Below are 57,671 nucleotides of genomic sequence, written 5' to 3' on the forward strand. Positions count from 1 at the left end.
AGTGAGCCACAATCAGCGCTGGCGCTTGATCATGCATCACAACCTGAGCTTGTTTGTAAAGTGCGACACGTTTGTCATGGTCAGACTCAGCACGCGCTGGCTGGATCACGTCTTCAAACGGCTTATAACACCACTTGGAGTAGTTAGAACCTTGTTTGGCCGCATCACAGCTGAACAGGGTGGCGAAGAAGTTATCCGGGTCCCCATTGTCCCCAGTCCAACCCATCATCACAGTTTCATGTTCGCCGTCTTTGGCACGTTTGAGGTATTCGCCCCACTCGTAAGTCACAATTTTGGCTTTCACACCCACTTTCGCCCAGTCAGACTGGATCATTTCAGCCATACGACGTGCATTTGGGTTGTACGGACGCTGAACTGGCATTGCCCACAGGTCGATGGCGAAACCATCTGGCAGGCCGGCTTCTTTCAACAGCTCTTTCGCTTTAGCAGGATCGTAAGCGTAGTCTTTCACATCATCGTTGTAGCCCCACATAGTTGGTGGGATCAGGTTTTTGGCCGCCTGGCCAGCACCTTGATAAACCGCATCGATAATCGCTTGCTTGTTAACGGCCATGGTCAGCGCCTGGCGAACCTTGACGTTATCCAGTGGCTTTTTCTCAACGTTGAAAGAAAGATAACCGACGTTCAGGCCCGGTTGCTCCATCAAATTGATGGTTTTGTCTTCTTTCATGCGAGCAATGTCAGCCGGGTTAGGGTACGGCATAACCTGACATTCATTTTTCTGCAATTTCGCGTAACGGACAGATGCATCTGGGGTAATAGAGAAGACCAGACGATCAATTTTCGGTTTGGTGCCCCAGTAGCCATCAAATGCTTTGTACAGGATGCGGGAATCTTTTTGATACTGTTGCAACTGGAACGGGCCGGTGCCGATAGGGTTCAAATCGACTTTTTCCGGTGTGCCGGCTTTCAGCATGTTGTCAGCATATTCGGCAGACAGAATTGACGCAAAGTCCATTGCCAGATCGGCCAGGAATGGAGACTCTGGACGTGCCAGTTCGAAGCGCACCGTGTTGTCATCAACTTTAACGATATTGGTGATTAAATCACCCATACCCATACCCTGGAAGTATTCATAGCTGCCGCCAGATACTTTATGGTACGGGTGTTTATCATCTTTCTGACGCATGAATGAATAAATTACATCATCAGCATTGAAATCGCGGGTCGGTTTGAAGTCTTTATTATCTTGCCACTTCACCCCTTTACGCAGGTGGAAAGTGTAAGTCTTACCATCTTCACTCACTTCCCACTTCTCAGCCAGACCGGGTTCAATTTCGGTAGTCCCGAGTTTGAATTCAACCAGACGGTTATAGATAGGAACTGAACTCGCATCATAAGTCGTGCCAGAGGTGAAAAGCTGCGGGTTGAACCCTTCCGGAGAACCCTCAGAACAATATACCAATGTTTTCGCTTGTACACTGGCCGCTACGGTCAGTGCAATCAGCCCAATACCGAATTTCAGTATCCCTGTTTTTCCCAAGGAAATCGTCATCGCTTGTGCTCCATTATGGTGATGTGTGTTGTGTGTACGGCCAAGCCCTATAATTTTTTCGTCCGTGGACTGTACCGTTTTGGCCTATTAACCGCAGGGATGCGGAATTGAGATGTCGGATAATTGTTATCGCGACAGCAACTTTGAATGCATGAAATCACCCAAAATTACTCTCGATGACTACCCCTGAGGGTACCAATTTGGCAACAGTTGGTGGCAACGTCAATACGGTCTGAGTGGATTTATCAAGACAATGAGAAACAGTATGCAAACATAAAAAAAACTTCTCGTTAACATTATCAGCATTAAAATTTATGCTATTAGCTGTAAGCTAGTTGCATTAACTGGCTAATGAAAATAAAGCAGTTGTAACATCCAGTGACAAACAAAAAAACTTTGTTGCCAAATGCTGTATATCTGTTCAGATTTTTTTGTAATATCGATAGAAAATAGAGGGAAATGCTGTTGTGACAGCCGATAAGTGACGTGAACCTTGTCACATACAGCCGGAATCTCAAACATTTTGCGTGCTGTTAAAAAAGCGAAATGTTGGCCCAGTTATCCATGTTGACCAAGAGCAGATATGGCTCTCAGATAGGGCGCACCATAATGACGCCCCAAATCAGTGCATCATATCGTCAAAGTAAAAGAAGTGATGATAGATTCGAGCGACTGAGTTCATTTAGGGCTTAAGGGTTCGGATAACATCGAGGCCACCATGTATCACGCCTGTATCACCGGGGAATCTTTTATAACGTAACTCTATATCACTAAATGCACTGACGATCCTGCCTTTATTATTGCTTAACTCATTAGTATCAATCAGGATATTTTGAGAGGTAATGATATTCCCATAATCATTATCGACTGTTTTTGCTTTTAGCTGTATATCAGCAGACCCAGCACTTGCGTTCGACTTGATAACACCCCGCATGTTATTAATTGTGTAGTCAGCGGCAATGGACGTTAGCCCACTGTTAGCATAAATACTACCTGTTTTATTATTAACGTTATGCCCAGAAATTCTGATACCAAACTTCTCACCAGCCTTATAATTCAAGCCTTGTCTATCGCTTTTTATTCTTCCTCCGACATTAGCTATATCACCACTGCTTCTTAATTTTATTTTCGGGGCAGATACTCTTCCATTGCTATTATTAATAAATGATGTCGATATAAGATTGGCTACCGTTCCAGCATCAATTGTCCCTTTGTTTTTTATGCCTCCACTTTTTGCAAAAATCAATATTTTATTAGCATACATCCCGCCAAGTTGAGTAACATCAACGGCAATATTGGTTTTGCTATCATCGATATAGTCATATATCGGCTTGATATTTAATAATTTTCCAATTGGAGCATAATTAATATTAAGTTTCCCTGTCGTAACAGCGATATCGCCACTCCTTACTTCACCATTTATGATGAGCGAAGTTGAAAACAGATCCAGATAAGTGTCAAAATCATCGTTATGTCTCAAACCATTTTTATCAATACTAATATTGCCTTGGGCAACATGATACCCCATTAAATTGCCAGCCCGACTAAACACCGGTGTCCCGGTGGTGAGCGTGACATGGTTGGTATTATGAAATTGACACCCATTGCAGCGGATCCCCGATGGATTAGCAATAATCACATGAGCTGCTGGACCAACAACCGTTAAACTTCCATATAATTCGGTTTGTTTATCTGAGGTCACTTCATTTAAAATAACCTTAGCAGATTTATCAACCAGATTGGGGTTACCAACAAAACCTGGCCCATCAATTTTAAGATTGTTAAAAAAAATCTTATTATACCCACGACCGAATAATAAATTAAATTCTTCATATTTATTATGTGATATTCCTTGAGCAGTTGGCGTAGTGATATTAATAGTGGTGAAAACCGCTCCCTGACAATAAACATCTTGCGCCTTACAGTTTTTCTTCTCTTCAATATATTTATTTATACTTGGTTGTTGGTTTTTGGGTGCATGCGCATCAACAATCACTCTGGCAAATAAATAAGGACTTATGTAAATAAAAATACTGGTTAGAAAATAAATATATATTTTTTTCATATTTACCTTAAATATTTTACTCAATTAGCTAATATTGCCAATTGAGCATAAAACCCAAAACAACTGGATCAGTATTAAAATGAGCTGGTTTATCAAGTGGGGTGCTAATATTGAAGTCATAACCCAAGCGTCGATAATATCCCCGAACGCCTATAACAGCACCAACCAGACGATCGCCCAGTAAGAATTGCCCTCCTTTGTCACTCACTTCACCATAATCCAGCCCCAAATAAAGTTGATTCGCGAGTCGCTGATTTATCCAGGCGATGTCATTTTTTAAAAACCAGCCTTGTGGCCCCACAAGTGCATTACCGGTAGTAAACCCGCGCACTGAATTTCGTCCGCCAATAGAAAACTTATCCTGCATAGTGACAGCCGATCGTGTGTATTGCTGGCTAAATGTCGGCTGATATTGGAAATGCTGTTCATCCAACGTAAAAGGGATATTCAGTGAAGCGGTCAAATTAATCAGCCGGGCCGTTGAGAATGAATCTCTGCCCGGTGACGGGCGCGCACCAAACCATTGGGTTCCTTGCTGATAGTTAACTCCACCACTGATGGTCGCCCAGCGAGTATAGTGAAGATGTTGTAACCCGAGTTGCCAGTCAACAGTATCCGACCGCTGTATTTCCAATTCTATATCGGCAAAAAAGCGGTTGGACTTACGGATTAGTGCCCCGGTATAACCCACTGTTTTATAGTTATAGCCTCGCATCAGCAGCCATTGAATTTGCATATCCAGTGATCGCCAATACGTATGATATTTATACGCGGTATTGGCCACCAACAAAGATTGGTAATAGGCTCCCTGGCTGGCCGCCATACTCAATAACCAATACCCAAAAGGGATTGAATAATGCAGGGCAAAATTGTGGCTCCCTTTATCATGATGATTATCCAGCTCACGACTGGCGGAGAAATAAGCCAAATCACTTAGCGATAATGGACTATCAAGAAATAAAGTAGCACCAGCACGATAACGGCCAACACCATAATTCCCTGCATCATCGAGAAAAGCATTCATGCGCCAGAAACGCGACTGCTGGCGAGTCACCATAATCTGGCTACTCAAATCCTCAGGATTTAGCACCACATCCATAGTGGCATTTACCGAGGGTAAACGCTGTAAATTATCCAAGCCTTGTTCAAGGTTACGTAAATTAACCAAATCCCCCTGCCGGCCAGGAAACACAGTATTTAACTGAGCATAACCCTGACTATCTTCATGGTGTTCAATGCTCGCCAAGCGCCCAGGAATTAAAGTCAGAAATAAAGTGCCATCCACGTAGCTGTCTTCGGTGAAAGTCACATGCGAAGTAATATAACCATCAGTAACCAATTGCCATTGGAGTGTGTCGCGTAGAGATGATAGTCCTTTCTCATCTAAACAATTGCCTTGAGCCTGCTTTGCCCATTGTATTAAGCGCCCTGCATTCGGAAAGGCATCAATATTCATCAATTCGACACGCTTAATAACCAGACATGACGAGTCATCGGAAGCTCCGATGCCTGTTGGTGCGGTAAACGGGTTAATGTTCGCATAAGCAGTAAAGGGCATAATCGATATGAAAATAAAAAAAGATAGTAAAACGGCCATTGCCCCTGTTTTTTCATAAAATATCGAAACCTTTTGATTTATGGTTCTCAACCTCATGCAATAAACTCCATTTCAATTGGGCCATGAGTTAATTATGTCATCAGAACAATTAGCCACGATATGTGGCTAATGACTGAACCAATATAGATATGGTTATTTAAGGTTTTTAATGCGAAGTGATTGAGCTTATATTTCTGACTGTTTTATTTTTCCAACAAAAGAAAATGTACCATCATTATTTTTAGTATAACTGTCAGGCCTCTTTCCAATTTTTTCACTATATGAAAACACTTTCATTTTATTATTAATCGAGTAGAGTTGCACAGACTCACCTGTCATATGCCCACCAGATCTATTTTTAATATTTCCTCTTGATATCATCTGAATCAAGCCTCTAGACTTAATTTCATTTGAATTTTTGATATCACCTTCTGCGATAATACGTATTTTATTCGCATAAATCCCTCCGATATTACTGACATCAACACTTTTAAAAAAATCTGGTGAACTCAAATAGGAAATCAACGATGTTATACCCATTTTTTTCCCCGCAGATGCCAACTTTATTTTATTTTTTCCAGCAATGATAAAGACATCATCAGCAGTAACATTGCCATCAACATTTAAGGTATTAGAGAATAAATCGAGATAGGCAGACTTCTCACCTCTCCCCAGGTGGTTCAGCCCCGACTGATAAGCTATGCCATTATTGATATTAATATCACCATCTAATATCTTAAAACCTTGCAGCTTCTTATGACGATTGAAGTACGGCATACCCGTGGTCAAGGTCAGGTGAGACATATCAGTAAATGAACAACCATGACAATCAATACCCGATGGATTGGCGATAATAACATGGGCATCCTGACCAAAAAGCTGAATTTTCCCGGCTAAGCGGCTTGCTTGTGAAGATCTCACCTCATTTAAAATAATAGTCGCAGATGACGTAACCAGATTTGGATTACCATTTCTCCTCTTGGACAACTCATTATTCAGAATAACAACATCCTTATGATGAGGTACATCAAATTTTGTATATTTATTATGTGACAATCCATTTTTATCTGGTGATTGAATATTTATTGTAGTTTTTTCGCCACAGCCTATAACAGAGCGGCATGGAGCAAGAGATAATATATTAGGTTTTATTATGATATTTTCCTGCTGGTTTTTGGCTGCGGTTTTATCCGCAATGATATTCGTGGCATGAGACAACGAAATACCGCATAGCGATAATATTATAGAGAGAGGTAACAAAGATAAACGGCTGTTGGTATCACTATTAATATAGTTCATATTATTCCTCTTATAACATTGTTAATATGGTTATTATATTGTGCACGCTAGTGGTTAAAACCGATATCAATTAGCGGCTTTAAATAAGAGGAAGTCAATATTATAAAATATATCTTACATATTATAAAATATATATCGAAATAAATTAGTAATGTATAAAATATTTACTTTACAAAGATAGAGACGAAAAAAAACCCTGATATTGCTATCAGGGTTCTTAAATTTGGTCGGCGAGAGAGGATTCGAACCTCCGACCCACTGGTCCCAAACCAGTTGCGCTACCAAGCTGCGCTACTCGCCGAATTGGGGCGCATCTTACTGCTACGACTTTGGGCCGTCAATCACTTTTTAACAACCCGCTGGTGACTGTTGTTAAAAGCATCACCAGCGGTTAAAACTGAATCAGTTGAATAAAAATCAAGCTTCAACTTGTTTCAACTGTGGCGCTTGTGCCCGTAAGAATGGCAATAAGAAGAAAGCAGATAAACAGGCAGCAATGGAAATAACGACAAAGAAGCCATTCCAGTGCCAAATCTCCATAATGCGAGCAATAGGGTAACCTGATAAAGCCGCACCTAAGTAGGCGAATAACCCAACAAAGCCAGTGGCAGCACCGGCAGCATCTTTATGTGAGCATTCAGCGGCTGCCATACCAATCAGCATCTGAGGGCCAAAAATAAAGAAGCCGATAGCGAAGAAGCACCCTGCCTGCAAGACATAACTGACTCCCGGCATAATCCACAATGACGCGACAGAAAGGAAAATGCCAATAGCAAATATCAGATTCATCGGCCCACGGTTACCGCGAAACCACTTATCTGACCCCCAACCCGCAACCAGCGAACCAATAAATCCGCCCACTTCAAATAATGAAATTGCCGAGTTGGCCGTCATTAATGAATAACCTTTCTCTTGCGTCAAATAGAGGTTACCCCAGTCATTGATCGCGGTGCGGACGATATAAACCAGCACATAAGAAACCGCCAGTAACCAAATATATTTATTGGTTAATACATAGCGCTTCACAATCTCTTTATTTGATAACCCCTGGCCTTCAGATTCTTGTACCAGCTCCATGGCATCATTGCGCCACTTACCCACACTTGGCAGCCCCATCGTGCTTGGTTTATCACGTAACCGCCAGCACATCAGTAAACCGATCACGACACCGACAATGCCAGGAATAATCATGCCGTAACGCCAGCTAAAGTGCAGAGAAATAAAGCCCACCAACAAGGGAATTAACGCACCGCCAAAGTTATGCGACGTATTCCAAATTGCCCACCAACCACCACGCTCTGAACGGGAATACCAACTGGTTAAAATCTTAGAGCATGGCGGCCAGCCCCAGCCCTGGAAGAAAGCATTCAGAATCCATAAAGCACCGAAGACTAACAGTGACGAGCTCATACCAAACAGAATATTAATAATCCCGGTCATAACCAGGCCAATACCCATAAAGTAACGCGGATTTGACCGGTCGCTGATCATGCCCGATATAAATTTAGAACAACCATAGGTGATATAAAATAGCGTACCCAAAACGCCAACATCCGACATCGTCAGCCCTAAGTCGCTAAGCATGGCGGGCATAATAAAGTTGAAGCTTTTGCGGGTGAAATAGAAAGCTGCATAGCCGATATACATCGTCCACATCAACTGAATTCGCCAATATTTATAAGACGAATCGATTTGCGCTTGTTCCGTCACTGGCGGCACGTTATCGCGACTTTTGAGGAAAAACCACATGTGAACCTCAGAAAATTTTTTAAGTAGAGTCATCATGTTCCTCGCGCGCACCAAACTAATGAGAAAAACACCGGTAAAAAACGAGAATATTTCTTAGTTTTCATTAGATGGCAAAGAAATTGTGGGTAGGATCACATTTAAACAGGTGCCATGATCAACACTCAGTGTAAAACTGCCACCTAATGCACTGACCCGCGACTGCATACCTCTTAAGCCATAGCTCGGTGTTAGTGTCGCCAAATCAACGCCTTTCCCATTATCACGAATCGTCAACGTTATCTGCTGTTTATCTTGCTGCGCATTAATCTCGATACGGCTGGCAGCCCCGTGTCGATACGCATTGGTGATCCCCTCCTGGCAGATACGATACAGTGTGATTTTCAAGGTCTCATCCATAGGGCTATCATCGACTTGCCAGTGCAATACACCGACAACGGATTGATCCTGTGGAATAAGCTCACGCATTAATGCTGCAATAGCGGCCGATAGCGGCAAGTTATTTAATGCCGCAGGCCATAATTTGGCTAAAACATCATGGACGCCATCATAAACCCGCAATGCCAGTGTCTCTATCATCCCGGCACTGGTTAGTACTGTCTCCTGTGTAGACAGTCGCTTGATAATACTGGCCTGAGTACGGATAACCGTTACCGTCTGTCCGACCTCATCATGCAGCTCACGCGCCACATTACGACGGGCTTGTTCTTCTGCCACCACTAAGGCTTTGGCTAATTCGCGGTTTTCATTCAGCCGTATTTGTAATTGCAGATTTAGCTCGCGCTGGTGCTGAATTCCGGCCCCCAGCAATAAGCCGGTCAAACTTTGCGCCAAGAGTGATAACAGCAAATCACGGTGTGAATCTAACTCTGCCGGCGTGATAATCAATAGCACCATGCCATTGAGCAACGTGGCCACTACCGCCCCTTGCCAGCCATAGCGGTAGGACATAAATACAATGGGAATCGCCAGACAAAAAGGTGCGAATAAATACAAATCTGACTCGGTGATATGGTGTTGCAACCAGATACTTAACGCAAATAGCAACAGATACCACATGATGTGGTTCAAACGCAGATTAATCGGTTTATGAATCAGTCCCGGCTCCAGTGGAGCCCAGATCTGGCGAACCAGGTAATGCCACAATAACAGACAAATTGGCGCAATCGTTAAACCGCCAACTAACCCCAACAATAGCGCCATCGCACCTTGTTCACTGGCAATTTGCCATCCTAATGCCTGTATCAACGCAGCACTAATAATGACTGCGCCCTGCATCAAGGGCCATTTCCATTCACTGTCATTTTTCTGGTGGCGTAATAGCCAAGGGGATGCAACAACTGCCAATAAGGTCGTCGCCAACAGCAAAGGAATTGCAGTCCATAACAGGCTATAAGAGTAGCCAAACTGATCAGTGAGCAGCCACCAAAGTAATGCGTCACCCAACAGAATTCCCGGCCAATATTGTCGTGGGCTTTGCAATAAAATGCCCATGCGCAGACCAAAAGGGAATAGCAACATGGCCTGTAAAGGCCGGTCAACCAACTGGGTGCCAACAGACCATAAACAGAAAGCGGCGGTGATATAAATAAACAATAATGCCAGCAACATCATCAAGCGTTGCATCATAGATTCAACACCTGCTTGGCTAACTCAACATTATTACTAACACCCAGTTTGGCAAATAAGTTAGCGCGATGAACATGGACGGTTTTCGGTGACAGGCCAAGTGATTCCGCGATGTCACGCACTTCCATGCCTTGCGCCAGCAGCACAGCAACTTCACGCTCACGGCGGGTTAGAGGATCAATAGCAACGCGAGCCAATTTTTGGGCAATTTCAGCCATTAAATAGACCCCGCCACTGCCCACAGTGCGGACCGCATTAACCAAATCTTCAGGTTTACAACGTTTGGAGAGAAACCCTCGCGCACCGCGTTCCAATGCCATCTCGACTAACGCAGGGCTGTCGTGCATCGAAAGCATAATAACGCCCATACCTGAGGGAAGGTCTTTCAAGAGATCCAAGCCACTTTCATCGGGCATCGAGATATCACAAATACAGATATTGGCCTGCAAGGCGGGCAATCCAGCTCGGGCCTGTTTCGCTGAACTAAACTCTCCTACTACCTGAATATCGTCTTCCAGAGCAAGTAGCTGGGCAAAACCTGAGCGCACAATGTCATGATCATCAATAAAGGCAACACGGTAAGCCATAGAAGACTCCAGCCGGTAGAGATTCGGGACTGGAGTATACCGCACCCTCAAAGCGACAATGAGATTGATATCAAAAATCATGCCGTATCAGATTTTACTTGCGCTAATTAATTATATTGCAGGCTGAGAAGGCCGGGCTGGCGCCTGACACCAGTTATTCTCTGCATTAATTCCGCCATCCGGCGAGGTATAACCTAAACAGCCCAAGATAGAGTCAAACAGCTCAACCTGACGATGACTTTTTCCGATACGCTGCTCTGCCTGTAGTTGCTCAAAAGCCGTAAGGCTTCCCGGTTGGGCCAGAAACTTATCTGACGCCCAAACCATCAATGGCACACGGAATTGCTCTGGCGGTGCCATTTCACGTGGCGTGCCGTGGAAGTGGGAATTATCGTCGATAGATTCACCATGATCGGCGGCATAGAACACCAGCGCCTTCTTATCACGCATTTGATCAATGACATTGGCAATAAACGAATCGGTGTATAGCACGCTGTTATCAAAAGCATTTATCAGTTGCTGCTTACTGCAAAAATCATCCACACCCATACATTCGGGCTGATAGCGAGCATAGCTACGAGGGTAACGTTGCGAATAGAGATAATGTGACCCTTTGGTATGCAGTATGACTAAATGCTTACCAACCGGATAACGCCCGAGTGACTCTTTCAATTCATCGACCAGCAGCATGTCATCTACTGGCTTATCATCGTTACGTTTCTCAGAAGCAATTAATTCCCGAAACGAATAATTATCAACGCTCGCATTATTGTAGAACCACATCTCGCTCTGCATGGCGAACAATTCAGAAGTGAAACCCAGGGATTTCATCACCGCGAACACATTTTGCTCTTTCAGTGTGCGCTGTGGGTTATCTTCCGTACCCCCTTCACGCACGAACATGCAGCGCAATGAAAGTTTGGTGGAGGTATCGCAAGATGTGCCACGAAAAGCCACTAAGTTCTTTTCTTTACTGAGACGTGGAGTGGTATCACGCGAATATCCCAGCAGCCCCATATGGTCCCAACGAGTTGTTTCACCAATAATAAACACAACATAGGTATCATCAATACCGGCTGGTGCGACATAAGTATGGTGTTCCGCGGGGTCATATAGCGTTGCCGCATCATACTTCTCATCGTATTGTGTGTAAGCGTATAAACCCAATGCAGCCAACCAGTTAGAAGGCAAATATGAGTGAGCGACCACCCCGCCATAACTGGGTAAATCCACGGTTTTCAGTTGTTCATCCGCGTGCTGTACTTTATCCAGATAACGAATAGGTAACCAAACTAATGCGACCACCGCCGCCATCAGTAAGATTGGCTTAATACGCTGGCCCGGCGTCAAAAATTGCTCGAGTAGAGTGAGTCGTAAACTATTTTTCCAGATAAGCAGTAGAGGCAGTGCGCTGACGACCACCATCCAGATAATAAAATGGAGTCCAATAACCTCTTTAGACAAATCAGTATCCGTGGTCAAAACAGATATGACGATGCCGTAACCAATCACCACATTGAAAAATGTCATGTAATAACTGGCTGCAACAGAAATGAGTACCAGAAGAGTTGCGACTACGCGATAAAACCATCGGCCACCGAGGGAAATGATGCGCATAACAAAAAAGGTAAACAGAATAATCGCCATCACTTCGATGATAGCAGACACCACTTTTATGCCTTGAATACCTTGGCTAAAGGTGTCAAAACGACGATAAAAGACAGAGATATTCAGGAAAATACCAATATAAACAGCCAACAACAAAGAAATACTTTGCTGCGATAAAGATTTAACTCTGTCCATATAACGCAAGGTCTCCAGAGACACTATTTGCGGCTTGAATCAATCAGACAGTGAACCCCTCCTCAGGTTCAGTGTAAAGCCAATAAGCACGCTATTGATTTCAGTTACAAGAATTATCCTAACCAATCCTGGCTATTCAGTCTGGGAACTGGCGCATAGTCCGGTAAGGATATGCCAGCTTATTTATTAGGCAAATATTATTGCGGAGAGTATATGCCCACAAAATAATTTTTATGGGCTTTTGCGTGCGGAGATTGAATTATTTGATATTCAACGTGACATCAATATTGCCACGCGTGGCGTTGGAATATGGGCAGACAACATGGGCTTTTTTCACTAAATCTTCGGCCACACTGCGCTCGATACCTGGCAAGCTGATATCCAGTTGAACTTCGATGCCAAATCCCGTCGGTATAGCGCCAATACCCACCGTTCCTTCGATACTGGCGTCATCGGGAATTTTCACTTTTTCTTTTGATGCCACAAATTTCAGTGCCCCGAGGAAGCAGGCAGAGTAACCCGCTGCAAACAGCTGCTCTGGATTTGTCACGGCCCCGCCTGCGCCGCCCATCTCTTTAGGGACGCCCAATTTTACATCTAATACGCCATCCGAGGAGGTTGCCCGACCATCACGGCCACCCGTCGCTTTAGCTTTGGCACGATATACCACTTTTTCGATAGACATAGTGCTTTCCTTTCAGGGTCAATAAACATGAAGAGCATGTACGATTTGAAAGTATGGCACTCATTATGAAAAAGCCCCCAATCGGGGGCTTGAGTAGTTCTATCATTTAGAAAAACAAGATCATTTAGCCGGAGCGTCGATTTTGTCGTCAATGCGCTGCAACATATACGGGTAGAACGGATTTGATGAGATACGCATTAGTGAATCCAGCCCAACCACCAGAACAGCCCGCTCACCGCGTGCGGCAAATGTCCCCAGGCTAATACCATATTGGTCACGCGGTTCTGGGTAGCGACCATAAAGTGAATCACTCATTGGGAATGGTAATGCCACATGAGATAACGAGAAGATATCCGGCGGATAAATCAGCCCGGTCGGGGCTGAAGTCTCGTCGGTTTGGCCAGCTAATGTTGTCAACGCCACGGTTTCATTACTTTGTGGTGAGACGTTGCTGATAATCGTCACGCTGTAATTACGCGGTGGTGGCGGTAATAAACGAGCCAAAGCAGTATAAGAAGATGTTCTCAGTAATGGGCCGAAGCTTGCAGCACGGTTCAAGTCGAATAACACCACTTCACTGCCATTCTTAGGCAAATGATTATAAAGAGCCGTCACAACAGCACGGGTGCTAACTGTTGAATCCATTAATGACTGGAAGGTCAAAATTGGAGGTAACTCCGCCATCTTATTATTTCGGGCATCACGCGCAATTTGCTGCTGCAACACCGATGTCAGCAAATAAGACTGACGTGCAGCATTCACCGGGAATGAATTGTATTTGAATGGATTAAACTCGGGCACAATCCCTAACCAAGCCGCTTTGGCAAAGGCTGGGAAGATAGCTGGCCAACCGGCTATGCCAGCAAAACGTGCGAAACTTGTTACCCCAATCATTGGTGATATCAAAATAACGCGTTCAGGTTTTGCCAGTTTCGGGTCATCCAGGGAGTCGAGTGTGTATTTCATTGCCAATGCTCCGCCGTTGGAGAAACCAACAACATGCAATGGTAAATCAGGGCCACTCAGTGCTTTGGCTTCACGGACAGCAAGGCGAGTAGCCGCTAACCAGTCCTGCCATTCAACATCAGTCAACGCGCCGGGTACCGTGCCGTGAGCAGGTAAACGAATGCCAATAGCAACATATCCACGTTGACGATAATTCTCTGCAATATGACGCAAACTATAAGGAGTATCAGTCAGGCCATGCAGTAAGACGACGGCACCTTTAGGCTTACCTTCGGGTTGCAAAATATAAGAACGGTTCCAGTCATTTTTAAAATGAGGTGGATAAATTGAGCTACCAGAATAATAACGGTTTAATGGAACCTGAGTTCTGGGTTCCAGTTTTTCGGTAACATTGGTACGAACTTCATCGAAAATATTGTTTTCAGCTTTTATGTAATCCGCCCAACTGGCTTTATCAATCTCAGCGGCGCGCATGTCATGAGGGACAAACGTATGCCAAAGCTCCAGTTTCGGGCCGCGTTGTGTATCATAAATTCTTATCGCCAGTATGGTTACTGATATAACCACCAAGACCAGTACAATTCGTTTAATCCACCGCTTAATAGCTAGAGCTGGCATGGGCAGTTACTCCGTAGATATATAATTTTCATCATTAAGGTCACTTTATCACCATCTGGTTATGCCGCTACTTTAAACGCAAAGCATTATCTTGGTATATAGTGCGATATTAATAAAATTAGCATCCAGCTATTACTTTCAAAGAAACAACCTTAAACAGCTTAATTCCCCCGTTATCCACTCCATTTCACTTACCACTCCGCCCTGCCTCAAAATAAATCGGGCCGCAAATGTGATTAATTGCGGCCCGATTCAGAATGTCGATTGCTATGCTTCGCTGTTTTCCACCTGCTTCGCAATAACATGAACGGGTGTTTTACGTACCCAAACCCACCAGGCCAGTGTCATTAATATCACCCAAGCCAGGCCAACATACATAGCAATACGGGTATCAGGGAAATACCCTAAAACAGCAATAATAAAGGCCATAAAGATGATAGTGAGCATCGGAGCCACTGGCCAGAAAGGCACTGGGAAGGCGAGGCGGGCAACATTTTCTTTGCTCATTGAACGGCGCATCGCGACTTGTGAGATAAGGATCATTAACCACACCCAGACGGTGGCAAAGGTCGCAATCGAGGCAATAATCAGGAATACATTTTTCGGGATCAGGTAATTCAACACCACACCCAATAATAGTGCGATTGCCATCACTAAAATAGTCATCCAAGGCACGCCATTACGGGTCAAACGACTAAAGCATTTAGGTGCCAGCCCCTCTTGTGCCAGGCCATACATCATGCGACCAGCACCGTAAATATCGCTATTGATCGCCGAAATAGCCGCAGTAATCACCACCAGATTCAGAATATTTGCAGCAGAACTGATCCCTAAGCTACTAAAAATTTCCACAAAAGGACTGCCATTTTGCCCAATGCTATTCCACGGATAAATAGCCATCAAAACAAATAAGGTCAGAACATAGAACAGTAGAATACGTACAGGAACAGTATTGATGGCACGTGGTAATACTTTTTCCGGATCTTTTGCCTCACTGGCAGTCACCCCGATGATTTCAATACCACCAAAAGCAAACATCACCACAGCAAATGAAGCAATCACACCTGTAATACCGTTTGGCATAAACCCTTGATGAGACCATAAATTACTAACCCCAGTACTCTCATGACCGGCACCGAAGCCAAACATCATAATGCCTAGCCCTGCCGCAATCATGGCAATAATCGCGGTTACTTTTAACAGTGATAGCCAAAACTCCATTTCACCAAATACTTTGACTGAACACAGATTTAGCGCACCAATAAAGAAAATAATACTCAGCACCCACACCCACTGCGGCGCATCCGGGAACCATAGTCCCATATAAATGCCGAACGCCGTGACATCGGCCAGCGCCACAATGATCATCTCAAAGGTATAGGTCCAACCGGTGAGAAAGCCCGCCAGTGGGCCAAGGTAACGGCTGGCGTAGTGGCCGAATGAACCCGCAACTGGATCATGCACCGCCATTTCGCCAAGTGCGCGCATCACCATGAATACGGCAGCACCACCAACCAGATAAGCGAGTAATACCGCTGGCCCGGCCAGACGGATTGCCTCGGCAGAACCATAAAACAAGCCGGTACCAATGGCAGAACCTAACGCCATAAACCGGATATGCCGGGCGCTAAGGCCGCGTTTGAGCGTGGATGAATCATTCTTCATGGTACATTCTCGCAAGATTTGAGCCCTTACAGGCAGGGGTTCAGAGAGGGTGATCCCGGTTACCGGGATCACCTATAGGCCAATGTTTTTAAATGCTTATTATTCGTTATTAAAGACTTGGTAGTAGATGCGCAGGCATCAGTTCATTCATATGACGCAGAGCAATGAGCTGGCTGGCAGCTTCAATATCGGGGGCAAAGAAACGGTCTTTTTCGTAGTAGGACACATGCTTACGCAGTAACAAGCGAGCTGGTTCCAGAGCATCTGATGTTTTCAGGCCTTTGCGCAGATCCAGCCCCTGACATGCAGCCAACCACTCAACAGCCAGAATGCCGCGCACGTTTTCAGCCATCTCCCATAAGCGCTTACCTGCACGGGGCGCCATAGAAACATGGTCTTCCTGATTCGCTGAAGTTGGGATGCTGTCAACACTGGAGGGGAATGCCAGTCCTTTATTCTCACTGGTTAGTGCCGCCGCCGTAACCTGCGCAATCATAAAACCTGAGTTTACGCCGCCGTTCTCCACCAGAAATGGTGGTAGCTGCGACATATGTTTATCCATTAACAGCGAAATACGGCGTTCTGCTAACGAGCCGATTTCTGCCAGCGCCAGCGCCAGATTATCTGCCGCCATTGCAACTGGTTCGGCATGGAAGTTACCGCCAGACAATACATCGCCCTGCTCAGCAAATACCAATGGATTATCTGACACCGCATTAGATTCAATCGCCAGAACTTCAGCAGCTTGGCGCATTTGGGTCAGACAAGCCCCCATCACCTGTGGCTGACAACGCAGAGAGTATGGGTCTTGAACTTTGTCACAATTACGGTGAGATTCAGAGACTTCGCTACGTTCACCAAGCAAATGACGATAAGTGCTGGCGGCATCAATTTGCCCACGCTGGCCTCTAACCGCATGAATACGGGCATCAAACGGGCTACGAGAACCTAATGCCGCTTCAACCGTCAGGCTGCCAAAGACAGAGGCTGCGGCATAAAGGTCTTCCGCTTCAAACAAGCCGCGCAAAGCATAAGCAGTGGAAACCTGAGTACCATTAAGGAGTGCCAACCCTTCTTTTGCCGCCAATGTCAGCGGTTGCAAACCGGCTTTAGCCAGCGCTGCGCGAGCATCCAACCATTCCCCTTGATAGCGGGCTTTACCTTCACCGAGCAGCAGCAAACTCATGTGTGCCAACGGAGCCAGATCACCAGAAGCACCCACTGAGCCTTTTAGGGGTATATGTGGATAAACTTGTGCATTAACTAATGTTATCAACGCCTGAATAACCTCAAGCCTGATACCCGAAAAACCACGCGCCAGGCTATTGATTTTCAATACCATAATCAAGCGTACAATCGCGTCATCATTGGGTTCCCCAACACCTGCTGCATGGGAAAGGACAATCGAGCGCTGTAGGTTTTCCAAATCTTCTGTCGCAATACGCGTGGAGGCCAACAGACCAAATCCAGTGTTGATACCATACGCAGTACGTTTCTCTGCCAATATTTTCTGTACGCAATCCACACTTTGCTGAATAGGTGCATAAGCACTTTCATCCAAAGTTATTTTTACCGGGTGCTGATAAATATGTCGCAAATCAGCCAGCGTCATCTGGCCGGGACGCAGTGTCATTGTTGTTTTCATGCTTTTTTCCCCTGAGTTGCGGCAATCATTGGCAGGTTAAGCCCCTGCTCTTGTGCACAATTAATCGCGATGTCATAACCCGCATCTGCATGACGCATTACACCAGTAGCTGGATCATTATGTAATACTCGGGCGATACGTTCGGCTGCATCGTCGCTACCATCACATACCACTACCATGCCCGAATGTTGCGAGAAGCCCATACCAACGCCACCACCATGATGCAGTGATACCCAAGTCGCGCCACTGGCAGTATTCAGCAATGCATTGAGCAGCGGCCAGTCAGAGACGGCATCAGAACCATCCTGCATGGCTTCGGTTTCGCGATTAGGGCTGGCGACCGAGCCGGAATCAAGATGATCACGCCCAATCACAATCGGCGCTGACAGCTCACCTGTTCGTACCATCTCATTGAAGGCTAAACCTAATTTAGCGCGCTGCCCCAAGCCAACCCAGCAGATACGAGCCGGTAGCCCTTGGAAACTAATACGCTCACGGGCCATATCCAGCCAGTGATGTAAATGCTCATCATCTGGGATAAGTTCTTTAACCTTCGCATCCGTCTTATAAATATCTTCGGCGTCACCGGAAAGCGCGGCCCAGCGGAATGGGCCAACACCGCGACAGAATAATGGGCGAATATAAGCAGGAACAAAACCCGGGAAATCAAATGCATGGGTAACACCCATATCTTGCGCCATCTGACGGATATTGTTGCCGTAGTCAAAAGTCGGGATGCCCATATTGTGGAAAGCCAGCATTGCTTCAACATGTTCTGCCATTGAAGTTTTGGCTGCATTCACCACCAGCACCGGCTCACTTTGGGCACGGCGGCGATATTCTTCCCAGTTCCAGCCTTTTGGCAGATAGCCATTCAGCGGATCATGAGCACTGGTTTGGTCGGTCACCATATCCGGACGAACCCCACGGCGTACCAATTCAGGTAAGATTTCAGCTGCATTGCCACATAATGCGATAGAAACAGCTTTGCCAGCAGAAGTGTATTTTTTGATGCGCGCCAACGCATCATCAAGATCTGTTGCTTGTTCATCGACATAGCGGGTTTTGAGGCGGAAATCGATACGGCTTTGCTGGCATTCAATATTCAAAGAGCAAGCTCCGGCCAAGGTAGCTGCCAGTGGTTGCGCGCCTCCCATGCCACCCAGCCCAGCCGTTAATACCCAGCGCCCTTTCAAGCTACCGCCAAAGTGTTGCCGCCCCGCTTCGACAAAGGTTTCATAGGTGCCCTGTACAATGCCCTGGCTACCAATATAGATCCAACTGCCCGCCGTCATCTGGCCGTACATGGCCAACCCTTTGGCGTCCAACTCATTAAAATGTTCCCAATTAGCCCAATGCGGAACTAAATTAGAATTAGCAATCAGCACCCTCGGTGCATTACTGTGGGTTTTAAAGACGCCTACGGGCTTACCAGATTGAATCAATAAGGTCTCGTCATCATTCAGATGAGTGAGGCTTTCGACAATCTTGTCATAGCATTCCCAGTTACGGGCCGCACGACCAATACCACCGTAAACCACTAATTCTTTTGGATTCTCAGCCACTTCGGGGTCGAGATTATTCATTAACATACGCAGCGGGGCTTCGGTCATCCAACTTTTAGCAGTCAGTTTTGTGCCACGCGAAGCTCGAATCTCAGTATCACGGAATCTATTTTGGGCAGTCACGGCAATTTCCTTCAACCAGTTTTTCAGGTATCAACGACATTACTTAGTTTGAATATTTATTAACATATACTCGTATAGACAAGTACAATCAAGCACCAGAAAAACAGCGATAAGCCACCACTCATCTGAAAACGAATAATATTAATAATGTTTAAAATTAATTGGTTATAAGAATTCTCACTTCGTACTAAGACAAAGTAGGAGGATTTTCGACGTGATTTTGCCAAAGAAACCAGCATAAAATTGGTCTGTTTTTGCGCACGGAGTCACATATATTTCACACGAATTTTACATTACGACATTCAAAATGCGGGATTCCCGCAGGCAAACTGCGGACTGTGTATCAGAGGGAAGTAATACAATTGACTCAGAATGTCTTCTGCATGATGCCGATAAGTTGCAGTAAGTTTGCATCGTGCTTCTGCGCTTTATGCATATAGGCATAAACATGGCTACTTCTTTTAGTGAAAAAATCACATTGCACTGTTTTTAAAGCGAAATTTTGTAGTATTCTCTCAATTTTCCAATAGCATGACTAATACCAGAGGGGGCCATATCCAATTTTTCTGATGCACTGGACATACTCCGAGCATCAACCACGGCGACCAAAAACTTAATTAAATTATAATCAAATTGTTTATGCATAGTGCAGACTACCCCAGCGTTTACCACCTTAAGCATCGCCTAATGTTGATATTCTGAATTTCAGAAAATAGCAATTCCATCCTGTCGATTACTCAAAAAATCGCCTTGATTTTAAATAGCGTCATTCAGCAAGCGACCTGCCGCTTGCAATAAACCTAAAATATTACCGAGGCAATTCTTAACATGGTTAACCGAAAATTCCTAAGTAGAAACGAAGTTGAACGTCTGCTTGACGCAATTCCTGCTAATAAAAATACAGCCGTGATAAATGCATGCTGTTGATGTGTTTTATCCACGGCTTACGCACCACTGAGCTTCGTAGCTTACGGTTACAGGATGTGGATTTGGCTGGCAATCGCCTGAATGTTTCACGTTTAAAAAACGGTTTTTCAGTACAACATCCGATTCAACCTCATGAAAAAGCTGCCATACTCGCCTAACTGGCGCTGCGTGCTCAATATCTGGAGGCTGATAGCGATTTTCTTTTTCTATCACGACATGGTGGCCAGCTTTCGCGCCAGCAGCTGCATCGTTTGATGCGTGATTATGGCCAGTTAGCTGGGATACATATACTTACAACCCCATTAAATATTATCTATGAATAACATCTAACGTTGCTGTCGGGTTCGCAATATCTGCTGTAACAGCATTACCGGCTTGATAATATCTGGCGCGAAGAGAATGAGTTTATTGCCAGCCGACGATGTCTTTTGATAGATATAGTTATTAAATTCTGCTGAAGATAGCGATATCAACTAATATCAACATTCTCATATTAATTACTCTTTTTATCCACACTGTCCGTGCAGCATATGAACGCTATTTGTTTCTATTTTTCCAGAGAGGGAATAATCCACATGGCACTGCTGCGAAGTGTCATGGCCCCATTTCACAATTAATTGGCCGCTGTCTGCCAACCCGGTTAGATAAACCTGCCCAGTATCACCGACAATAAAACCCTGGCCCTTGGTAGCCATATCGCTCACGGTGGCGCCAAATGGCACTGGTGCTCCATCAGGGCGCAGTAGCGTCATCATCGCACGCCCACCAATCTGGGTAACAAAGCTGGCTCGTACTACCGCACCACGCGTCGGCACCACATTCTGGGTATTCTGGTTAAGCTCCACATCATCCGAAAGCGTCGCACTATTCAGTGCTATCTTATTTTTACGGTAAGGACTGATGTAAGGCACAATAGCATAGCCGCGATAATCGGTTTTCACCCCTGTCTGACTGCTCAGTTCCACAGACTTTGCTCCTGGAGCTTTAACCAGCGCGATGGTTTCACCTAATGGTTGACCAAAGGTAACACCATCGCTGTGTGCCACTATTCCGCCCTGTACCCCATAGTTCACCCGCTGCATGTCATTGTCATAGGCATAACCGGCGTTGATCGCACCATAGGTACCGCGATAATCCGCAGCCAGATTGCCGCTATTACCTTGCCTCTGGCTACCATAACCTTGCTGTGCATTCCAGCTCAGATTATTACCAGCCAGTGCGGTACCCTTTAGGCCAGCAATTTGAGTGGTACTCCCCTTCTTGCTGGTATTCATGGTGTAACTGGCATAAGTGTTACCCAGTAAAATGGCTAATGGCACACTAATATTGAAAGCAATAACCTGATCTTTTCCATATTTTTTACCGCTACCTGCACTACTGGCCATAAAATTAAGGTTATAGCTGTAATTCATACCATAGCTAACCTTGTGCCAACTGTTGTTGTAGCCCACTCCGTAGGATTGCAAACGTCGATTACTGTTCCAGTAATCCTCATTCACCAAACTAAGTGACACTGAACCGATTTCCTGCCACAAACTCTGAGTCATGGTCGCCTCAGCACGATTGCGGCGACGCTCTGCCAGGGCGGTATTCTGACCTTTACGATAACTATCCAGTGTCTCCTGCAAGTTGTAATAACCTGCGGTTGCGTAGCGGTAACCCGCAATGGCAATGTTGGTTCCTGTTTGTGCCATATTCTTGCTATATCGAGTCCGCAGAGATTGGCCACTTCTCTGTGGTTGGTTTTGCATGGTGGCTTGGGCATGTGTGACATCCACTGATACCGCACCCAACTTCCCCAGATTATCTCCCAGCCCGCAAGCTAAAGATTGATAGTGACTCGCGCCCTGAATACCACCATAAATTGTTATGCCATAAGGCAATCCATAGATGCCCGTACCTTGCACAAAGGGAGTTCTCTCAATACGGCTGTTGTAGGAACGATATTGTCCACCGGTGAGTGCATATTTCAGTCGCCCTTCCCGCAGCAATACCGGCAAGGAAGCAAAAGGCACCACAATCAGTTGTTCGCTGCCATCAGCTTCTTTTACCGTTACATAGAGATCACCACTGGTACCCGTTGGAAACATATCTGTGATTTCAAATGCACCTGGTGCGACAAAATGTTGATAAACGACATAACCATTCTGACGGATAGTCACTTCAGCATTGCTATGGGCTATACCACGTACCACTGGCGCATACCCTTTCAAGCTATCGGGCACCATGTCATCATCAGAAGCCAGTTGCGCGCCACGAAATGGCACACCATCAAACACATCGGCCAGCGAATTGCTATCACCCAAAATCAACTGACTCTTCAATGCAATAATATTGCGCTGTACATAGGTATACACGGTGTCCCACTGGTCCTGACGGCCACTACTGCGATTCCAGGTGATATAGCTACTCAGTCGCCACGGACCAATGTTAAAGCCGGGCCGCAGGTTGGCATATTGGCTATTGCTATCATTATTCTTGCCATTACGGGGACTATTTTGCGCACCACTGACACTGTAATTAAGTAACAACGCCGTAATACCATCATCCCATTGGCTGGGTTCTACATAGCCACGCGCTTTGTCGGTGATGGCTGCCTGCGGGATACTGATCAACAACTGCTGCGTACTCACACGAAACTCGGCGCTGGCCTGCGGAATAGCGCTAAGATCCGCACATTCGCTATCCCCCAGTTGTGGGAAAGCTTCAATTTTAACCCCAACCTCCGCCAATGCTTTGGCACTCAGGCAGGGCTGGAGGCTCTCTTTACCTACAGCATTTTTTTGCATGCTAAACACCACATCACGAGTATCCAACAACTCATTATTGATATAAATGTCGACACGATAGGTGCCGGATGCCTGATTGGGCTCCTGCTCAAACACCGATAGATCAGTGTGGCTTTGTTGCTGGTTATCAATTTCCAGCAATGCCGAGTTAAAGTGCTCTTCGGCCCGCACACTTGCAGAGGCCCCCCCCAACAAAGTGGCAAGCCAAAGAGCCAATATCATTAGCCGCCCAACTGGGCAGTAAATGGTTTTCATCCGATTTGTTCCGATATTTAAAAAGGGGCTTTCTCAGCGCCACCGTATCTGATTCAATCTTGGGTTGAATCAGATACGGTGTTTTGCTTGGATTATTGACGCTCAGTAAAGACTCCTTGCTACCTCCGCCGTAAACCAGCCGGGTTCCGCCAATAATGACGCCCGCCGGTGTTGCACTAGCCTGTAATAACAATACGACCGCCAGTGTGACTAACATAAATTTCATGGTGAATATTCCAGTCATGTTTCTGGGAACGAGTTGGCGCTAACTAGCCCGAATATCAAATCCTATCCACATTTAGACGATGTGGGATGGTATAGTTAACGGTGAAGCTGGCAGTTGAATTAGCCGGCCCTGCGGTTACGGGTGCAGTAATCGCAATGTAACGGGCCGCCGCAGCTATCAGATTATTTTTCATAAATACATTCCTTAAAAAGACACTATTTCTTGATGTAAAACGTTATTTCTGACATAGAGTCATATCGCCACATTTTTATTTAGTTCAGCGAGATCATTCCTCGCCAAATAAACAATTTATGAGAATTTAATTTAAAACAAGACGATTCGCTTTGAACTAAAGCGCACCCAGAGAAATAAATCACCACACTCTAATCACCATATTTATTTAAACCTCTCAGCGTTTCCTTATGTATATATTACCGTGTTATTAATATTACGTTAACCAAGATAACCCTGCATTAAACAAGTATCAATTCTCCGGTCTGCCAATGCGAAACCACAGCCATATCTTAATACATAAGGATGCGCGGCAATAGTAAGATCAGCTAACTCAATATAATGACGAATTAGCCAGTAAATACGTTATCTGGATAAACGACTTCCTTTTTCTGATAAGAATAACCACTCACTATCTGAGCCTTTATACTTATCACATATATTTAACCATGCATGTAATGCTTTACGTTTTTTTTAAATAATGGGTGTCGTGATGAGTTGCAGCTAATAGCTGGTCTACTTCAGCCGGTGTCAAATTTTTGCGATTTGACATATATCCTCTTTCGGTTAACAGGGTTATTAGTTAATCGAAGATAAACATTTTAAGACAAGATTAAAAAATATTAAAAAGAATAGTATGAGTGAATTTTCTAATGGAGATAAAAATAGCGCGAATTTATTTTAAAAAAAATAAATTAAATAAAAAACTGGCTTATATTTTCATTAATAAAAGCCAGAAATTACAATCTTATCAACAATACACTCTGCAAACCTTGCCAGAACAAGTGAGGGTAAATTGACCGACGAAGGCCGGAATAAATGCAGACTGCCCTGCGTTTAATATTAATGCTTCACCACTGGCATGATGGAGTGTGGCAACGCCACTGATGACCAAAATAATTTCGGCACTATCGGCGGTTATCGCTCGGCTCTCCACATTGGAGAAAATACAAAAGCGGAAATCATCTACCGGAACGCTGTAATTAAAGCACTCTTGGGTTTGGCTGGGTCTCAGGAGTAAATCATTGGGCTTTATAGAGGTAAACGTCGTACACAGCACCAACTCAGAAGGATTGATTTTTTTGCTGGTAAGCCCTGCACGCAACACGTTATCAGAGCTGGCCATGACTTCAATAGCCGTACCTTTTACGTAGGCATGAAGTGTGCCCGGCTGTAGAAACATCGCCTCCCCTGGTGCCAAAGTAATGCAATTTAATAATAAGGGAGCAAAAACACCGATATCATCTGGATAGGATTGATTGAGGTTATGAATCAATGTTGCCAGTTCTGGTGAGAAGCAAGCCGACGCCTGACTCACCAGCTGTCGTACCACCTGTTGGCACAATTCGGGTGTTAACTGCATCAGCGTGACGAAAAACAGCTTCAAACCGTCAGCATTCGGCTGAGTTATCAAGGCATCGAGCGCCGCAGTAATGGCGGGTATATCGAGTATTTTAAAGTGTGCAATTATCTGGTCAACTTCCCGAAAGCCATTCATGGCCTGAAAAGGTGTTATGGCATAAACCAGTTCAGGCTTATGGTTAGTATCATTATAATCAGGTGATGCGGCGCGATGTGGTTGCCGTTGCTGCTGCCAAAATCCGGTTTCAGCCTGCGCTTTTTGGGGATGAACCTGAATAGACAGAGCACTTTCAGCAGACAGTATTTTCAACAAAAAAGGCAGATCACCGAAACGCTCCGCCGTTGATGTCCCCAGAATTCGACATTTATCCCCAGCGATCACATCCGATAATGCTTTAATCTGGCTCTGCTCATTGATAGTAGAAACTCCCGCCGGGTGGACGCCCATCCACAGTTCGGCCTGCGGTTGCCCATCAGGATTAGGGATATTAAACAATTGGTTTAGCGCAGTACGGCTTCCCCAGGCATAATTTTTAACTCTATTATCAAGCTGATAAAAACAGCGCGATAGCTTGCTGCTCATAACCTTCACTCCTTTAATGGCTTAATCCTGTCGGCTAAACTGGTTAGTTTCAGCAAGAGATTTAAACCACAACCCATTGCGTTTTATTTGCCGTTCGCCAGTAGCCAAATCCAGCCGATAGAAACCATAACGCCGTTTAAAAGAGTTAATCCATGACCAGTTATCAATAAACGTCCACTGATGGACACCAAAACAATTCGCTCCCTCATTGATTGCCCGATGCAACTGAACCAAATGTTCTTCCATTAAGGCAATACGAAAACTGTCATCAATCACGCCATCTACCTGCACTGGCCCTTCTGATGCCAAATCCATGGCAATGCCAATTTCAGCCAGATACCATTTAATATTGCCGTAATTGTCACGAATATTGGCCGCAATATCATAAATAGCCTGCGGCAGAATTTCGTTATTATCACGGTAGGGGTTAAAACGACCATCAGGATCGACATAATTTTCGAAGTAATATTCTGGGGTAAAATAATCAAGGGTGTATTCGCTTTCGCGCGCCTTTACCCGACGAGGAACATAGTAATTTACCCCCAAAAAATCTATGCAAGAGTCGGTAATTAAGCAGACATCTTCTTTGCTGACGGTGGGTAGGCAATCATGGGTTGCCAGTATTTCACACAGCTCTTGAGGAAACTGATGTTTCACTAAAGGGTCGAGGAAGCTGCGGTTAAAGAGTAAATCGGCATACCAGGCTGCTTTTTGGTCTTCCGGCGAATCGCTACGGGTATAGGAAGGTGTGAGATTAAGCACCACACCAATTTCTCCGGTAAGGTGCAGTTCGCGATAACATTTTACCGCTTTAGCATGCGCCAGCATGATATTGAATGCTACCTGAGCGGCCAGTTTGCCATCTTTTTTACACGGGTAATGGAAGTCATACAGATATCCGCCTTCCACCGGGACGATCGGTTCGTTGAAAGTGGTCCAGTATTTAATTTTATGACCAAACAGTTCAAAAGCTGTTTTGGCAAAATGGGCGAACAACTCGGCTACGTAGCGAGATTCAAACCCACCATAACGATTTTGTAATTCTTCTGGCATGTCAAAATGATAAAGATTAATTATTGGTTCAATGCCATTGCGGATCATCTCGTCAAAATAGTCATGATAAAAGCGCACCGCATCATCGTTCGGTTTACCCGTTTCAAAATCCTCAATCAAACGCGACCACTGAATTGACGTGCGAAATGAGTTAAAGCCAATGTTTTTCATCAGCGCGACGTCTTCTTTATATTTGTGCAGTGTTTCGCACACTTTGGTCGGGCCGATTTGTTGAAAGAAACGCTCTGGATGACTGGCAAACCAGCTGTCCCAAATGGATCGGTGCGGTTTATTGTCAGTGCCTTCAGTCTGTGGACCAGACGCCGCTGCCCCCCAGAAAAAACCAGCGGGGAACTGATATGTTGTCATATAACCTCCTAAGGATTCCGGTGCCTGGCACCTGAAAAGGCTGCGCCAGTGAAGGCGCAGCGAAAAAAACTACTCTGCTGTCACCTGCATGGACTTAATGAACATATAGCCCCAGTCACCGGAAAACTTACCAAAACCAAGGGTGTTCTCCCCCTGTTTTAGTTGTACCGGCACCACCATTTCCTGACCTTTTTCATCGGTTTCCGGGAATTCAATTTGTAGTGGATTATCACTGTTTACCTGAATCGAGTTTTTCTTACCGCCCCATTTACCATTAAAGAAAATATGCAGTTTGTATGCACCGTCCCATGGCGCATTAATATGCCAGGAGACTTTATCGCCTTCGTTGACAAACGGCCCGAGGAACCCATCATCTCCGGTGGCAAGCTGGTTTTCATCACTCTTCACCACATTCACTTTGCCGTCGTTAATACCGAGTTGTGAGCTGGCAAAATTGCAGTAGTCCGCTGGCGCTTTAGCGGTTGCTTTACTCACCGCAACCTCAACCACTTTGCGGCTTTTTAGTAACCCATCATCCGCAGTAAAGGTCAGTGAGTAATTCCCTGCCGCTGGGAACCAAACACGAGTGGAGGCCTGATCATCGTGACAAAAATGTGCCTGGTGCTTGCCGCTACTCGTCCATTTCACACTCACACCATGGCCGGGCAAGTTATCGTCCTGCCAACGAGCATCAAGGCCGATTCCCTTATCCTGCGTGGTCGTCGCCTTATCATTCAGCTCGATAACCGGAGCCTGATTTTTCTGGTGATGGGTAATGCTGATAACGTTGGACGGAGCAGATTTGCCGGATTCGTTCTTGGCTACTACTCGGTAATAGTAGGTTTTACCTAATGTCAAAGTAGAATAATCATCGCGGAACAAGTCCATTTTGGCTGGGTCCCACGCCTGAATACCGTCAGAAATGTCATGACCTACTACTTTCCATGGGCCATTTTCACTGTCTGCGCGCTCTACGTCATAACTACGGCCAACAGCGGCCCCCATCCAATTAATTGCGAATGGTGATCGGCTAGCGTGTAACTGTGGTGCATCGGGTACTGGCAATGGTGGGGCCTTATCAAGCCCGGACATCTGTGCAGAAGCAGTACGCACCAGATTCACCACATCCATTTCCTGATTTACCTTTCCTTCAGGGAAGCCAGGTAAGTGATAACTGTAGTGACCGGTGTACTCTTTGTGCCAGTAAAATCCCCCATCCTGGCGATGCCCACGGAAGCCCCAGATAAAGCCCCCTGCGGCCTTGGCACCATTAACATCGGTGTGAACAATAGACTGCATAATGCTATTCAGTTCACTGCTGTCCAGAAGACCAAACTCGCCCACCAGATAAACTTTTTTGCCACCGATAGCCGTTAAGTCTTTCTTCACCTGATCCGGGTGGTTATTGCCAGCGTTGGTGTAATAGTGATTGCTGACGATATCGACATTCGGATCATTAACTGAGAAATCATTAATCTTCTTATAAGTGCCATCGACCACTAATTGATGCGGAGCCAACTTTTTAATCCACGCGGCCGTTTCGTGCAAAAAGGCCGCGTTGGTATCCTCCAGTTCGTTACCCGTTTCCCAAGCCATAATGGCTTTTTCATCATAATAGGGGCGGCCAGTAACCGTATTGGTTCGGGTAATAACCTGACGGATAACATCTTTATAAGCCTGATAGGTTTTGCTGGAGGTATCGTAAAATGCCTCAGGTTTTTCGTGATAAAACGCAGCTAATTGTTCTCGACCTCCCCACCACCACCAGTGGTCAATAAACGGCAAGATAAGCCGCAGCCCTTGCTTATCAGCTTCGGCTATCATGTTGTCATAAACCGTCATCGCTTTTTCGTTCAGCCGTGGCATACCATCCGGTGTGGAAGGTGCCAGAATATGAGTTTCACGTCCGCAGCCTTTATCATTCTCCTGCTGAACTGATAGTACGTAGACGCGCTGGGCTTTCGCACCAGTTGCTACCATCGCCTTGATCCAATTTTCCTGCTCTTGAGCAGTCGGCCATTTAAAATATTGCCCCCACCCTCGCGGATCCGCTTTACAGGTGCCACGAGCATCATCTTCAATGCGGTGTAATTCAGGCGCATGAATCCCGGCAAACCGAAAGGTCTTGTCTCCCTCCATTAACTCCGCGCCCTGACGAGTAATAAAGTGCTCAAAATGAGACTGTTCAGCCGCCATCACACCCGCGCTTGCCAATGCTGATAACAGGGATAGCAACAGCGTTTTTCTTCGGATAATTTTCATCATTCGCCCCTTAGAACCACACTTCAGCTTGAATACCAAAGTTCAGCGTGTCGGTTTTCCCACTACGGCTATAACCTCCGGCGCTGATACTATTGGTGTCCCAGTTGTAATTGCCATCAAGGGCATCAGATACGCCTTTATCCCATTTGGCATAAGTGGCAAAAACGCGCAGTTGTGGGCGGCTCCAGAATCCGGAATCGAAAGTCAATGTTGGGGCAATAGTGACTTTGGTTAAGCCGCCTTTTCCTTTGCCATCAACACCTTTGTAGTTGTCATCATCCAAATACTCATAACCCACTTCATATTGCATAGCGAAGTGTTTGGTAATTTGCTGATAAGGACGAACTCCGGCGACCCAGCTTGTCCGCCCCCAACCTTTCTCATCACTGCTCCACCAACGGTAGTTTTTATCTTTTTGGTAGTAGGCAAAGGTAGCAATATCCCATTCACCCAGTGAGGCCACCCCGTCAAGCACCACTCGCCAGGATTGAGTATCTTCCAGGTTGGCCCACCCCCAGCCGTTCTTACCCAAAGAATCCCCCGCGGCCAGCCCTCGACCATACTGCACAACGAATTTGGAATATCCGCCAGCGACGCCATAAAATCCGTCGAAATTATAAATACCCGTGAAGCCATAACCTTTTTCCGCCGCATCCACATGTTTTTCGCTGTTATTCATGTGATGACCGACCACTTCCAGGTCAATGGGAGACCCACCAATCTTCTTCAACCATAGGTTCAGGGAATAATCATCGGGGTAGCCCTGATCACTTTTATCCACCGGGAATGCTTTGCTTTCATCGGTTGGAGTAAAAGCGTAGATACCAGCATCAAAACGTGCGAAGCCTAAGTCCAGGTTATCGAACCCGCCCCCAGTCCCGTTGTATTGAATATATTCCCAGTCAAACTGATGGCTTGAGGTGTTGGAACTGCTGTAGCGTTTTCCGCCCCAAAAAGCCACTTCAGGAGCAAAGTCGAGGTTAGTCATTTCGACATAACCTTCACGAAATTGTACTGCCTTGCCATCTTCATCCAGACAGTTCCAGTCAGAGGTACATTTACTTTGATGGGTGATATTGGCCTGAATTTTGGCCACTGCACCAGAGTCTGATGTCAGCGTAACCCGCGGAACTAATTCAATTTTCGTATCATCTTCGTTACCAAGACGCCATTTCCCATCAGGCATCAAGCCAACAGAATCGACACGGTTACCATCGCTATTAGCCAAAATGCCAGAGCGAATATAACCATGTAACGCGAAATCATATTTTTCTGCACTGGCCTGATGACTCATGGCCGTCAGGATGAGCAAAGACAGAGGCATTAATTGGTTCAGACTTTTCATAATTTCCCTTGTGTTTTTTTTGATTGGAATAGCATCTGAATAACGCGTCGGGAAATTTACGGAATAGAAACGGAAATGTACATCCAATAACGGAAAGCGCTTTCCGTATTTGCCGGATCAAGTCACAAATTCGCCTGTAATCCCCTTAGAATTGTGATTGGAGTCGCATTTTTAGTTGTAGAGGGCGGGGAGTGCCAACCCTAACAACGGGTAAGCACATCAATGGCGAGAAAACAGTATCTATTATTTACTTTCTAAATCAGCAAGTTGCTTTTCATACACACAAAAGAAAGGGCGATATAACATCCAGGAGTTGAAGATGGCAAACAAGCACATACACATGTTTTTCCAACTACCGTTCGCAGCCCATGCAGCGCCTAAGGGTGAGGGCATAGACCAGGGCAACATAGCAACCGCTCTGTCCAATACCCCTAGATGAGTAAGATACCAGGCAATGCAGGCATTGATCATCGGAACACCAATAAATGGCAATAAAAACACAGGGTTAAGAATAATTGGAAAACCAAATAAAATGGGTTCATTGATATTAAACAGCGAGGGGATCAAACCAATTTTTCCAACACTTTTGAGCTGGCTGGAGCGGCTGCGCATCGCCATAAAAACCAGCGGCAATGTTGAGCCAATGCCGCCAATTAATAAGTAAAAATCCCAGAATCCTTGTAAATAAATATGGGGTAGCTGGATCACACCATTAGCCAGAGCCTCTTGATTTTCAACTAAATATGTCATCCAAAATGGGTTCATAATACCTGTGACAATCAGTGCGCCGTGAATACCAACAAACCACAATAACTGACAAATAAGTAAGGAAATCAAAATAGCTGTCAGAGTATCAGAGGCAATGATTAACGGGCGGAGTGCTTCACTGATCAGATTCGGTAACATCATTCCTGTCGAAAGCTGCAATAGCGTATTCATCACGCTAATGGACAACATAATGACCAATAGCGGGACCAATAACTGAAAGCTATTACGCGTCATCAGAGGGACTTCCTGAGGTAAGCGTATGCACCAACCTTTTTTATAGAAAAATCTTATTATTTCAATGGAATAAAAACTTGAGAACAAGGCAGTAAACATCCCCATCCCACTTAAAAATATATTGGGTGCGGTGCCCTCTTTGAACCCAATAAACATCAGAAAAGCCAGGCAGCCAGTGAGCCCAGCAAGCCGTTCAGGTAGTCGATATTGCTTAGCCAGGCTGGCACTGGCACCAAAGGCAATAATCAACGAGATCAGGCCTAATGTTAGTTCAAAGATAGGCATCAGTATTGGCCGAAAAAGCAAATACCACGTCCCGAAGCGGCCATCAATATTGATAGAAAATGGCGGAAAAATCAGTGGAACCATCAAGCTACCTACGATCACAAAGGGCATTGCCAGAGCAAAGCTGTCGCGCATAGCCGTGATGTGATGGTTGCGGGTAAGCATATTGGCAAAGGGAGTCAGGCGCTGCTCAATCAGAGCGACGGCAACATTCATGATCTGGATATTCATGGTGGAACCTTTCTGGAGCTGTTTTATGGAAGGATGATGGCGTACATCACAGCAAAGCGAAAGCCTCCATCTGGTGATCAGGCTCACATTTAAATGATCCATAAACGGAAAGCGCTTTCCGTTTATTTCCATCATGGCTATAGTCCGCTCGTTATCACTGTCGTTATTTATTTCGGAGCTACCCATGAAAAAAATCATGCTTTGTTGTTCTGCGGGAATGTCTACCAGCATGCTGGTGAAGAAAATGGTTGAGGAAGCGGAGAAAAGAAATCTTGAAGTTGATATTAAGGCTTTCGGTGTCGTGGAGTTTGAACAGAACGTTGGAGATTATCAGGTCGTTTTATTAGGGCCACAGGTGAAATATATGCAACATGATCTACAGAATAAAGCCAATGCATACGGCATTAAAGTCGAACCCATCAATATGATGGATTACGGCATGCAAAAAGGTGCCGCGGTTTTAGATTTTGCCCTTTCACTAATTGATAATAACAAATAAGGGATAAGCCATGGGTTCTCTGTACAGTAAATTAATCGACGTGATTGAACAGAAGATCACGCCAATGGCGGGCGCAATAGGTCAGCAGAAATATGTTACATCCATTCGTGATGGATTTATTGCCGCACTCCCTTTCATGATTGTTGGTTCATTCATGTTAGTTTTTATATTTCCACCTTTCTCGCCTGATACAACTTGGGGATTCGCTCGCGCCTGGTTGCAATTTTCATTAGAACATCGTGCCAGCTTAATGCTGCCTTTTAATTTCAGCATGGGGATCATGACCCTATTTATTGCAGTTGGGATCGCAGCGAGTTTAGCGCGCCACCATAATCTCGATCCTTTAACTTCGGGCATGTTATCGCTGATGGCATTCTTATTGGTTGCTGCCCCCTTAAGAGACGGACAAATATCCACAGCTTATTTTTCTGGCCAGGGAATTTTTACCGCTATTCTGGTCGCTATCTATTCCACTGAACTTTATGCCTTTCTCAAGCGTCATAATATTACTATCCGTCTGCCACCTGAAGTTCCAACCGGTGTTGCTCGCTCATTTGAGATTTTAATTCCTGTTCTAGCGGTCATCCTGACTCTGCATCCACTTAATTTATTTATTGAAGCGCAATTGGGAATGATTATTCCTGAAGCTATTATGTCGCTGGTAAAACCCTTGGTTGCAGCCTCTGATACCCTACCTGCTATTTTAATCTCGGTACTGGTTTGCCAAGTATTATGGTTTGCCGGTATTCACGGCGCACTGATTGTCACAGGTATTATGAACCCATTCTGGATGGCAAATCTGTCTGTAAACCAGGCGGCAATGGCGGCTAGTCAGGCTATTCCACACATCTATGTGCAGGGATTCTGGGATCACTATCTGCTTATTGGCGGCGTGGGTTCCACACTACCACTAGCATTGCTACTCATGCGCAGCAAAGCAGTTCATCTACGCACAATTGGCCGAATGGGTATTGTGCCAGGCATGTTCAATATCAATGAGCCTATTTTGTTCGGTGCCCCTATCATTATGAATCCATTGTTCTTTATTCCATTTGTACTCGTGCCTATGGTCAACGCCACACTCGCCTACTTCGCACTGGATTTTGATTTGGTCTCCCGAGTAGTTCAAATGACACCTTGGACAACCCCTGCACCAATCGGTGCTTCATGGGCTGCCAACTGGACGTTTAGCCCGGTCATTTTGTGCCTGATATGCATGGCAACCTCTGCTGTTATGTATTTCCCATTCCTCAAGGCTTATGAAAAGCAGTTATTGGAACAGGAAACAGACAAAACCACAGAACATAATACAACCGCACAAACAGGCGCGGCATAAATTACAATTACGATACCACCGAGGTCATTAATGGAATTAGAAGAACAGGTTATGGGCATTATTATTAATGCCGGTCAGTCACGAAGCCTATGCTATGAAGCGTTACGTAGCGCTAAAGAAAATAACTTCGCGGATGCCGATGACAAAATGAAAGAAGCTGAATATTACGCTAAACAGGCCCATTTGGTACAAACCAAACTCATTGAAGCTGATGAAGGTGAAGGAAAAACCAAAATGACACTGGTAATGGTTCATGCTCAGGATCATTTAATGACTTCAATCCTGGCAAAAGAATTAGTGACTGAACTGATCGACCTTTACCGCACCAGACAATAATAGTTCAAATTTCATGTTATAAGTCAGAGAGGCATACCCTCTCTGACCATTTTTTTAAGTTCTCTATGAGGTTAATATGTTTCATCTCGGACTGGATATTGGCGGCACTAAAATTGAAGCAGTATTATTAGATTCTCATGGAGAAATACAACTACGTGAACGCCGCCCAACTCGCAAAGAGAGCTATCAAAGTTTTATAGATAACCTGATCTTTTTTATTAATGAAATAAAGAATAAAACTAGTAGTGAATTTACACTCGGTATTGGGCTGCCAGGCACAATCGATCCAGTAAGTGGCTTAATTAAAAACTGTAATTGCCTGGTACTGAATGGCCAGGATTTAACTGGGGATTTAACTCAGCATTTAAAGCAACCCGTTTTTCTCGCAAATGATGCTGACTGTTTTACTCTTTCTGAGGCTGTAGATGGCGCCGGTTCCAGCTATAACACAGTATTTGGTGTAATAGTGGGTACCGGTTGTGGTGGTGGTATCGTGGTGAATAAAAAACTGCTTTCAGGGCCAAATGCCATTACCGGAGAATGGGGTCACAACCCGCTCCCCGGATTTATGACGGAGCAAGATGGTATAGCGCAGCAGTGTTATTGTGGTCAGAAAAACTGTGTTGAAAGTTTTATTTCAGGGACAGGTTTTGCACAACGTTTTAATCAACAGTGGCACATGCAACTCAGCGCCGAAGATATTATCGCCGCCGCCCGAGAAAAAGAGCCCCGCGCGCTGGCACATTACCATCATTTTATCGATGCCTTTGCCCGCAGTCTTGCTGCTGTTATTAATACGCTAGACCCTCATGCCATTGTCATCGGCGGAGGTTTATCTAACGTGGCGAGTCTTTACGACGATTTGCCCAGTGTCATCAGGGAATATATTTTCTCAAGTGATTGCCGCACAACTATTCTGAAAGCTAAATTCGGTGACTCCAGTGGAGTACGCGGGGCTGCATGGCTGCCTATATTGCAGATAAATAAACAGATATAGCAGAGCCAGGAGTGGCAACACTGTGAACAATTATCTCGGTTATTTATGCTACTATAATGGGAAAATCGTTACGCAGAAGACGCAATGCCAACAATCGATGATGTTTCCAAGTTAGCCAATGTTTCCAGAGCCACGGTATCGCGCGTTCTTACCGGAACACGTGGTGTGCGCGACGAAAGTCGGGAAGCAGTATTACGTGCTGTCGAGCAACTCAATTATCGTCCGAGTTTTGCCGCCCAAAGTCTGGCCAGCCAGACTTCCAGCTACGTTGGCATTGTACTACCGACTTGTGAAGCAGAGCTTTCTGCCATTCTATTGCCACAGCTATCTCGCGCAATGAAAAATCTCAATAAAACACTTATTGTTCAGTATGTTAATGACGACACTGAACAACAAATGTTTATCGAGGAACTCCAACATCAATGTGTGGCTGTCGTCGTCTTGGGGAAACTCAGCGCTAACGCGCCGCAGAACGTCATTGCATTCGATCAGTTTGCTGTTACCGGAGCAGACAGTCGCGGCTATGACTATGCGTTTGCGACAGAAAGTGCCTGCCGATACGTGATTGGTAAAGGCCATAGAAATATCGCGTTACTCATTGATAATGAAGATGATGATGCCAGCCGCCAGATGGTAGAGGGTTACCGTAACGTACTGCAAAACTTCTCACTGCCTTTTAACCGGCAGTTATTGTTAGCCGCAAAAAATAACGTAGAGCAAGCCTTACTGACTCTAATTAACAGCTTTACCCGTTATTCAGTCATTATTGTAAAACGCGATAGTTATGCCGCTGAAGCTATGCGCCTGATGCGTGAATTTAACATTGTCGTGCCACAGGAGGTTTCATTGCTAAGTCTGGAAGACTCTCCGCTGGCCTCGCTGCTTTACCCGCCGCTAACTTGTATTTCCTATCCTTCAGAACAGTTATTAGAAAATTGCCTGCAACGCATACGCGGCCTAATTGAACAGCATCCCATTTTTGTTCCTGAAGGGCATGCCGTGACTGGTAGGTTAATTGCCAGAGCCTCTGTTGCTGATATTTCTTGAGACAGCTTATTAAGTCAAAGCAGGCCCACAACACTATAAATAACAGACCATATCCATACATCTCAAGTTGGCCTGCGCCAATTGGGATGGATAAAAACTCTCGCCAATGAGTATAAATCCATTCTTTTCATAAAATACCGATGCATTAGGTGTTGCGGCCAGTGTTAACTTTGCAAAACCCCGCTGTTTTGCTTCTTGTTTGATGGCAGTCAGAATCAAAGACGCCATACCGCGGCCTTCAAATTCAGGTAATGTAAAAATAGCTTCGACGCTGCCGGATGAGAGATCTAAAAACCCAGTGGCAACAGCAAGCTGGCTAACTGGGTCATCGATGACAAAAAATGGATTACGCGCCACTGCCTTAGGATATCCCTCGGGCATCTGATCCGGTGTCCAAGCTATCAATATTTTTTCATCATACACATTTCGACACCCATGCCTTATGGCCTTATTCCTTACCAACCATAACTGACCTGCTTCATCAGGTGACGCCAACCTGACCTCCATACATCCTCCTGTTTTTATTCGGCATAACAGCGCAAGTCCCAAAATAATAAAAGCCCCGACTACACTAGTCAGGGCTTTTAAGGTACTACACATTTAAAATTAAACATTAATCAACTTAATAACGTGATACTTATCTTGGTACTGTTTATAAAGATGTACATGTTTTACAGGAATATTTTCGTTTAGAACTAACTCTGCCCTCCAATATATTAACTGAATGGTAACATTCCCAACTTATTAAATTTAGCCATGCTTTTGATAAGACTGACTAAATTAGTACATCACCCTCGCGATATATACTCTTTGTTACGTGGCTTTACTTTCGTCGCGATATTCTCGATCTCATACTGAAGTACACAAATCGCGAACATTACTATTAACAACAAAGCCTTAACTCATCGCGTGTCGTCCACAAAATGCGATTATGAAGATTTACTGCGTGACCTTAAAACATCATCGCATGAGTAAATTATAAGTAAACTCATAACGAATCTCACATAAAAAAATATTTCGTGACCTTTATCGCATTATTTTAAATCTGCTACATGGACACCGGCTAAATAAAAAGTTCGCTACTAATTGCACCGGTGTTAAATTCCAATCTACGTGTTCTACATCAGATGTCAATACTGTTTTTAAGCACATGTCTTTATTATCAGTACTATTGAAGATTTTATGGTGATTTATTGATTTAGATTAGTATAAATCGCTCATAATCAAGGACTCAGGCATCAAGACAATTCACATATAACCATACGAGAGAGTTAGTGAACTAATACTAGAAACCAATAAATGTAAATTCATGAGCTGAGTGATCGCCTAACGTCTTTCACATCGGGGATAGGAACATCTGTGACTCTGCCCGCTTTTAATTCATCATGACAGAAAAGCATCTCTAAAATGGCAGTACTTTTATGCCCCCAGCACAGGGTAGAAACCAGTAGACCACGGTAGATTCAGACAGACTACTCTCTCTATAACCAATCGATTATAAAAGGATTTATTGGCGAAGAGAGACAGCTGGAGATAGGCTTTGGCGGAAGATCACAGGAGTAAGGAATCAACATCAACTTATTGATTTTAATCATAAAAAAAATAAATATTTGAATTTTATATACATTATCTTATACACATTCAATTTTAGCTCATCCATTTAGCACAGTAGAGTTTTTTTTGTCCTAAAGAGTGGTAATGGCATGTGCCGCAATCATCACAAAAATTATTAAAATCATCGAGATAGTTTGGATTAGCAATTAAATCTCTACAGATACCGATAGAAGCATTATTTGGCAGGAAATCCAATATGTTTTTAAGAGACTTGCCGGAAATTATAAACTCATTATCGCTAAATTCTTTTATTATTTCTAAACTAGCTTTAAATCTAGAAATTAGCATAGATGCGGTTTCTGGATAAATCATATTTTTATTTATATTATAGAAACCAAAAGAAATATCATGATACGTGGAGTTTATTGACATAATTCTGCTTATAGTGTCACTTCTCATTTTGTCAATACATTGAACTCCTATTTTTAGAGAGAATCTGAGAGAGGTTTCTATATTTTTACTGTTGATATACTTAATTAGATCTTTAAGCTTGCTAATTGCATACAAGTGATTTTCGCAGAATTGATCATCAATAAGCAAACTCATTATGTAACCATGGGCAGCATGGATTTGTATATGCTTAAAACCTGCATTTATAGCTAAGTCAACAGCCAAATAAAAGTCACTAAAGATATAATCAATGTCTTTTTCATGAATATTTTTGACTATTTCATTATACTCAGAAAAAGCACCATAGGAACGAGCCACAAAATTAGTAATTCCTGAATATCCTTCCCAAGATGAGCTTATCTGGACACCAGGAATTGAACCATTGTCACTAATTGCTTGAGCTAAATCTTTCCAGAGTAAGTTTTCAGACATAAAAACACAATGCTCATTACTTCCAAACCCAGAAGGCGTGACTACATTACCAACTATACTGCAATATATTTTATTTGAACTTCTTTTTCTATAAAAATCAATTAGTTCAACGCTTGGATTTCCGTCATCATTATAACCAGTATTTACTGGAAGAAAAAAAACCCTCCTACTTTTTAAGTTTATCATAACGCACTCTATTTTTATTGATCTTGTCCAAAACCTCCATTTCAATATCAACATCTAGAATAGCTGATAACCTTAAGATATAAATAAAACAATCTATCAACTCCTCTTTAAGAAGGTCCTCGGCTAAATCAAAATCAAGATCGTAACTATCCTTTCTTTCATTCTTTATATTTATTTTTTTTACGATATTAGAAAACTCTCCAATCTCGCCGAACAAACCAACTAAATCTTTAGTCACCTGTTCATATTTTAATTCATTATTTTTGAAACTGACAGGAAATCCGATTTCATTATCGAGTTCCATCTGCACTTTCTTTAAATCATTAATATTCATTTTTAAATACCTTATCCGCTAAATTTGTAGAGATTAAAACTACAATACCGGCTAATATACTAATGCCAAAGGAAGTACTAACATCTATCCACTGTTTATTAACCGCGGCGATCAAACCCGTATTAGCTAAAACAAGAAGAATCATTAAGATTGAATTTATTTTCTGATATCGTATTGTTTTTTTTATTATTTGCGCAGTCGAAGCAGGAAGGATTCTATAAGCCTCAGTCATTTCACTTTTAACCCTGCTATCATCTTTTACGTCAGCATGAGCTTTTTGTAGCTGCTCTTTTATCGGCCATATTTGCGTATGATATCCATGCTGCCCTCTATACGGCTTTTCTGCTGGACTTGATAATTGCGAGAAATCTATTTTGGCAATTGACTCCCCTTGCGGTAGTTTTATGTATTGATTACTTATATTCTGCGTAACTATACCTATATTACCGACAAACCCTGGGTCTGCATTAGTGCAGGCCGGTGTAAGCCCAATGCTAAAAAGAGAACCTTTGCTAATTATCCGCCCTAAAATATAATCAGGGATATTAAGCTTCTCCTTTGAAATAAGAACAACTAAATGCCCTGGCTTTATTATAACATTTTCGCCTTCTTTGAGCTGAATCCTTTTATTGTCTTCGGTGAGATCATAATATACGTCCCCCATCCTTAACTCATAACAGGATGGTCCTATACCCTCAGCGACACTGTCCTCCACTAAATTATACGATGCAATTCCAAGTTTAATATCTTTATCTGATAGAACTGACACTTAGTAACCCTCCTTTGTATTAAGCAATGACTTCACTATGCACTTAACTATAAAAAATGACAAATTACAAATTACAGGGTTGAGGTCAAAAAACTTGCAATCATGATAACTCGCATACGAGATAAAAAGATTTATAGAAAAACTAGTCACACTGTTCACTTTCTATTTTTCTGCATAAAAATCATATAATTAAGTAGTTATGAGTTATCCTAGAACTGTGCACAACTGTTCACTCCAGTGTGAACAGTTGCGATCGGCAAGCACAAAAAAACCGGCCGAAGCCGGTTTTGACGTTTTAGTGAACGGTGAAGAAATAAGGCCCGCAAGCAGGCCAGAATGATGACCGATACGCTTTCCCCGGTGTTGAGTGTATGCGGTTTGTACTGCTCGACTATAAGCGGCCCCACACAACAGCGTCCAATGGGTTCGGCAGATCAATAAAAGCCTATTGATCGGCAGAAACGATCGTGATGCCATTCGCTCAGCGCATCTCACACTTGGGCAGCCAGTCGGCTTCACAGTCTTCGTTTAATATCAGGTTGGTCTGCATCCCCTGATTGGTCTTGCGTTTCAACAGCGCGATTTCGTACTCACGCAGGGTTTGCGGCACGGCACGCCCGAACGCGGTCAGATTCAATGGGTACTTGTGTCCCCGCGCTTCCATATACGAAAGGTACGCGTGATACAGATACTTGCGTGGATTCGCCGGGGTAATATTGGCATTACCGATATACAGGCCGTCGGGTGCACTGACCGCCAGCAGGTAGCCGCAAAAATCGACCAGCGGATCGGCACTGCGTTTAATCTCCAGCGCTTCATCGGAGTTCTGCTGCGCTTCCAGCAATGTGCGTGCGTCATTGGGCGCGGCAAAACGCTGCATCAGGTGGCGCACTATCACCGCCAGCTCACCGGTAATTTTTGCCAGCAACTGCGGGTCACGCTCGTTGGCCGGTATCACTTCCGGGAACGGTAGGATCACCCGGCGGCGGGACACGCCGCCGCTGCGGTCACTGAACTGCATCGGATTGTTATTTACCGCCAGAATTACCGCCGGAATGTGCGTGGAGTAGGCATCGCGGTATTTCGGATCGATAGCCACCGCATCGCCGCCGGTGATCGCTTTGATACCCGCACCGTCACCGCTCCATTTCTCTTGGTCAGGCAGGATAATCAGCGAGAACCCGACCACGGAGGCGCGTTCCCGTGACGATTCCAGCGTATCAATGGTGGCCGAGGTGGTGTTGTCTTTCCCGGCCAGCAGGCTGGCTATGGCGGCCATCACGCTTTTACCGCTGCCGCCGGGGCCGGTGACCTCTAGGAACAGTTGCCAGTCATAGCGGTTCGCCAGCACCATAAACAGCGCGGCAAGAATACGCGCCTGCTTGTCGGGTTGCTGCCCGGCGGCGCGGGTCAGCCAGCGCCAGAAGTGCGGGGCATGGTCGGCCAGATTTTCCCCGGCCTTGGGCGGCGTGTAGTCCACGCTGTTGACGGTGCGCAGCCAGTGCGTTTTCTGGTGTGCGCTAAAGTGCCCGGTGGTGGTATCAAATACCCCGTTACGAAAGCCAATCAGGTGCCGTGCCGGCGTGCCCATTTGTGGCACCATCAGCCTGAGCGTATCCAGAATACTGTTGATACCCGCCGCCGAGAACGGGGCGCGGATTTTCTGGAACAGCGCGGCAATCTCGCGGCTGAGTACCCGGTACGGCAACACTTGCCATGCGCCGTTTTCATAGCGGCACAGGTCTTCACCGACCGGTGGCACGGCCAACAGATGCTGGTAGTGCTCCGCCAGCAGTTCGGCCTTTTCACTGGCACTCATGGCTTTCAGGTCGGCATCGCTGAGCGTATCAAACGGGCTGGGTTGCTTGGGCTGGCTAAAGGCCGCCAACTGCGCAAGCGCGGCCAGCTTGCCCTGTTGCTGGTAAACATCATTCCAGTCGCCTGTTTCTGACGGTAACGCAGGTTTACCGCCGCTCAGTTGTGCGGCCTCGGCGACGCGGGCCTGCCCGGTGCCGTTTTCGTCATTGTCGGCCGCCAGCAGCAACAGCGCATCAGGGTAGCGAGCACGCAACTGCTGCGCCATGGCGGGCAGGTTATTGGCGCTGAGCGCAACACAGACACTTTCCCCGGTCAGTTGGTGCACGGTCAGGCCAGTGGCGTAACCCTCGGTCAGCCAGATAACGGCATTATCCTGCCCCGGCAGGAAATGACAGGCGTGTTTTATTTGCCCCCCGGCCAGCGTGCGCTTGTCGCCTGCGGTGTTGATCAACTGGACGTTAACCACGTCCCCGGCGCTGTCCGTCAGGGGTAACAGCAGGTCGCCGGGCTGGTAAGTGATACCGCCCACGCGCAGCGATGGCCCCTGTAATGTCAGGGTGCCGCTATCCGGCCAGCCCTTGGCGGCCAGATAGCTATTTCCGGCCTGCTGCCGGGCGCTGGCGAGTAGTTGTCTGGCCTGCTGCGCTGCGTGATGGCGTGCCTGCGCTTTGTCCTGCTGTTCCTGTTGGGGATTGTATTCGGGTAAGGTGTTGCCCGACGGTTCACCCAATACCCCGGCCACCTTCACGGCGGCCTCTTTAGTGGTCACGGCCAGCGCTTTTTCAACCAGATTCAGGCCATCGCCACCGCCGCACTGGTTGCAGAACCATGTGCCGCGTCCCTGCAGATTATCAAAGCGAAAGCGGTCTTTGCCGCCGCAGACCGGGCAAGGCTGCGCCCGGCCCCCGGCAGTGATATGAATGCCCAGCGCGGGGAGCAAGATCGGCCAGTGGCCGGTCGCTGCACGTGAGGTGTGAGAAACGCTTAATGCGGTCATTGTTTTGCCTCCTCAGTGCACGGTGGTGTTACAGGTGACGGCCATCCGGCCACAGCACAGCTCATCCATAATCTTTTGGCCGAGCGTGGTCAGGCGCGGCGGCGCCACCAGAATATCCGGCTGCACCATATCACTGAGCATGGTGCAGGCCATGTCCATGCCCGCCTCTGCGCCGTGCTGGCGAACAAAGTAGCCCTCAATATCCATTGCAATCGCCATTTGCAGTTCATCCAGCGTGTAGCCGGGGTTCACCCGGTAAAAAGCGCAGGTATCGAGATAGGCATGGGCCAATGCGCGGCGGTAAACGGCGGTACGGACTTCAATAGGTAAACAGGACTGTGGGGTGTTCATGCAGCGGAAGCCTCCATGCTGGCGATAATGTGGGAATCACAGGTTTTGACGACCTGCCCGAGCTGGTCAGTGAGTACCGCTATGACAGACGCGAAAGCGGCTTTTTGAGCGGCGTCCGGGCGCTGACCGGTCGATTCGAGAGTGTCCAGCATGTCGAGGAACAGCACGCCGGTAGAATGCGCGTGCTGAAGACGCAGGAAGTCAGCATGCGGAATAGGATAGAAGGTTTCGCTGTGGAAGCGGGCAGCCAGCGTATTCATGCCACCCCCTGTACAGGCAGACGGCCCGCACACGACAGAATGTAGTCACGCGCCAGCAGGCGGCGGGCGCTGTGCTCGGAATCCGCCACGGTGCGCAACATGCACGGGGTTGCCGTCAGGGCAGTACGGCGCACGGCCGCAAACAGAAAGCAGAATGTAGGGTGAGTCGGGGTGAGGGTCGTAGCCATGGTGGCAGCCTCCATTGAGTAATGGTTATTGCTACCACCGAAGTTTCCACGCTTATGGGTGGTAGCCCAGACGGGGGTGGAAATACCGGCCTCAATGGATACCGGCCTGACCGAAGTCAGCCCCGCCTGAGCCACCATTGTTTGACAGCCACAGTAGCATAAAAACCACTGTGCAAAAAATGATCGCACTAAGGCCACGACATAAAAAAACACGCTAGGCGCGTGTGGTGTCGCCATTGAGTTACACGGGTTTCCACGCCCGGCTGCCGATTGTGCGACAGCGGAGGGACTATAGCGCAGTGCCGGACGCGGGGGCAAGCCGTAAGACGCCCCCGGACGTTCAATCGATCGCATAGTGATCAACAGTCTGTAAGCTGGTCGTTGCGGGTCTCAGCGGCTGCGCAGGTCAGCGGTACTGGCCCGGCACTGAACAGACGCGGCTCAGCCTGGCGACTCGCCAGACGAATAACGCCGTGTTTTTCGCTGCGGTGCTCCGGTAAGACAATATCCGGCTGTTTGCGTTGCAACAGGATGGCTTCTGCCACAAACAGTGCGTCGTTGTCGCTCAGGGTAAAGTGCTGGCGACCAAAGGTTAACCGCATCATGCTGCGGCCCCCTGATGACGGTTGGCGATACGTTCAGCCATCCAGCTTTCGACTTCTGATTCGAGCCATGCAACGGTTTTACCGCCAAGGGATATTTGGGCCGGGAACTGTTTGCGGGTCATCATCTCGTAGACGGTAGAGCGCGACAGCCCGGTGGTGTACAGCACTTCCGGCAAGCGGATGAAACGCTCACGGGGCGTGTAATCGACCGAGACGGGCGGGAATGTGGAAGGGGTCTGTGTGGCAACTGCAAGCATGGAATGCTACCTCGTTTATACCCGGTGGGATCTCACCGGTGCTGTGTGGGTTCGTCTGGTAGCGCCCTATTATGAGAATATTTTGCGGGGTGGCAACAAGGGGATGTTGTGTGGTGCCAGAACTTTTTTGCTTGTATTTCAATCGAATGGGCGTATTGCCCTTTATTGCCTCATATTGACAATCAATGACAATTAATGACAACTCCGCTTACCAGTAATCCCGATTGGTATCCAGAGAATGAATAGATAAAAACATTAAATATCGGCTAGCCAGAAAAAAGCTGTTTTGAACCGAGTGAACAGTAGTGAACAGTAGGTGATGAGTTTTAGATAAACTGTTCACTGCTTTATTTACTGATTTAACTACCTTTTTTTATTAAAGTGAACAGTAGTGAATAGTTTTTATAAGAACTAAAATCTCAGTGATGGTTTTACAGTCAGTTCTTAGGGCTGTTGTCCTGCGGACAGTCCAACCGGGATGAATGGCGATGTTGTACGGCAGTCAGCAGAATAGCCTCACATTGACTGACGCCGGAGATAACCCCATGAGCACAACTGCATTACCCAAGTACATCAACGACAAGCTGCAAGCCCTGCGTAATGCCCGCGCCGCCCACGACAAAAACTATCAGGCACTGACGGACGCCATTAGAGGGATCGCCCGCTGCCATCAACAGAAGAAAGACACGGAAGTGGAGAGCCATGAAGCAGAAAGCCAGTGGCGCACCCTGTTTCGCAAACTGCGCGGGGAAATGACCCCGGAACTGCAAGCGCAGCATCACAGCCGGATTTCCACGCGGGAACTGGCAAAGGAATTCGACGGCCTGATTGAAGAAATGGAGCTGGATAAAATGTACCTCCATCTCAGTTGCGGCGGCACTGCCCCGAAGGTGGTGGCCGCACACAAAGACGCCCTCACAACCTTTGCTGCCCATGCGATGCATCAGGCAGTGGATGCGCTGAGCAAGGCGCTTATCAGCCCTGACGTCATCAAGGCTTGCGCACTGGCTTCACGGGCTTACGGCGTCTATGCGGACAATCCGATGAAAATGATTGAGCAACAGGTACTGGGAACGCTACAAGGCCGTATTCACGTTGCCATGGCAAAGCAAAATATTGACCACCCGGTGCTTAATGAGATTGGCCTGACGATACCGCAAGAAACCGGCGCATTGCCGGAACTGCAAAGCAGTCCTGCCAGACGCATGCAGGTTGTCGCAGAACTGAAGGAAAAACGTCAACGCATGCAGCAGAAGGGGGCCAAATCATGATGCGCTGCCCGCTGTGCACCCATTCGTCTTATACCCGTACCAGCCGTTATGTCACGGAACAGACGAAAGAAGCCTATTACCAATGCCAAAATATCGTGTGCTCCTGCACATTTAAAACGGTAGAGAGCGTCGATAAGATTTTATGTCAGCCGATACAAGCGGAAACGGTGACCGGTGATGATTTACCGCCGCCGGAAAAAAGGACATTAAATCGTTACCGCCGTTATAGCCGAAATCAAACACTTCATTGATTGAACTAGCCCCGTCGCATTGCTGATTTTACTGCGGGGCTTTTACCGTTCCCCAAGCCCGAAAACAGCCTTTTTTTCTGGCTAGCCTGCCTTAAATCGTGCGTGCATGCATAGGGTGCATGATTTTGCATGAATCCCCTGCTCCTCAAAACAGCCGAAACCCCGCGCCGCAAGGGCTTACAGGGCCTCTGTGTCATGCATGAAATGTGCATGATAAAGTCAGAGCGCGTAGGCGAGGGAGTATTGCGCGCGCAGAGGTTTTACATGAAAGTGACCTTTTATCTATTATGGGCTTTACATAGTTGCATAAAGAAATTATAAAATGATTTTAACATGAGGAGCTTGGGATGCTGGTGCCTAATGAATTAGTCGTTGATGCCTATCCATCTTATTCTTGGATGTTTATTCAATTCAAGGATTATCTAGGCCCAAATAGATATTTACAAGATGCTATTGATGACTTAAAGTCCGGACAAGAAAGAAGAAACTTTAATAATGCAATAAGAAATGCAAAATCAGCTCTTCACATGAAAGTTGATATCCTATGTCGTTCCTTTTGTGGGGACGCGTATTTTAAATTATCTTTAAAAAATTTCCCGCAGAAATTGGATTTTTTAGAAAGCATTGGAATTGTTAGACCAAGAATAATAGACAAAATAAATAAATTAAGGAATAAAATTGAACATGAATATAGAGATGCGACTCTTGAAGAAGCCGAGGATTTCATAGATATAGTTCTATTATTCATTGAGGCAACTAAATATCTTAACTCAAGATTTCCCTCTGACCTTGATTTCCAACCCCCGATTTTGTTTGATGAAGGATACTTAAGTAAAATAACATGTAAGTGGAGCATTGGTGAGTTAGTATTTAACCTTACCGATAATGAGAGCTATAATCACCTAAAAATACAAAAGCATATTATTAAAGTAGGTGATAAGCGATACAATCAATGGTTAAAATACATAATTGATAATAATGATTGATTCTTATCACACTTCATATTTATTTGGTGGTGATAATCAATTCACCACGCTGTTAAAATATAAAATAAAACATCTTAGAAATAAAGGTGGTATGTCATGAGAGTTGAATATCTAGTTACCATTGAGATTACTAATTCTTTTTGCAAAACTAAAAAATCATTTTTAAATTTCATTCAATCAGACGCTGAGATTAATATAGTAGGAAAAAAAATAAATTACAGAGGTGATATTTTTTCAATTGAAATAACTGAAGAGAACTCTCCATCAGAAAAAAACAAGATCTTTCATATCAAACTGTCAAACGAAAATGATGAGAGAGTAAATGAATTCGCCAATTTATTAAAAGTTTTGAGAAACCTACTCCACATGGCATCAAAAAATAATATACAGACCTTGTGGGATGATATAGGGTTTAACTATTCGTTAAAGTGCTACCCAATCATTCATGAAATAGAAAATATGATGAGAAAACTCATCACAAAGTTCATGCTAACAAATGTCGGCGTAGGTTGGGTGGAAACAGCTATTCCAGAGGAACTAAAAAAGTCCAAAAGAGCTAAATCATCGGGAAACGAAAATAACTATCTATATGATACTGACTTTATACAGCTCTCTAATTTTTTATTTGACACATACAGAACTCAGGATATTGAAAGTCTTATTTCCAAGATTAAAAGCCATAAAGAAAAATCAATTAACTCTGACGAATTAAAAGATTTCATTCCACAATCTAACTGGCAGCGATATTTTCAAAAACATGTGGAATGCGAAGGTAGCTATCTAAAATCAAAATGGGAAAAACTCTATTTATTACGATGTAAGGTTGCTCATAATAACAACTTCGAAAAAATCGATTATGATTCCACCATTGAAATAACAAATGAGATAAGACCTATATTAGAAGATGCCATTGCATCTCTTGATAAAATAACCGTCCCAGAAGATGAACGTGAAGAATTAGCAGAGAATGTAGTAATCAATAACAGTGAACACTACGGTGATTTCATTGTGTTGTGGAAAAAATTAGAGTCGAAAATTTCTGAAGCAGCATATAAAAATGGAATATCCATAATTAAGCCGTCACTTTTCACAAGACCAGAGAGGGAATTATGCAACGCGAATGTTATTAGTGAGGACATACTAAAGAGCATTTCTCAATTAAGACAGGTAAGGAATATTATTGTTCATAATTCCAACAAAGACTTTTCTATTGATGATCTTATTTTCTACAATCAACAAATGAAAAGCATTATAAACATGATTTAGTCAAAAAATTAATAAAGTGATAGTTTTTATCTCTATCACTTTATTAAAAAATCACTATACCACTGCAACATGCCCCTACGTTTTTCTAGATATTGAGCATGATTATAAGTTCCCCTAATTCCATTTTTATCCACATGAGCAAGTTGCATCTCAATCCATGCGGAATCAAAACCTTGCTCATGTAAGATAGTTGACATCGTATGCCTGAAACCGTGACCGGTGGCTCGCCCCTTATATCCCAGCAGCTCTATTACCTGATTCACACTTTCCTTACTTATAGGCTTTCTGCGGTTGTTTCGTCCAATGAAAATGTAAGGATAGTAACCTGTGATCGGTTGTAGCTGTTTAAACAGTTCAACCACCTGAGTAGAGAGCGGCACAATGTGCGGGCGGCGCATTTTCATACGTTCGGCGGGGATCTCCCAGATGGCACGCTCAAGATCGATCTCTTCCCATGTAGCAAAGCGCATTTCTTGCGTGCGCACGCCGGTCAACATAACGATCTTCGCTGCATTCTTGGTGATGATGCTACCGGTATACCCTTCCAAGTCCTTAACAAAATAAGGCAGCTCTTCAGCCGAAAGGAACGGATGGTGCTTTTGCTTGGGAACGGCTAATGCGCTGGCGAGATCTGGGGCTGGGTTATATTCCGCCCTACCGGTAATAATGGCGTAGCGGAAGACCTCTCCGCAGCGCTGGCGTACCTTACGGGTCTTCTCCAATGCCCCACGCTTCTCAATGCGCCGCAACACCTCCAGCAACTCTAACGGCTTAATCTCGGCAATGGGGCTTTGACCAACATACGGAAACACATCCTGCTCAAAGGTGCGCATGATTTCTTCCCTGTAGGCCAGAGTCCATCGGTCAGCCTTGTTCGTGTGCCACTCGCGGCTAATGGCTTCAAAAGAGCTCTCGACAGAAAGCTTCTGAGCAAGCTTTTGCGCCTTTTTCTCGGCTACTGGGTCAATGCCATTCGCAACCTGCTTGCGAGCCTCACCGCGCTTTTCTCGCGCCTCAGCCAGCGTTATCAATGGGTAGGTACCAAAGGACATCAGCTTGGCTTTTCCGGCATAGCGATAGCGAAAACGCCAACCTTTACTTCCATCAGTATTGATAAGAAGAGACAGGCCTTGGCCGTCGTTGAGGGTGTAGGGTTTTTCCTGTGGTTTGGAGCGTCGAATTTGTATGTCAGTTAGGAGCATGTGTATAAGTGGATTCTGCGTATAAAAAACCTATACGCATCACTATACACATTTTTCACGGATTCAGGCAGTAGCACACGGACTTATACAGACAAGAAACCCAATCAATCCTTTGATTTATTGTGTTTTTATGGATTTATCGGGAACTGTCAGGACAATCTTTGGCGGAAGATCACAGGAGTCGAACCTGCCAGGGACCGCTGGCGGCCCCATCTGGATTTGAAGTCCAGCCGCCCCACCGGGGACGATGATCTTCCAGAGAAGATATGAGTGTAAGGCGGTGATTATAGCGTGTTTATTATATGGTGCTATTCATTCAATAGGCATGATGAATAAATTCCCTCGCCAGGCGGAATCTAATGTCATCGTCTGCGGCTTAAAAACGACTAATAGCTGACCTCGCCATACTTATCACGATGCTCTTTTGGCGTGATCGAATAGCCTTTTTTGAAGACTGAATAGAAATATTGCAGCGATGGATAACCACACATTTGGGAGATTTCATTGATGGGTAATGAAGTTGCAGACAACAAATTGCGCGCCCGATCGAGCTTCTCTTCATGAATAACACCATGAATAGTCTGTCCAATATCATCTTTAAAGCGCTTTTCCAGATTTGAGCGCGACATCCCTACTGCATCCAGCACCTGTTCAACCTTAATCCCCTTGCAGGCATGATGGCGGATATAGTGCATCGCCTGAATCACGGCCGGATCGCGTAATGAGCGAAAATCTGTCGAACGCCGCGCCATCACTTTCACCGGTGGCACCAGAATACGCTGCAATGGCGCAGCTTCTTGTTGTTTCTGGCGCTGATTAAGGCGCTGATGCAGTAACTTAGCCGCGCGATAGCCCATCTGCCGCGTCCCCTGCACCACCGACGAAAGTGCCACTCGCGATAAATAGCGGGTTAGTTCTTCATTATCAATACCAATCACACTCAATTTCTCTGGCACCGCAATATCCAGATGCTCGCACACTTGCAATAAATGCCGCGCCCGTGCGTCAGTGACAGCAATAATACCCGTCTGATGTGGCAGAGTTTGCACCCAATCCGCCAGCCGATTTTGCGTGTATTGCCAGTTGGCGGGCGCAGTGGCCATCCCCTGATAGACCACACCTTGATATTGCTCTGCCGCGACTAATTGCCGGAAGGCATACTCTCGCTCCTGCGCCCAGCGTTTATCACTACTGGCCGGCAAACCATAAAAAGCAAAACGGTTTAAACCCTTCTCTTTCAGATGCATAAATGCCGCCTCAACCAGAGCTGAGTTATCCGTTGCAATATAATCTACTGCCGGATAATCCTCTGACTGATGATAAGACCCCCCCACGCCGATAATCGGAACATCAACATTCGCCAGCAGCTGCTCTATCTGCCGATCATCAAAATCGGCAATAACACCATCGCCTAACCAATCCCTGATATTCTCAATGCGGCAGCGAAAATCCTCTTCTATAAAAATATCCCAGTCGCACTGTGAGGCCTGCAAATACTCACCGACACCTTCCACCACTTGCCGGTCGTATACTTTGTTAGCATTAAATAACAAGGTTATCCGGTAGCGTTTCTCAAACATGGGAATAGCTCCTGAAATAGGTGGGGAGGGGTAACAGACAAAGAGATCAATGCAGTATGGCATTGATCTCTTTTTGAAGATGGGATCAGACCCGGCGTTTAGTGGCAGAATCCATCCACACTGCCAACAGCAAAATTGCACCTTTGACAATGTACTGCCAGAATGTCGGCACATCTAGCATGCTCATCCCATTGTCGAGAGAAGCCATGATAAATGCCCCCATAACGGCTCCCGCCACACTCCCGATCCCACCCGCCAGGCTGGTGCCACCAATGACACAAGCGGCAATCGCATCCAGTTCGGCAATATTACCGGCTGAAGGTGAACCCGCTCCCAGACGTGAACTGAGAATCAAACCTGCCATGGCAACCATCAACCCGTTGATAGCAAATACCGCCAGTTTGGTGCGTTCCACATTCACCCCAGACAAGCGTGCGGCATCGATATTGCCGCCAATAGCATAGATCCGGCGGCCAAATGCGGTGCGGGTGGCCATAAAAATACCCGCCAACATCAATGCCGTGAGAATCAATACCGGAGTAGGGACGCCCCGATAATCATTCAGTAAATATATGGCACCAAGAACGATAACTGCGGTAATAGTTTGGCGAGTAACATCACCTTGTGGCGCGGCAACAGGCAAGCCCAGCCGGATACGATGGCTACGTCGACGCCACTGCCAGGCAACAAATAACATCAGGCCAATTGCGCCAATGCCAAAACCAAGGCCGTTTGGCAGATAACTTTGCCCAATCTGCGACATGGCATTACTGGTAGGTGAAACGGTCGTGCCGTTGGTGATGCCGATTAAAATGCCACGGAAAGCCAACATCCCCGCCAATGTGACAATAAACGAAGGCACTTTGCGATAAGCCACCCACCAACCATTCCATGCGCCAAGCACCAGCCCCAATCCCAGAGTGACTACAATGGTCAGAGGGAGCGGCCAACCGAGCCACACATCAAAAATGGCTGCCGCACCGCCCAATAACCCCATCATCGAGCCAACAGACAAATCAATTTCGGCCGAAATAATGACAAACACCATCCCCACCGCCAAAATGCCGGTGATCGCCGTTTGTCGCAGTAGATTCGAGATATTCCTGGCGCTGAGATAGGCCCCTTCGGTGGTAAAAGTGAAAAACAGCATAATCACGGCAATAGCCGCCAACATGACAAAAACTTGCAAATTAACCGATTTTAGTCGGAATAATGGCTTTTTATCGCCATTTTCGGGTGTGTTTACTTCAGTTTGATTAGCTTGCGACATGGGTTTCACTCCTGAGTGCGGCTTCCATGACCTTCTCTTGTGTCAGATTATGGTTAATGAGATCGGCTTTGATGCGCCCTTGATGCATGACCAGCACCCGATCACTTAATCCCAAGACCTCCGGTAGTTCAGAGGAAATCACAATGACCGCAATCCCCTGCTGGACTAGTTGATTGATAAGTTTATAAATTTCATATTTTGCACCAATGTCGATACCGCGCGTCGGTTCATCAAGAATCAAAATTCGTGGGTTCAGTAGCAAGCATTTGGCAAGAATGGCTTTTTGCTGATTACCCCCACTGAGTCGGGCAATGGCCAACTCAGAAGAGGAGGTTTTCACCTTTAATCGGGCCAGGGACTGCTCAATAGTTGATTGTTCTTTCGCATCATCCAACATACTGAAAGAGCCGGTGAAGTCATCTAGCGCAGCCAGTGTGATATTAGCCCCCACCCCCATAACCGGTACGATGCCGTCTTTCTTACGATCTTCTGGCACCATGGCAATCCCAAGTTTCATGGCTTGTTGGCAATTACTGATGGTCACAGCCTTACCATCAATAAATATCTCGCCTTGCCAGCGACCAGGGTAAACACCGAATAAGCACTGCACTGTTTCTGTTCGGCCAGACCCCACTAGCCCAGCGACACCTAATATCTCCCCGCGTTTTAAAGAGAAAGAGACATCATCCACTCGCCGGATATGGCGGTTTACCGGGTGCCAGGCACAGATGTTTTCCACGCGCAGAATTTCCTCACCAATGTGGTGGGCTTCGTGTGGATAGAGTTCTTTCAGCTCACGGCCAACCATCATGGCGATGATGTCATCTTCACTCATGGTCGCCGCAGAGCGAGTGCCGATATGGCGGCCATCGCGGATCACACAGATATGATCTGATATCGCTTTCACTTCATTCAATTTATGCGAGATATAGATACAGGCAATGCCGTGATTGCGTAGATCACGGATAATATCCAGCAAAATAGCCGTTTCGCTTTCGGTCAAAGAAGCGGTCGGTTCATCCAGTACCAGCAACCGAACTTGTTTGTTCAGCGCTTTGGCAATTTCAACCAATTGCTGCTGCCCAAGCCCCAATTCCCCCACCGGGGTATGAGGGTCTACCACCAGTTTGACCTGGGCCAGCATTCGTTGGCAGCGCAGGTACATGGCGTCATAATCCATAATGCCAAAACGCCCCCATTCGGAGCCGAGAAACATATTTTCCAGCACAGACATTTGCTTCACCAATGCTAATTCTTGATGAATTATCGCGATGCCTTTTTGTTCGGTTTCACGAATATTTTTTGCCTGAAGTATCTCACCTGAGAAAATTATTTCCCCTTGATAGGAACCTGCGGGGTAAATACCACATAACACTTTCATTAGTGTGGACTTTCCAGAGCCATTTTCGCCACATAAAGATAATACTTGCCCGGCTTCCAATGTCAGGCCGATATTATCCACCGCCTTAACGACACCGAACTGCTTGGTAATTTCTTTCATTTCTAGCAGGTAGGGCATAATTCCCTCCATATATCTTTTATGCCAGGGGTTGCAGCATGATTAGCTACAACCCCAATGACTTCTGATATATTCAGCAACGAAAAAATAATTAGTAAATGTCCGATTTCTTGTGGAATCCATCTGCGATAATTGTGCTGTCGATATTATTTTTATCTACCTGAATCGGCGTTAATAAATAAGCAGGAACATCTTTTATACCGTTATTTAATTTACTATTTGCTTTTGGTTCTTCGCCTTTACCCAAACTTACCGCAATTTCCGCCGCATCGTTGGCTAATTTACTGATTGGCTTATATACCGTCATAGTTTGGGTACCAGCAACAATACGCTTTATTGCCGCTAAATCAGCATCCTGTCCAGAAATAGCCACTTTACCCGCCAAACCTTGTGCTGCTAACGCCTGAATAGCCCCACCGGCGGTGGCATCATTAGACGCCACGACAGCATCAATTTTGTTATTGTTAGCTGTTAGCGCATTTTCCATGATTTTTAAAGCATTTTCTGGTAACCAGGCATCAACCCACTGATCACCGACAATTTTTATTTTCCCTTCTTTTATCAATGGATTAAGTACTGTCATCTGCCCCTGACGGAACAGCTTGGCATTATTGTCTACCGGCGAACCGCCCATCAGGAAATAATTACCTTGTGGCACGCGTTCAACCAGACTTTTAGCTTGTAATTCACCTACTTTTTCATTATCGAAAGAGATATAAAAGTCAATGTCAGCATTATTTATCATACGGTCATAAGCTAATACTTTTATTCCTTCCCGTTTTGCTTCGGCGATGACATTACTTAATACTTGCCCGTTATAAGGAATAATAACCAAGACATCGACACCACGGTTAATCATATTCTCAATCTGCGACATTTGAGTTTCTTCATTGCCATTCGCTGATTGAACAAATACTTTAGCGCCGAGAGACTCAGCCTTGTTAACAAAAATATCGCGGTCTTTCTGCCAACGTTCAAGGCGAAGATCGTCTATTGCCATACCGATTTTAATTTCTTTACTGAATCCGGGCTGGCTAAACATGACCAGAGCGGCACATGCGGAGAGTAAAATGTTCTTAAATTTCATCTTTCGGTACCTTTCTTATTGTGCAAGCAGGGTAAGAGAAACGGTAAACATCAACTGCAATAGGGATTGTTGTCGCTTATTTGCACATCGGCAATTACAGATTTTCGTCCGCCAATTATGTTTTTTGGTTTAATGTTAATTTTATGATAACGATCATGTTTTCTTTCCTGCAAAATTCATAATTCCAGTAAGAGATGTTATCCAGACAATGAATACCAGTGATTCTTTATAATTAATTGGGTATTTATGAGATCTACTCCACAATTAATAATTCTCTGAATTTAAGTGTGAAATAACGTAATTGAGAGAATAACAAACAACTCCGAAGATAAAAGCTCACCAGCCCGATAATGCGGGTCAGCTTCCAAGGAGTATTGCATGTCATCTTATTTTGATAAATTAGAACAAGTGCGTTACGAAGGCAGCCAGAGCTCTAACCCACTGGCATTTCATCACTACAATCCGGATGAAATTATCCTTGGTAAGCGAATGGCCGATCACCTAAGGTTCGCTGCCTGCTACTGGCATACCTTCTGCTGGGGCGGGGCGGATATGTTTGGCAGCAATGCCTTTGAGCGCCCATGGCAACAATCGGGAGATGCATTGGCTTTGGCAAAACGTAAAGCTGATGTGGCTTTTGAATTCTTCCATAAACTGAATGTGCCTTATTACTGCTTCCACGATGTGGATGTTTCACCAGAAGGCGCATCATTAAAAGAATATTTAAATAATTTTGCCGTCATGACTGATGTATTAGCTGAGAAGCAAGAAAGTAGCGGCGTAAAATTATTATGGGGCACCGCCAACTGCTTCACCCACCCGCGCTACGGTGCCGGGGCGGCGACCAATCCAGATCCAGAAGTTTTTAGCTGGGCGGCAACCCAAGTCTTTACCGCCATGAATGCCACCCAAAAACTCGGTGGGGAAAACTATGTGTTGTGGGGCGGACGCGAAGGCTATGAAACACTGTTAAATACAGATTTACGGCAAGAACGTGAGCAAATTGGCCGCTTTATGCAAATGGTGGTCGAACATAAACACAAGACAGGCTTCCAGGGCACATTGTTGATCGAGCCAAAACCACAAGAGCCGACTAAGCATCAGTATGATTATGATGTTGCTACAGTTTATGGTTTCCTCAAGCAGTTTGGGCTAGAAAAAGAGATTAAAGTTAACATTGAAGCTAACCATGCCACTTTGGCTGGACACTCTTTCCATCATGAGATTGCCAGTGCGATTGCATTAGGTATTTTCGGTTCGGTGGATGCTAACCGTGGCGATCCACAATTAGGTTGGGATACCGACCAGTTCCCGAACAGTGTGGAAGAAAATGCGCTGGTGATGTTTGAAATCCTCAAAGCCGGTGGCTTTACTACCGGTGGGCTGAACTTTGATGCCAAAGTACGCCGCCAAAGCACAGATAAATATGACCTGTTCTATGGCCATATTGGGGCAATGGACACCATGGCTTTAGCACTGAAGATTGCAGCAAAAATGATTGAAGATGGTCAGTTGGATCAGCTGGTTGCTAAACGTTATGCCGGTTGGAGTAGCGATTTGGGGCAACAAATCCTAAAAGGCAAAATGTCGCTGGAAGATTTAGCGTCCTATGCCGAGCAACATAATCTGGACCCACATCACCAAAGCGGGCATCAAGAACTGCTGGAAAATAGGGTTAACCGCTATATCTTCGGCTGATAGCTTTATTTATTTGATGCCTGCGGCGAATAGGCAAAGATTTATCTCAAAATAGCGAATAGACGGGGAAATGTGCCGAATGAGTCCCTATTTATTTAAAATACAAGTGGCGTGAGCCGTCGGAGCGCCCATCGGTGCAGTCGCCCCGTCAGGCTCTGCCAATAAAATAGCCTATTAATATGAGGAACACATATGTACCTTGGCATCGATCTGGGCACCTCCGGCGTTAAAGCCATTCTACTGGCCGAAAACGGGCAAGTTATTGCCAGCCAAGGTGCTGCATTATCTGTCTCCCGCCCACACCCCTTATGGTCTGAGCAAAGTCCCGCCGACTGGTGGCAAGCCACTGATCAAGCTATGCAGGCTTTAGCCGCAGACCATGATTTAACACAGGTAAAAGCACTGGGATTGACGGGCCAAATGCACGGCGCGACTTTGCTGGATAAACAGAATAAGGTGCTGCGCCCGGCCATTTTATGGAATGATGGCCGCAGTTTTGCCCAGTGCCAGGCGCTGGAAAAGGCTGTACCCGAATCCCACCAAATTACCGGCAACCTGATGATGCCGGGTTTTACTGCACCGAAGCTGAAATGGCTGGCAGAACATGAGCCAGAGATTTTCAATCGCATCGATAAAGTATTGTTACCCAAAGATTATCTACGTTTTCTGATCAGTGGTGACTTTGCCAGTGATATG

General features: G+C 45.5%; 49 protein-coding genes and 2 tRNA genes (1 of these 51 running past the window's edge). 12 read left to right on the forward strand and 39 right to left on the reverse strand.

Going from position 1 to position 57,671, the window contains the following annotated elements:
* From dppA to ACNSO8_RS25510, 15 genes are all read right to left on the reverse strand, one after another.
* Positions 1-1,516, reverse strand: a 1,516-nt coding sequence (gene dppA / locus ACNSO8_RS25440; RefSeq protein ID WP_418395676.1) for a dipeptide ABC transporter periplasmic-binding protein DppA, incomplete at its 3' end; no start/stop codon positions are given.
* 682 nt (positions 1,517-2,198) lie between these two features.
* Positions 2,199-3,581, reverse strand: coding sequence for a filamentous hemagglutinin N-terminal domain-containing protein (locus ACNSO8_RS25445; RefSeq protein ID WP_050159380.1), 1,383 nt, complete (start codon positions 3,579-3,581; stop codon positions 2,199-2,201).
* Positions 3,582-3,609: 28 nt separating this feature from the next.
* Positions 3,610-5,178, reverse strand: a complete 1,569-nt coding sequence (locus tag ACNSO8_RS25450; protein ID WP_418396325.1) for a ShlB/FhaC/HecB family hemolysin secretion/activation protein — start codon at positions 5,176-5,178, stop codon at positions 3,610-3,612.
* Positions 5,179-5,364: 186 nt separating this feature from the next.
* Positions 5,365-6,477, reverse strand: a complete 1,113-nt coding sequence (locus tag ACNSO8_RS25455; RefSeq protein WP_418396326.1) for a filamentous hemagglutinin N-terminal domain-containing protein — start codon at positions 6,475-6,477, stop codon at positions 5,365-5,367.
* Between the two features lie 224 nt (positions 6,478-6,701).
* Positions 6,702-6,778 (reverse strand) — tRNA-Pro (locus ACNSO8_RS25460).
* A gap of 116 nt (positions 6,779-6,894) precedes the next feature.
* Positions 6,895-8,226 carry an MFS transporter gene (locus ACNSO8_RS25465; protein ID WP_418396343.1) on the reverse strand — a complete coding sequence of 444 codons (1,332 nt, stop codon included), beginning with the start codon at positions 8,224-8,226 and terminating at the stop codon, positions 6,895-6,897.
* A 93-nt stretch (positions 8,227-8,319) separates the two neighbouring features.
* Entirely contained in the window at positions 8,320-9,852 is a 1,533-nt protein-coding gene (uhpB, locus tag ACNSO8_RS25470) for a signal transduction histidine-protein kinase/phosphatase UhpB (protein WP_219649155.1), read from the reverse strand.
* Positions 9,849-10,439: a transcriptional regulator UhpA gene (uhpA, locus tag ACNSO8_RS25475; RefSeq protein WP_019081399.1), complete on the reverse strand. Its 591-nt coding sequence runs from the start codon at positions 10,437-10,439 to the stop codon at positions 9,849-9,851. The genes uhpB and uhpA overlap by 4 nt, the downstream gene beginning before the upstream one ends.
* Before the next feature lie 111 nt (positions 10,440-10,550).
* On the reverse strand, positions 10,551-12,242 hold the full coding sequence (gene eptB, locus ACNSO8_RS25480; protein ID WP_019084148.1) for a kdo(2)-lipid A phosphoethanolamine 7''-transferase: 1,692 nt from the start codon (positions 12,240-12,242) through the stop codon (positions 10,551-10,553).
* A gap of 259 nt (positions 12,243-12,501) precedes the next feature.
* Complete coding sequence (locus tag ACNSO8_RS25485) at positions 12,502-12,927, reverse strand: organic hydroperoxide resistance protein (protein ID WP_004875517.1); 426 nt, start codon at positions 12,925-12,927, stop codon at positions 12,502-12,504.
* A gap of 120 nt (positions 12,928-13,047) precedes the next feature.
* Complete coding sequence (locus ACNSO8_RS25490; protein WP_019084149.1) at positions 13,048-14,511, reverse strand: alpha/beta hydrolase; 1,464 nt, start codon at positions 14,509-14,511, stop codon at positions 13,048-13,050.
* A gap of 267 nt (positions 14,512-14,778) precedes the next feature.
* Positions 14,779-16,176 (reverse strand): amino acid permease, encoded by a 1,398-nt coding sequence (locus ACNSO8_RS25495; RefSeq protein ID WP_019081401.1) that lies wholly within the window; start codon positions 16,174-16,176, stop codon positions 14,779-14,781.
* A gap of 109 nt (positions 16,177-16,285) precedes the next feature.
* On the reverse strand, positions 16,286-17,821 hold the full coding sequence (gene hutH, locus ACNSO8_RS25500) for a histidine ammonia-lyase (protein ID WP_050159372.1): 1,536 nt from the start codon (positions 17,819-17,821) through the stop codon (positions 16,286-16,288).
* Positions 17,818-19,509, reverse strand: coding sequence for a urocanate hydratase (hutU, locus tag ACNSO8_RS25505; RefSeq protein WP_057629881.1), 1,692 nt, complete (start codon positions 19,507-19,509; stop codon positions 17,818-17,820). Before hutU ends, hutH begins: the two co-directional genes overlap by 4 nt.
* 489 nt (positions 19,510-19,998) lie before the next feature.
* A complete protein-coding gene (locus tag ACNSO8_RS25510; RefSeq protein WP_326492930.1) occupies positions 19,999-20,190 on the reverse strand; it encodes a LysR family transcriptional regulator in 192 nt (63 codons plus the stop codon).
* 236 nt (positions 20,191-20,426) lie between these two features.
* Between ACNSO8_RS25510 and ACNSO8_RS25515 the strand changes: the two genes are divergently transcribed.
* Positions 20,427-20,594, forward strand: coding sequence for a tyrosine-type recombinase/integrase (locus tag ACNSO8_RS25515; protein WP_019081405.1), 168 nt, complete (start codon positions 20,427-20,429; stop codon positions 20,592-20,594).
* Positions 20,595-20,942: 348 nt separating this feature from the next.
* Here the strand turns inward: ACNSO8_RS25515 and ACNSO8_RS25520 are convergent, their stop codons facing one another.
* The 8 genes from ACNSO8_RS25520 to ACNSO8_RS25555 all read right to left on the reverse strand — a co-directional run bounded on the left by ACNSO8_RS25520 (position 20,943) and on the right by ACNSO8_RS25555 (position 32,429).
* Positions 20,943-23,480, reverse strand: a complete 2,538-nt coding sequence (locus tag ACNSO8_RS25520; RefSeq protein WP_418396327.1) for a fimbria/pilus outer membrane usher protein — start codon at positions 23,478-23,480, stop codon at positions 20,943-20,945.
* Positions 23,374-23,706 carry a fimbria/pilus periplasmic chaperone gene (locus ACNSO8_RS25525; RefSeq protein WP_418396328.1) on the reverse strand — a complete coding sequence of 111 codons (333 nt, stop codon included), beginning with the start codon at positions 23,704-23,706 and terminating at the stop codon, positions 23,374-23,376. The genes ACNSO8_RS25520 and ACNSO8_RS25525 overlap by 107 nt, the downstream gene beginning before the upstream one ends.
* Before the next feature lie 55 nt (positions 23,707-23,761).
* Positions 23,762-23,899 (reverse strand): hypothetical protein, encoded by a 138-nt coding sequence (locus ACNSO8_RS25530; RefSeq protein WP_019081407.1) that lies wholly within the window; start codon positions 23,897-23,899, stop codon positions 23,762-23,764.
* Between the two features lie 789 nt (positions 23,900-24,688).
* On the reverse strand, positions 24,689-25,882 hold the full coding sequence (gene manA, locus ACNSO8_RS25535) for a mannose-6-phosphate isomerase, class I (protein WP_418396329.1): 1,194 nt from the start codon (positions 25,880-25,882) through the stop codon (positions 24,689-24,691).
* 21 nt (positions 25,883-25,903) lie between these two features.
* On the reverse strand, positions 25,904-27,304 hold the full coding sequence (locus tag ACNSO8_RS25540; RefSeq protein ID WP_019081410.1) for a glycoside hydrolase family 1 protein: 1,401 nt from the start codon (positions 27,302-27,304) through the stop codon (positions 25,904-25,906).
* A gap of 69 nt (positions 27,305-27,373) precedes the next feature.
* The gene (locus ACNSO8_RS25545) at positions 27,374-29,566 is read right to left on the reverse strand and encodes a CBM35 domain-containing protein (RefSeq protein ID WP_050880301.1); all 2,193 of its coding nucleotides are present in this window, start codon (positions 29,564-29,566) and stop codon (positions 27,374-27,376) included.
* Positions 29,567-29,576: 10 nt separating this feature from the next.
* The gene (locus tag ACNSO8_RS25550; RefSeq protein ID WP_019081411.1) at positions 29,577-30,911 is read right to left on the reverse strand and encodes a maltoporin; all 1,335 of its coding nucleotides are present in this window, start codon (positions 30,909-30,911) and stop codon (positions 29,577-29,579) included.
* Between the two features lie 243 nt (positions 30,912-31,154).
* Entirely contained in the window at positions 31,155-32,429 is a 1,275-nt protein-coding gene (locus tag ACNSO8_RS25555; RefSeq protein WP_019081412.1) for a PTS cellobiose transporter subunit IIC, read from the reverse strand.
* 184 nt (positions 32,430-32,613) lie between these two features.
* On the opposite strand from ACNSO8_RS25555, the gene ACNSO8_RS25560 reads away from it, so the two are divergent.
* From ACNSO8_RS25560 to ACNSO8_RS25580, 5 genes are all read left to right on the forward strand, one after another.
* The gene (locus tag ACNSO8_RS25560; protein ID WP_019081413.1) at positions 32,614-32,928 is read left to right on the forward strand and encodes a PTS sugar transporter subunit IIB; all 315 of its coding nucleotides are present in this window, start codon (positions 32,614-32,616) and stop codon (positions 32,926-32,928) included.
* Between the two features lie 10 nt (positions 32,929-32,938).
* A complete protein-coding gene (locus tag ACNSO8_RS25565; protein WP_019081414.1) occupies positions 32,939-34,264 on the forward strand; it encodes a PTS cellobiose transporter subunit IIC in 1,326 nt (441 codons plus the stop codon).
* A 30-nt stretch (positions 34,265-34,294) separates the two neighbouring features.
* Entirely contained in the window at positions 34,295-34,600 is a 306-nt protein-coding gene (locus ACNSO8_RS25570; RefSeq protein ID WP_019081415.1) for a PTS lactose/cellobiose transporter subunit IIA, read from the forward strand.
* Positions 34,601-34,676: 76 nt separating this feature from the next.
* On the forward strand, positions 34,677-35,597 hold the full coding sequence (locus ACNSO8_RS25575) for an ROK family protein (RefSeq protein WP_019081416.1): 921 nt from the start codon (positions 34,677-34,679) through the stop codon (positions 35,595-35,597).
* An 84-nt stretch (positions 35,598-35,681) separates the two neighbouring features.
* On the forward strand, positions 35,682-36,644 hold the full coding sequence (locus ACNSO8_RS25580; RefSeq protein ID WP_019084155.1) for a LacI family DNA-binding transcriptional regulator: 963 nt from the start codon (positions 35,682-35,684) through the stop codon (positions 36,642-36,644).
* A gap of 33 nt (positions 36,645-36,677) precedes the next feature.
* Here ACNSO8_RS25580 and ACNSO8_RS25585 read toward each other — a convergent pair whose 3' ends face one another.
* From ACNSO8_RS25585 to ACNSO8_RS25630, 10 genes are all read right to left on the reverse strand, one after another.
* Positions 36,678-37,151 (reverse strand): GNAT family N-acetyltransferase, encoded by a 474-nt coding sequence (locus ACNSO8_RS25585; RefSeq protein WP_026018329.1) that lies wholly within the window; start codon positions 37,149-37,151, stop codon positions 36,678-36,680.
* Between the two features lie 1,140 nt (positions 37,152-38,291).
* Positions 38,292-39,266 carry a hypothetical protein gene (locus ACNSO8_RS25590; RefSeq protein ID WP_418396330.1) on the reverse strand — a complete coding sequence of 325 codons (975 nt, stop codon included), beginning with the start codon at positions 39,264-39,266 and terminating at the stop codon, positions 38,292-38,294.
* Positions 39,247-39,600, reverse strand: a complete 354-nt coding sequence (locus ACNSO8_RS25595) for a hypothetical protein (protein ID WP_418396331.1) — start codon at positions 39,598-39,600, stop codon at positions 39,247-39,249. The genes ACNSO8_RS25590 and ACNSO8_RS25595 overlap by 20 nt, the downstream gene beginning before the upstream one ends.
* On the reverse strand, positions 39,590-40,369 hold the full coding sequence (locus tag ACNSO8_RS25600; RefSeq protein ID WP_418396332.1) for a dCTP deaminase domain-containing protein: 780 nt from the start codon (positions 40,367-40,369) through the stop codon (positions 39,590-39,592). The genes ACNSO8_RS25595 and ACNSO8_RS25600 overlap by 11 nt, the downstream gene beginning before the upstream one ends.
* A 481-nt stretch (positions 40,370-40,850) precedes the next feature.
* Entirely contained in the window at positions 40,851-43,184 is a 2,334-nt protein-coding gene (locus tag ACNSO8_RS25605; RefSeq protein ID WP_418396333.1) for a primase-helicase zinc-binding domain-containing protein, read from the reverse strand.
* 12 nt (positions 43,185-43,196) lie between these two features.
* Complete coding sequence (locus tag ACNSO8_RS25610) at positions 43,197-43,535, reverse strand: DUF5375 family protein (protein WP_418396334.1); 339 nt, start codon at positions 43,533-43,535, stop codon at positions 43,197-43,199.
* Positions 43,532-43,795 carry a hypothetical protein gene (locus tag ACNSO8_RS25615; protein WP_037432034.1) on the reverse strand — a complete coding sequence of 88 codons (264 nt, stop codon included), beginning with the start codon at positions 43,793-43,795 and terminating at the stop codon, positions 43,532-43,534. Before ACNSO8_RS25615 ends, ACNSO8_RS25610 begins: the two co-directional genes overlap by 4 nt.
* On the reverse strand, positions 43,792-44,337 hold the full coding sequence (locus ACNSO8_RS25620; RefSeq protein ID WP_418396335.1) for a host cell division inhibitor Icd-like protein: 546 nt from the start codon (positions 44,335-44,337) through the stop codon (positions 43,792-43,794). Before ACNSO8_RS25620 ends, ACNSO8_RS25615 begins: the two co-directional genes overlap by 4 nt.
* Before the next feature lie 5 nt (positions 44,338-44,342).
* A complete protein-coding gene (locus ACNSO8_RS25625) occupies positions 44,343-44,588 on the reverse strand; it encodes a hypothetical protein (RefSeq protein WP_060428553.1) in 246 nt (81 codons plus the stop codon).
* Complete coding sequence (locus tag ACNSO8_RS25630; RefSeq protein WP_418396336.1) at positions 44,585-44,845, reverse strand: helix-turn-helix transcriptional regulator; 261 nt, start codon at positions 44,843-44,845, stop codon at positions 44,585-44,587. Before ACNSO8_RS25630 ends, ACNSO8_RS25625 begins: the two co-directional genes overlap by 4 nt.
* 545 nt (positions 44,846-45,390) lie before the next feature.
* Between ACNSO8_RS25630 and ACNSO8_RS25635 the strand changes: the two genes are divergently transcribed.
* From ACNSO8_RS25635 to ACNSO8_RS25650, 4 genes are all read left to right on the forward strand, one after another.
* Complete coding sequence (locus ACNSO8_RS25635; RefSeq protein ID WP_418396337.1) at positions 45,391-46,116, forward strand: NAD-dependent aldehyde dehydrogenase; 726 nt, start codon at positions 45,391-45,393, stop codon at positions 46,114-46,116.
* Positions 46,113-46,367, forward strand: coding sequence for an ogr/Delta-like zinc finger family protein (locus ACNSO8_RS25640; RefSeq protein ID WP_046374795.1), 255 nt, complete (start codon positions 46,113-46,115; stop codon positions 46,365-46,367). Before ACNSO8_RS25635 ends, ACNSO8_RS25640 begins: the two co-directional genes overlap by 4 nt.
* Before the next feature lie 347 nt (positions 46,368-46,714).
* Positions 46,715-47,353, forward strand: a complete 639-nt coding sequence (locus ACNSO8_RS25645; RefSeq protein WP_418396338.1) for a hypothetical protein — start codon at positions 46,715-46,717, stop codon at positions 47,351-47,353.
* A gap of 96 nt (positions 47,354-47,449) precedes the next feature.
* The gene (locus ACNSO8_RS25650; RefSeq protein WP_418396339.1) at positions 47,450-48,619 is read left to right on the forward strand and encodes a hypothetical protein; all 1,170 of its coding nucleotides are present in this window, start codon (positions 47,450-47,452) and stop codon (positions 48,617-48,619) included.
* Positions 48,620-48,654: 35 nt separating this feature from the next.
* Here ACNSO8_RS25650 and ACNSO8_RS25655 read toward each other — a convergent pair whose 3' ends face one another.
* From ACNSO8_RS25655 to xylF, 6 genes are all read right to left on the reverse strand, one after another.
* Positions 48,655-49,821, reverse strand: coding sequence for a tyrosine-type recombinase/integrase (locus ACNSO8_RS25655; protein ID WP_418396340.1), 1,167 nt, complete (start codon positions 49,819-49,821; stop codon positions 48,655-48,657).
* Between the two features lie 162 nt (positions 49,822-49,983).
* Positions 49,984-50,078: transfer RNA gene (locus ACNSO8_RS25660), tRNA-Sec, on the reverse strand.
* A gap of 129 nt (positions 50,079-50,207) precedes the next feature.
* Positions 50,208-51,401, reverse strand: coding sequence for a D-xylose utilization transcriptional activator XylR (xylR, locus tag ACNSO8_RS25665; protein ID WP_019084157.1), 1,194 nt, complete (start codon positions 51,399-51,401; stop codon positions 50,208-50,210).
* 85 nt (positions 51,402-51,486) lie between these two features.
* Positions 51,487-52,671 carry a xylose ABC transporter permease XylH gene (gene xylH, locus ACNSO8_RS25670; RefSeq protein WP_019081420.1) on the reverse strand — a complete coding sequence of 395 codons (1,185 nt, stop codon included), beginning with the start codon at positions 52,669-52,671 and terminating at the stop codon, positions 51,487-51,489.
* Positions 52,658-54,190 (reverse strand): xylose ABC transporter ATP-binding protein, encoded by a 1,533-nt coding sequence (locus ACNSO8_RS25675; protein ID WP_418396341.1) that lies wholly within the window; start codon positions 54,188-54,190, stop codon positions 52,658-52,660. The genes xylH and ACNSO8_RS25675 overlap by 14 nt, the downstream gene beginning before the upstream one ends.
* A gap of 91 nt (positions 54,191-54,281) precedes the next feature.
* Complete coding sequence (gene xylF, locus ACNSO8_RS25680; RefSeq protein WP_005175009.1) at positions 54,282-55,277, reverse strand: D-xylose ABC transporter substrate-binding protein; 996 nt, start codon at positions 55,275-55,277, stop codon at positions 54,282-54,284.
* Between the two features lie 378 nt (positions 55,278-55,655).
* Here xylF and xylA point away from each other — a divergent pair, with 378 nt between their 5' ends.
* Together xylA and xylB are read left to right on the forward strand one after the other, a co-directional pair.
* Positions 55,656-56,975, forward strand: a complete 1,320-nt coding sequence (gene xylA / locus ACNSO8_RS25685; protein WP_019084159.1) for a xylose isomerase — start codon at positions 55,656-55,658, stop codon at positions 56,973-56,975.
* A gap of 192 nt (positions 56,976-57,167) precedes the next feature.
* Positions 57,168-57,671: the start of a xylulokinase gene (xylB, locus tag ACNSO8_RS25690; protein ID WP_411919885.1), read on the forward strand. 957 nt of this gene lie beyond the right edge of the window; only the first 504 of its 1,461 coding nucleotides appear in the window; its start codon is at positions 57,168-57,170; its stop codon lies beyond the right edge, outside the window.

It is taken from the genome of Yersinia sp. LJYL362 (assembly GCF_048323875.1).

Coding starts and splice junctions, on each gene's coding strand:
- eptB (WP_019084148.1), bottom strand. CDS start 12,242: ATGGACAGAGTTAAATCTTTATCGCAGCAAAGTATTTCTTTGTTGTTG.
- uhpA (WP_019081399.1), bottom strand. CDS start 10,439: ATGGCTTACCGTGTTGCCTTTATTGATGATCATGACATTGTGCGCTCA.
- ACNSO8_RS25610 (WP_418396334.1), bottom strand. CDS start 43,535: ATGAACACCCCACAGTCCTGTTTACCTATTGAAGTCCGTACCGCCGTT.
- ACNSO8_RS25520 (WP_418396327.1), bottom strand. CDS start 23,480: ATGAAAACCATTTACTGCCCAGTTGGGCGGCTAATGATATTGGCTCTT.
- ACNSO8_RS25650 (WP_418396339.1), top strand. CDS start 47,450: ATGAGAGTTGAATATCTAGTTACCATTGAGATTACTAATTCTTTTTGC.
- xylA (WP_019084159.1), top strand. CDS start 55,656: ATGTCATCTTATTTTGATAAATTAGAACAAGTGCGTTACGAAGGCAGC.
- ACNSO8_RS25580 (WP_019084155.1), top strand. CDS start 35,682: ATGCCAACAATCGATGATGTTTCCAAGTTAGCCAATGTTTCCAGAGCC.
- xylF (WP_005175009.1), bottom strand. CDS start 55,277: ATGAAATTTAAGAACATTTTACTCTCCGCATGTGCCGCTCTGGTCATG.
- ACNSO8_RS25560 (WP_019081413.1), top strand. CDS start 32,614: ATGAAAAAAATCATGCTTTGTTGTTCTGCGGGAATGTCTACCAGCATG.
- ACNSO8_RS25545 (WP_050880301.1), bottom strand. CDS start 29,566: ATGAAAATTATCCGAAGAAAAACGCTGTTGCTATCCCTGTTATCAGCA.
- ACNSO8_RS25455 (WP_418396326.1), bottom strand. CDS start 6,477: ATGAACTATATTAATAGTGATACCAACAGCCGTTTATCTTTGTTACCT.
- ACNSO8_RS25565 (WP_019081414.1), top strand. CDS start 32,939: ATGGGTTCTCTGTACAGTAAATTAATCGACGTGATTGAACAGAAGATC.
- ACNSO8_RS25620 (WP_418396335.1), bottom strand. CDS start 44,337: ATGCGATCGATTGAACGTCCGGGGGCGTCTTACGGCTTGCCCCCGCGT.
- ACNSO8_RS25640 (WP_046374795.1), top strand. CDS start 46,113: ATGATGCGCTGCCCGCTGTGCACCCATTCGTCTTATACCCGTACCAGC.
- ACNSO8_RS25635 (WP_418396337.1), top strand. CDS start 45,391: ATGAGCACAACTGCATTACCCAAGTACATCAACGACAAGCTGCAAGCC.
- ACNSO8_RS25570 (WP_019081415.1), top strand. CDS start 34,295: ATGGAATTAGAAGAACAGGTTATGGGCATTATTATTAATGCCGGTCAG.
- uhpB (WP_219649155.1), bottom strand. CDS start 9,852: ATGATGCAACGCTTGATGATGTTGCTGGCATTATTGTTTATTTATATC.
- ACNSO8_RS25595 (WP_418396331.1), bottom strand. CDS start 39,600: ATGAATATTAATGATTTAAAGAAAGTGCAGATGGAACTCGATAATGAA.
- ACNSO8_RS25540 (WP_019081410.1), bottom strand. CDS start 27,304: ATGACAACATATCAGTTCCCCGCTGGTTTTTTCTGGGGGGCAGCGGCG.
- ACNSO8_RS25645 (WP_418396338.1), top strand. CDS start 46,715: ATGCTGGTGCCTAATGAATTAGTCGTTGATGCCTATCCATCTTATTCT.
- ACNSO8_RS25465 (WP_418396343.1), bottom strand. CDS start 8,226: ATGTGGTTTTTCCTCAAAAGTCGCGATAACGTGCCGCCAGTGACGGAA.
- ACNSO8_RS25450 (WP_418396325.1), bottom strand. CDS start 5,178: ATGGCCGTTTTACTATCTTTTTTTATTTTCATATCGATTATGCCCTTT.
- ACNSO8_RS25585 (WP_026018329.1), bottom strand. CDS start 37,151: ATGGAGGTCAGGTTGGCGTCACCTGATGAAGCAGGTCAGTTATGGTTG.
- ACNSO8_RS25625 (WP_060428553.1), bottom strand. CDS start 44,588: ATGATGCGGTTAACCTTTGGTCGCCAGCACTTTACCCTGAGCGACAAC.
- ACNSO8_RS25485 (WP_004875517.1), bottom strand. CDS start 12,927: ATGTCTATCGAAAAAGTGGTATATCGTGCCAAAGCTAAAGCGACGGGT.
- xylR (WP_019084157.1), bottom strand. CDS start 51,401: ATGTTTGAGAAACGCTACCGGATAACCTTGTTATTTAATGCTAACAAA.
- ACNSO8_RS25495 (WP_019081401.1), bottom strand. CDS start 16,176: ATGAAGAATGATTCATCCACGCTCAAACGCGGCCTTAGCGCCCGGCAT.
- ACNSO8_RS25510 (WP_326492930.1), bottom strand. CDS start 20,190: ATGCTTAAGGTGGTAAACGCTGGGGTAGTCTGCACTATGCATAAACAA.
- ACNSO8_RS25530 (WP_019081407.1), bottom strand. CDS start 23,899: ATGAAAAATAATCTGATAGCTGCGGCGGCCCGTTACATTGCGATTACT.
- ACNSO8_RS25575 (WP_019081416.1), top strand. CDS start 34,677: ATGTTTCATCTCGGACTGGATATTGGCGGCACTAAAATTGAAGCAGTA.
- ACNSO8_RS25445 (WP_050159380.1), bottom strand. CDS start 3,581: ATGAAAAAAATATATATTTATTTTCTAACCAGTATTTTTATTTACATA.
- xylH (WP_019081420.1), bottom strand. CDS start 52,671: ATGTCGCAAGCTAATCAAACTGAAGTAAACACACCCGAAAATGGCGAT.
- ACNSO8_RS25525 (WP_418396328.1), bottom strand. CDS start 23,706: ATGAAATTTATGTTAGTCACACTGGCGGTCGTATTGTTATTACAGGCT.
- ACNSO8_RS25490 (WP_019084149.1), bottom strand. CDS start 14,511: ATGCCAGCTCTAGCTATTAAGCGGTGGATTAAACGAATTGTACTGGTC.
- ACNSO8_RS25655 (WP_418396340.1), bottom strand. CDS start 49,821: ATGCTCCTAACTGACATACAAATTCGACGCTCCAAACCACAGGAAAAA.
- ACNSO8_RS25515 (WP_019081405.1), top strand. CDS start 20,427: ATGCTGTTGATGTGTTTTATCCACGGCTTACGCACCACTGAGCTTCGT.
- ACNSO8_RS25555 (WP_019081412.1), bottom strand. CDS start 32,429: ATGAATATCCAGATCATGAATGTTGCCGTCGCTCTGATTGAGCAGCGC.
- ACNSO8_RS25675 (WP_418396341.1), bottom strand. CDS start 54,190: ATGCCCTACCTGCTAGAAATGAAAGAAATTACCAAGCAGTTCGGTGTC.
- ACNSO8_RS25590 (WP_418396330.1), bottom strand. CDS start 39,266: ATGATAAACTTAAAAAGTAGGAGGGTTTTTTTTCTTCCAGTAAATACT.
- hutH (WP_050159372.1), bottom strand. CDS start 17,821: ATGAAAACAACAATGACACTGCGTCCCGGCCAGATGACGCTGGCTGAT.
- ACNSO8_RS25630 (WP_418396336.1), bottom strand. CDS start 44,845: ATGCTTGCAGTTGCCACACAGACCCCTTCCACATTCCCGCCCGTCTCG.
- ACNSO8_RS25605 (WP_418396333.1), bottom strand. CDS start 43,184: ATGACCGCATTAAGCGTTTCTCACACCTCACGTGCAGCGACCGGCCAC.
- manA (WP_418396329.1), bottom strand. CDS start 25,882: ATGAGCAGCAAGCTATCGCGCTGTTTTTATCAGCTTGATAATAGAGTT.
- ACNSO8_RS25550 (WP_019081411.1), bottom strand. CDS start 30,911: ATGAAAAGTCTGAACCAATTAATGCCTCTGTCTTTGCTCATCCTGACG.
- ACNSO8_RS25615 (WP_037432034.1), bottom strand. CDS start 43,795: ATGAATACGCTGGCTGCCCGCTTCCACAGCGAAACCTTCTATCCTATT.